The organism is Phocaeicola massiliensis B84634 = Timone 84634 = DSM 17679 = JCM 13223 (assembly GCF_000382445.1).
GTDB classification, from domain to species: Bacteria; Bacteroidota; Bacteroidia; order Bacteroidales; family Bacteroidaceae; genus Phocaeicola; species Phocaeicola massiliensis.
This window is the reverse complement of record NZ_KB905474.1, coordinates 172,670-230,340: the sequence shown is the minus strand read 5'-3', so window position 1 is coordinate 230,340 and position 57,671 is coordinate 172,670. Positions and strand designations below refer to the sequence as shown.

General features: G+C 42.8%; 36 protein-coding genes and 1 tRNA gene (2 of these 37 running past the window's edge). 21 read left to right on the top strand and 16 right to left on the bottom strand.

The window, feature by feature from the left end; translation table 11 throughout:
* Positions 1-2,262, bottom strand: partial view of a SusC/RagA family TonB-linked outer membrane protein gene (locus tag HMPREF1534_RS02670; RefSeq protein WP_005944085.1) — the 5' portion only. Its footprint begins 906 nt before the window's first position; only the first 2,262 of its 3,168 coding nucleotides appear in the window; it begins with the start codon at positions 2,260-2,262; its stop codon lies beyond the left edge, outside the window.
* 184 nt (positions 2,263-2,446) lie between these two features.
* Here HMPREF1534_RS02670 and HMPREF1534_RS02675 point away from each other — a divergent pair, with 184 nt between their 5' ends.
* Complete coding sequence (locus tag HMPREF1534_RS02675; protein WP_005944083.1) at positions 2,447-6,535, top strand: hybrid sensor histidine kinase/response regulator transcription factor; 4,089 nt, start codon at positions 2,447-2,449, stop codon at positions 6,533-6,535.
* Here HMPREF1534_RS02675 and HMPREF1534_RS02680 read toward each other — a convergent pair.
* The gene (locus tag HMPREF1534_RS02680) at positions 6,532-7,542 is read right to left on the bottom strand and encodes an ATP-dependent 6-phosphofructokinase (protein WP_005944081.1); all 1,011 of its coding nucleotides are present in this window, start codon (positions 7,540-7,542) and stop codon (positions 6,532-6,534) included. The two genes, HMPREF1534_RS02675 and HMPREF1534_RS02680, sit on opposite strands and share 4 nt — an antisense overlap.
* A gap of 146 nt (positions 7,543-7,688) precedes the next feature.
* On the opposite strand from HMPREF1534_RS02680, the gene HMPREF1534_RS02685 reads away from it, so the two are divergent.
* The 3 genes from HMPREF1534_RS02685 to HMPREF1534_RS02695 are packed head-to-tail and all read left to right on the top strand — an operon-like array spanning position 7,689 to position 11,930.
* Positions 7,689-9,194 (top strand): GH3 auxin-responsive promoter family protein, encoded by a 1,506-nt coding sequence (locus tag HMPREF1534_RS02685; protein ID WP_005944078.1) that lies wholly within the window; start codon positions 7,689-7,691, stop codon positions 9,192-9,194.
* Positions 9,195-9,198: 4 nt separating this feature from the next.
* On the top strand, positions 9,199-11,121 hold the full coding sequence (locus tag HMPREF1534_RS02690; protein WP_025066773.1) for an Ig-like domain-containing protein: 1,923 nt from the start codon (positions 9,199-9,201) through the stop codon (positions 11,119-11,121).
* Complete coding sequence (locus HMPREF1534_RS02695) at positions 11,118-11,930, top strand: DUF3108 domain-containing protein (protein ID WP_005944074.1); 813 nt, start codon at positions 11,118-11,120, stop codon at positions 11,928-11,930. The genes HMPREF1534_RS02690 and HMPREF1534_RS02695 overlap by 4 nt, the downstream gene beginning before the upstream one ends.
* A gap of 85 nt (positions 11,931-12,015) precedes the next feature.
* Here the strand turns inward: HMPREF1534_RS02695 and HMPREF1534_RS02700 are convergent, their stop codons facing one another.
* Positions 12,016-12,840 carry a hypothetical protein gene (locus tag HMPREF1534_RS02700; protein ID WP_005944072.1) on the bottom strand — a complete coding sequence of 275 codons (825 nt, stop codon included), beginning with the start codon at positions 12,838-12,840 and terminating at the stop codon, positions 12,016-12,018.
* A 314-nt stretch (positions 12,841-13,154) separates the two neighbouring features.
* Between HMPREF1534_RS02700 and HMPREF1534_RS02705 the strand changes: the two genes are divergently transcribed.
* Positions 13,155-15,320: a family 20 glycosylhydrolase gene (locus tag HMPREF1534_RS02705; protein WP_005944068.1), complete on the top strand. Its 2,166-nt coding sequence runs from the start codon at positions 13,155-13,157 to the stop codon at positions 15,318-15,320.
* Positions 15,321-15,504: 184 nt separating this feature from the next.
* On the opposite strand, the gene cysS is transcribed toward HMPREF1534_RS02705, so the two are convergent.
* From cysS to HMPREF1534_RS02730, 5 genes are all read right to left on the bottom strand, one after another.
* The gene (cysS, locus tag HMPREF1534_RS02710) at positions 15,505-16,986 is read right to left on the bottom strand and encodes a cysteine--tRNA ligase (RefSeq protein WP_005944066.1); all 1,482 of its coding nucleotides are present in this window, start codon (positions 16,984-16,986) and stop codon (positions 15,505-15,507) included.
* Between the two features lie 328 nt (positions 16,987-17,314).
* Positions 17,315-18,301, bottom strand: coding sequence for a PD-(D/E)XK nuclease family transposase (locus tag HMPREF1534_RS02715; RefSeq protein ID WP_005944064.1), 987 nt, complete (start codon positions 18,299-18,301; stop codon positions 17,315-17,317).
* A 209-nt stretch (positions 18,302-18,510) separates the two neighbouring features.
* Positions 18,511-19,557 carry a tRNA 2-thiouridine(34) synthase MnmA gene (mnmA, locus tag HMPREF1534_RS02720; RefSeq protein WP_026231459.1) on the bottom strand — a complete coding sequence of 349 codons (1,047 nt, stop codon included), beginning with the start codon at positions 19,555-19,557 and terminating at the stop codon, positions 18,511-18,513.
* An 808-nt stretch (positions 19,558-20,365) separates the two neighbouring features.
* On the bottom strand, positions 20,366-23,605 hold the full coding sequence (locus HMPREF1534_RS02725; protein ID WP_005944060.1) for a glycoside hydrolase family 2 TIM barrel-domain containing protein: 3,240 nt from the start codon (positions 23,603-23,605) through the stop codon (positions 20,366-20,368).
* 83 nt (positions 23,606-23,688) lie between these two features.
* Positions 23,689-23,961 carry an HU family DNA-binding protein gene (locus tag HMPREF1534_RS02730; RefSeq protein ID WP_005944059.1) on the bottom strand — a complete coding sequence of 91 codons (273 nt, stop codon included), beginning with the start codon at positions 23,959-23,961 and terminating at the stop codon, positions 23,689-23,691.
* 206 nt (positions 23,962-24,167) lie between these two features.
* Between HMPREF1534_RS02730 and HMPREF1534_RS02735 the strand changes: the two genes are divergently transcribed.
* From HMPREF1534_RS02735 to secDF, 5 genes are all read left to right on the top strand, one after another.
* Positions 24,168-24,845 (top strand): rhomboid family intramembrane serine protease, encoded by a 678-nt coding sequence (locus HMPREF1534_RS02735; protein ID WP_005944057.1) that lies wholly within the window; start codon positions 24,168-24,170, stop codon positions 24,843-24,845.
* The gene (locus HMPREF1534_RS02740; RefSeq protein WP_005944055.1) at positions 24,826-25,719 is read left to right on the top strand and encodes a rhomboid family protein; all 894 of its coding nucleotides are present in this window, start codon (positions 24,826-24,828) and stop codon (positions 25,717-25,719) included. The genes HMPREF1534_RS02735 and HMPREF1534_RS02740 overlap by 20 nt, the downstream gene beginning before the upstream one ends.
* Before the next feature lie 3 nt (positions 25,720-25,722).
* A complete protein-coding gene (locus HMPREF1534_RS02745) occupies positions 25,723-26,802 on the top strand; it encodes an endonuclease/exonuclease/phosphatase family protein (RefSeq protein ID WP_005944053.1) in 1,080 nt (359 codons plus the stop codon).
* A 27-nt stretch (positions 26,803-26,829) separates the two neighbouring features.
* Positions 26,830-28,917: a M3 family metallopeptidase gene (locus HMPREF1534_RS02750; protein ID WP_005944051.1), complete on the top strand. Its 2,088-nt coding sequence runs from the start codon at positions 26,830-26,832 to the stop codon at positions 28,915-28,917.
* A gap of 178 nt (positions 28,918-29,095) precedes the next feature.
* A complete protein-coding gene (gene secDF, locus HMPREF1534_RS02755) occupies positions 29,096-32,068 on the top strand; it encodes a protein translocase subunit SecDF (RefSeq protein WP_005944048.1) in 2,973 nt (990 codons plus the stop codon).
* A 78-nt stretch (positions 32,069-32,146) separates the two neighbouring features.
* Here the strand turns inward: secDF and HMPREF1534_RS02760 are convergent, their stop codons facing one another.
* Both HMPREF1534_RS02760 and HMPREF1534_RS02765 read right to left on the bottom strand, forming a co-directional pair.
* On the bottom strand, positions 32,147-33,211 hold the full coding sequence (locus tag HMPREF1534_RS02760; RefSeq protein WP_018452200.1) for a sugar kinase: 1,065 nt from the start codon (positions 33,209-33,211) through the stop codon (positions 32,147-32,149).
* Between the two features lie 82 nt (positions 33,212-33,293).
* On the bottom strand, positions 33,294-34,247 hold the full coding sequence (locus HMPREF1534_RS02765) for an NAD-dependent epimerase/dehydratase family protein (protein ID WP_005944044.1): 954 nt from the start codon (positions 34,245-34,247) through the stop codon (positions 33,294-33,296).
* A 173-nt stretch (positions 34,248-34,420) separates the two neighbouring features.
* Here HMPREF1534_RS02765 and kbl point away from each other — a divergent pair, with 173 nt between their 5' ends.
* Positions 34,421-35,611: a glycine C-acetyltransferase gene (gene kbl, locus HMPREF1534_RS02770; protein WP_005944041.1), complete on the top strand. Its 1,191-nt coding sequence runs from the start codon at positions 34,421-34,423 to the stop codon at positions 35,609-35,611.
* Between the two features lie 489 nt (positions 35,612-36,100).
* On the opposite strand, the gene HMPREF1534_RS02775 is transcribed toward kbl, so the two are convergent.
* Both HMPREF1534_RS02775 and HMPREF1534_RS02780 read right to left on the bottom strand, forming a co-directional pair.
* Positions 36,101-37,489, bottom strand: a complete 1,389-nt coding sequence (locus tag HMPREF1534_RS02775; protein WP_005944039.1) for an alpha-L-fucosidase — start codon at positions 37,487-37,489, stop codon at positions 36,101-36,103.
* A 152-nt stretch (positions 37,490-37,641) separates the two neighbouring features.
* Positions 37,642-37,716: transfer RNA gene (locus HMPREF1534_RS02780), tRNA-Arg, on the bottom strand.
* Positions 37,717-38,129: 413 nt separating this feature from the next.
* On the opposite strand from HMPREF1534_RS02780, the gene HMPREF1534_RS02785 reads away from it, so the two are divergent.
* On the top strand, positions 38,130-39,977 hold the full coding sequence (locus HMPREF1534_RS02785; protein WP_018452202.1) for a 2-oxoacid:acceptor oxidoreductase subunit alpha: 1,848 nt from the start codon (positions 38,130-38,132) through the stop codon (positions 39,975-39,977).
* A gap of 23 nt (positions 39,978-40,000) precedes the next feature.
* Positions 40,001-41,005, top strand: coding sequence for a 2-oxoacid:ferredoxin oxidoreductase subunit beta (locus HMPREF1534_RS02790; protein WP_005944036.1), 1,005 nt, complete (start codon positions 40,001-40,003; stop codon positions 41,003-41,005).
* A 109-nt stretch (positions 41,006-41,114) separates the two neighbouring features.
* On the opposite strand, the gene upp is transcribed toward HMPREF1534_RS02790, so the two are convergent.
* The gene (gene upp, locus HMPREF1534_RS02795) at positions 41,115-41,774 is read right to left on the bottom strand and encodes a uracil phosphoribosyltransferase (RefSeq protein WP_005944034.1); all 660 of its coding nucleotides are present in this window, start codon (positions 41,772-41,774) and stop codon (positions 41,115-41,117) included.
* 260 nt (positions 41,775-42,034) lie between these two features.
* On the opposite strand from upp, the gene pckA reads away from it, so the two are divergent.
* The 7 genes from pckA to HMPREF1534_RS02830 all read left to right on the top strand — a co-directional run bounded on the left by pckA (position 42,035) and on the right by HMPREF1534_RS02830 (position 52,926).
* A complete protein-coding gene (gene pckA / locus HMPREF1534_RS02800; RefSeq protein ID WP_005944032.1) occupies positions 42,035-43,642 on the top strand; it encodes a phosphoenolpyruvate carboxykinase (ATP) in 1,608 nt (535 codons plus the stop codon).
* A 109-nt stretch (positions 43,643-43,751) separates the two neighbouring features.
* A complete protein-coding gene (locus tag HMPREF1534_RS02805; RefSeq protein ID WP_005944029.1) occupies positions 43,752-44,408 on the top strand; it encodes a nitroreductase family protein in 657 nt (218 codons plus the stop codon).
* A 182-nt stretch (positions 44,409-44,590) separates the two neighbouring features.
* Positions 44,591-45,151 (top strand): RNA polymerase sigma-70 factor, encoded by a 561-nt coding sequence (locus tag HMPREF1534_RS02810; RefSeq protein WP_005944026.1) that lies wholly within the window; start codon positions 44,591-44,593, stop codon positions 45,149-45,151.
* A gap of 45 nt (positions 45,152-45,196) precedes the next feature.
* Positions 45,197-46,231 carry a FecR family protein gene (locus HMPREF1534_RS02815; RefSeq protein WP_005944021.1) on the top strand — a complete coding sequence of 345 codons (1,035 nt, stop codon included), beginning with the start codon at positions 45,197-45,199 and terminating at the stop codon, positions 46,229-46,231.
* A gap of 101 nt (positions 46,232-46,332) precedes the next feature.
* Positions 46,333-49,629, top strand: coding sequence for a TonB-dependent receptor (locus HMPREF1534_RS02820; protein WP_005944018.1), 3,297 nt, complete (start codon positions 46,333-46,335; stop codon positions 49,627-49,629).
* Positions 49,630-49,635: 6 nt separating this feature from the next.
* Entirely contained in the window at positions 49,636-51,276 is a 1,641-nt protein-coding gene (locus tag HMPREF1534_RS02825; protein ID WP_005944015.1) for a RagB/SusD family nutrient uptake outer membrane protein, read from the top strand.
* A gap of 81 nt (positions 51,277-51,357) precedes the next feature.
* Positions 51,358-52,926: a sulfatase family protein gene (locus HMPREF1534_RS02830; RefSeq protein WP_005944012.1), complete on the top strand. Its 1,569-nt coding sequence runs from the start codon at positions 51,358-51,360 to the stop codon at positions 52,924-52,926.
* Positions 52,927-52,986: 60 nt separating this feature from the next.
* On the opposite strand, the gene typA is transcribed toward HMPREF1534_RS02830, so the two are convergent.
* Positions 52,987-54,789, bottom strand: coding sequence for a translational GTPase TypA (gene typA / locus HMPREF1534_RS02835; protein WP_005944009.1), 1,803 nt, complete (start codon positions 54,787-54,789; stop codon positions 52,987-52,989).
* A gap of 65 nt (positions 54,790-54,854) precedes the next feature.
* A complete protein-coding gene (locus tag HMPREF1534_RS02840; protein WP_258461994.1) occupies positions 54,855-56,462 on the bottom strand; it encodes a response regulator in 1,608 nt (535 codons plus the stop codon).
* A 461-nt stretch (positions 56,463-56,923) separates the two neighbouring features.
* Here HMPREF1534_RS02840 and HMPREF1534_RS02845 point away from each other — a divergent pair, with 461 nt between their 5' ends.
* Complete coding sequence (locus tag HMPREF1534_RS02845; protein ID WP_005944003.1) at positions 56,924-57,136, top strand: hypothetical protein; 213 nt, start codon at positions 56,924-56,926, stop codon at positions 57,134-57,136.
* A 411-nt stretch (positions 57,137-57,547) separates the two neighbouring features.
* On the opposite strand, the gene HMPREF1534_RS02850 is transcribed toward HMPREF1534_RS02845, so the two are convergent.
* On the bottom strand, positions 57,548-57,671 hold the end of the coding sequence (locus HMPREF1534_RS02850) for a helix-turn-helix domain-containing protein (RefSeq protein WP_005944000.1). The gene runs 299 nt beyond the window's last position; only the last 124 of its 423 coding nucleotides appear in the window; the start codon falls outside the window, past its right edge; its stop codon occupies positions 57,548-57,550.

Sequence of the window (57,671 nt, the reverse complement as noted above, 5' to 3'; positions counted from 1 at the left end):
CGGCATACCGATGCCATAGATAGAAGCAACTTCAGAAGCCGGACCGACCATATCCAATGTCTTACGGATAAAATAATCGAAATTTACGTTAAGTCGATTTCTGAACATTCCTAAATCAAAACCAATATTTAAGGATTGTACTGTTTCCCAAGTCAATGAACTGCTAATTGTTCCGGGCATACCGGCAACTGTTGGTTTAGAGTCTCCCATTAGCCAGCTTCCTCCATTGGTCTTGACTGTTTGCAATAAATACATGGGATAATAAGAATTCGTATTTTGATTACCTAGTGTACCCCAGGATACACGAGGCTTTAATTGGTTGATAATATTTTCATCTACCGGGAAAAAATCTTCGGCCGCCATATTCCAGCCTAAAGAAAACGAACCGAACAGTCCCCAACGGTCTTTTCGGAGGAAACGAGAAGAACCGTCATAGCGCAAGTTACCGGCAATAAAATATTTATTAGAGTAATCATAGTTAATACGTCCAAAGAACCCCGTTGTAGCCCAAGTGTAAGCACTGGCTTCATTTATTTTATCTTCGCCTGTTGCAGTGCCGATTTCGGGTACTGATTCGGTAATGAGATCCATACGTTTCACAGAAAGATAACGGTTGTTGTATTTTTCTGTATTGACTCCTGCCATTACTTTGAATTGATGTTCATCGAATGAAAAAGAATAATCACTATATAAGCTGGTTGTTAAATGATTGGCTTTAGTCCAATATTGCATGGCTCCGGTTTGTCCTACTGCATATTCTCCACCATATGCCAGCTCTAATGCTTCTCCGGCTACATTGTGTTCGTATACTTTATTCAGATTCTGTCTTTGTACTTGGTCAATCAAGCGTAACCCTACGTTTGCATATATATTCCAGTTTTTCAAAGGATGAAAAACAAGTTGTCCTTGCAGATAAACGTTATTATTACTGGTAATGGAACGGCTTCCATTCGTAAGTTGTCCCAATTTTCCGTTGCGCATATAGTGACCGTTAGGATCTTTAAACGGCATTGTAGGCCATAGGCGTGCCACATCATGATAGAATAAGCCATTCATGTCGCTGTAAAGAGGGTTGTCTAATTTGGTATAAACATATTTAGTATTGACTTCTATATCCAACCATTTAAAAGGCTGTGCATTAAATTTTGCATTGGTTGAAATACGTTCATAGGAATCATTTCCGTAACGCAGGTTGCCGTCTTGATCCAGATAGTTGGCTGATACATAATATTGGCTTTTATCACTGCCTCCGTTGATATTCAGGTTATGCTCTTGAGACCATGCCCATTTGTAGTGGGTTTTGTACCAGTTTACATTGTCATTGGCTTTTTCATGGAATTGCCAGTTACCATTTGCATTGGCAATAGTGCTGGTTGTAATTTCACCATTCATGTATTGCTGGATACGTTCCATGGTATCTTCATCAAAAATAGCTTTTCCTCCTCCGTTAATACTACCTTCGTTAAAATAATTAGCGAATTGATAGGAATTCATTAAATCCGGCAAATGGTTAGGACCGGCATAACGGGCATTTCCGGAATAAGAGATACTGGCTTTTCCTGCTTTACCTTTTTTAGTAGTAATCAAAATCACGCCGAATGCTGCGCGTGAACCATAAATAGAACTGGCGGCTGCATCTTTTAATACGGAGATAGACTCTACATCATCCGGATTCAGATTGTTCATATTGCCTTCTATACCGTCAATTAAAACTAACGTAGCAGCTTTAGAACCTGTAGAGATCGTACCTGTTCCACGAATGTTTACGTTCATTGTTTGTCCTAATTGTCCTCCTAATCCTCCAACAGATAAATTTAAACCGGGAACAGTACCTTGTAATGATTGGCCTAAGTTACTGACGGGGCGGGAATCTAGTACTTTAGTATCTACTGTAGCTACAGCGTCTGTCAGATTAGCTTTTCTTTGTGTACCAAAACCGACTACGACAACCTCATCCAACGTTTGTGTGTCTTCAGACATTTGGATGTTATACGAAGATTGGTTTTCATTGACTTTAATTTCTTGTGTGATGTATCCGATGAAAGAGATAACCAACACATTTTCTTTTGAAACTTGTAATGTGAAATTTCCATCAAGGTCTGTCACCGTTCCATTGGTTGTCCCTTTGACAATGACACTGGCACCGATAATAGGCTCTTTGAGCTTTTTATCCGTGACTACACCGGTGATGCTGAATTGCTGTGCGTACAGGAATGTACAGCTACAAAGCAATATCAAAAATAGAATTGAGATTTTTTTCATGCTTCTCTATTTTTTAATTAGACATTAGGTTAATACATTGCAAATGTATGTTAATCAGTGAAGTGGCTTAATACACGTTCATTTCATTCAGCATGCATGTTTAATGCATCTCTATATTTTTTCGTGAATCTTTGTTGCTATCTCTTTTTTATTTTATTCCTTTGCTATAGGTAATGAATTAAATATGAACCTTAAAATCTTATCACTGGTTATAATTGGAGTATGTATATTACTGCCGGATGTGTGTTATGCTTTTTTAGAAAAAGACGTGCATCTGCTCAATATGCAAAACGGATTGGCCGACAATACCGTATCTGCTGTTTATAAGGATAAAGAAGGTTTCGTTTGGTTTGGAACCCGAAACGGATTGAGTCGTTATGACGGCAGGCAGATTACGAATTTTGAACAAAGTAATAGTTATCCTAGTATCTCAAACTTAAAGGAGGTTTTTGACGGGGTGCTGGCATTTGTGGATAATGGTGTCTTTTCTGCATTTGATTTGAAAAAAGAGCGGTTTTTGTCTGTGGTTTCTTCCTCGGAAAAGAGGATTCCATCTTGGGGGATGTTGCAGAAGAACGATTCGTTGGTTTGGGTGATTTCCGGGAGTGAGCTGCATTTAATGAAGCGGTGCGCATCAAAAGAGGGTGAGCTTCGACTTCGGATTCAAGAAAAATATACAGGCTGGGATAATCAGGATAATCTTTTGGTTGCCATCACTTATTCTTCGGATAAAAAAAGTATCTGCCTGATTGATGAAAAAGGTAGAATTATCTTGTTGGATGCGACAAACCTGAATTCCTTTCGGGTGATTGACTTGGGGCGTACCGGTAGTCTGTCTGTAAATTCTGTTTTGTATGATGATGGTCGGATATGGATTTCTACAATTGCTCATGGGGTTATTTATTATAATGAACGAACCGGGAAAATTAAGCAGTTGACTTATCATGTGGCTCCGGTATCCGACAGACTTTCTCATACAGATGTTTTCAGCGTTATCAAATTAAATGAGAATAAATATCTGGCCGTAACGTGGAATGGATATACGGTGATGACAATAGATAAAAATAATCAGGACGAGATATTGACGGAAGTTTATAGTAACACTTCTTCTTTGATGTACCGCAATCTTGAAACGAGGATGATTGCGGCTTATTACGATTCACATGGTATTCTGTGGATAGGTACGGATGGTGGAGGAGTTATCTGGTCGGATTTGCGTATGCAGTTTTATAATTGTTTTTATCAGGACAGGCATAATGAGATTTGTTCTATTGTAGCGGATGACGATCATTATCTTTGGTTGGCAACATACCATAAAGGAATTATGCGGAGCCGGACAGCGTTTGATACTTCGGAAAAAATAGACTTCTTTCAAGTGGGAGATCAAGATGTGAAAAAACGACAGACAGTGTTGTGCAGTCTGAAAGATGAGAAAGGAAATTTATGGTTTGGAAATTTAGATGGTTCATTGACCTGTTATTGTAAAAAAGAACGCTCATTCAAGATATTGCGATTGATCACGGAAGATGGTGGCCTTAACAAATCATCTGTCTGGGCCCTATTTCTTGATAGCAAAGGTCGTTTTTGGATTGGTACACATAAAGGACTTTGGTTATTCGACCGTGAAACGAACAGGGGTAAGAAGATACATTTTAAAGTATCCGGATTACAGAACTTGTCTCCTCTTTATATTCGTGCTATGGCTGAAACCGATGATCATACGCTTTGGCTGGGCACTGCGAATTATGGTATATGTAAAGTGATAAATGAAAATGAATTGCAGACCGGCTATGAAAAGAAGTACGGTATGGCTGAGAATTCCGTTCGTTCATTATTAGCTTCGTCCAATGGCAATCTGTATGTCGGATACATGACCGGTCTGGCAGTTTTCTCTCCCGGACAGGATGCGATAACTCATGTATATACTACCCGGGATGGATTGTGCAGTAACTTTATTGGTTGCATGACTGAGGATGCGGACGGGCAAATCTGGTTGGGCTCTAATTCGGGTATTTCCCGTTATAGCCGTCATCAGCATTTGTTTTATAATTATTACATTGCGGGCAGTAACCGTTCTGTCCTGCATTGGGAGGATGTCCTGTTTTGGGGAAATAATAAAAATCTTACTTATTTTAACCCCGATGACATTAAAGCGTTTACTACTTCCGAATCTGTCGTGATTACCGGATTGGAGGTAAATAATAAACCTGTAGAGATAGGAAGAGAGGTCAATGGGCAGACCATTCTTTCACAAAGTATTTTCTATACGCCTTTTGTCCGGTTGAATCATGCGAATCGTGACTTTGCGCTGACGTTCAATAACCTTTCTTATTCTGAAAGCCAGCAGAAGTATAGTTACAGGCTTCGTCCTTATCAGTCTGATTGGCTTGTGACTAACGGAGGGGAAAAAGTTTCGTATGCTAATCTCCCTGTCGGGGAGTATGTTTTTGAGGTGAAAAATATTTATCCGGATGAAAGAGACAGTAAAATAACCTCGTTGAGAGTAGAGATTTTGCCTCATTGGAGTGAAACTTTCTTTTTCCGCTTCTGTATGATGGTGCTGGGAGGGATAATAATTTATATGGTTATGCAGCGTATTAAATTACGGCAAAAGAGGTTGGAGCACGAGTTGCGCTTGGAACATGAGATATTTGCTGCTACTGTAGAGCGTGACAAGGAGAAGCAGATTCGGATGGAACGCGAGAATTTCTTTACGAATGCAGCTCACGAGTTGCGTACACCTTTAACTTTAATCTTATCTCCCCTGCAGGAGTTGTTAGGAACCGTCCGCCCTTCAGACACCGTCTATACTAAACTGGCTGCCATGTATCGCAATGGAACCTCTTTGCAGACATTGGTCGATCATTTGCTTTATGTGCAGAAGATTGAAGCAGGTATGATTAAACTCCGGATTTCGAAAGTCGATATAGTGGTATTGGCAAGGCAGATAACCGATTCTTTTCATGAACTGGCAGAAACAGAAGGGATTAACTTTACGGTTGAATCGCTGAATGAGCCACTTTTGCTATGGATAGACGTGGAAAAAATAAGTTCGGCTATCCGTAATTTATTATCTAATGCGTTTAAGTATACATCTCCGAATGGAAAGGTGATTTTTAAGATGAACCGTATCGAGATAGATGGATATTCATTTTGCAGTATAATCATATCGGATACAGGTAAAGGAATACCGGAAGAGTTACGGGGGAGGATCTTTGAATCATTTATTACCGGAGAAAATATACCTTTGTTTTCTAATAAGGTAGGCATAGGCTTGCGTATTGTTAAAAATACGATGGATCTTCATCATGGCACGGTGACTTTGGACAGTACTCTCGGAAAGGGTAGCACTTTCACATTATTGATTCCTGAGGGAAATGCACATTTTGCAGAGGACCGGTATGAGATTGTTGGTGCTCCGGAGATGGAAGAATATGCTCTTCCGTTACCGGTAATGCAGGCGGAAGGGCAGGAAGACAAGCCTTCGAATAAAAAAACATCTCTTCTTGTTATTGAGGACAATGAAGAAATCCGGCACTATGTCTGTTCTTTATTCTGTAAAGATTATGCTGTATATGAGGCGGCAAACGGTGAAGAGGGGGTTGATGTGGCAATGAGTAAAATTCCGGATTTGATTATTTCTGATATAATGATGCCTGTAAAAGATGGGTTTACCTGTTGCCGGGAATTGCGTGAGCAGCCTCGGACAGCACATATCCCTATTTTGATGCTGACGGCAAAGGCTGAGGATGCGGATGTGTTGCAGGCTTCAAAAATAGGTGTGGATGATTATATGATGAAACCCTTCAATCCGGAGGTATTGAAGGCAAAAGTCCGGAACCTGATACTCCAGCGGGAACGCCTGAAGAGGATATATACAAAGACGTTGATGTTGAGGCAGCAGGAAAGTGAACCGGAAACGGATGGGAATAATGCTCCGGATGATTTTATACAGCAAATTATTCACGTCATAGAAGCTAATCTGGCGAATGAGAACTTTAATGTAAAAATGTTGGCGGAGCAATTGAATATGAGTCAGCCTACCCTTTATAGAAAAATAAAGCAACGTAGCGAGCTGGCTGCTATTGATATGATTCGGAGTGTACGGATGAGCAAGGCTGCCTCTCTAATTATGGAGAACAGATATTCCATTCAAGAAATAGCCGAAATGGTAGGTTATAGCGACACCCGCACACTCCGAAAACATTTCACTGAGCAATTCGGAGTGTCGCCATCCAAGTATATTGATAAGCCTGAAATACAAGGGAGTTAGCCGAAACAGATTCCCATTCGTTTTCCTTGGACAATCAGGTCATGGTTTTCGTCTACCAGTTTTAATTTGCCGGCTACCTCATTCAAAGAAACAGAGCCTATCTGAGCTCCTTGCAAGGAAACCATTCGTCCGAATTGTCCGGAAGCAATCAGTTCTGTGGCATGTCCTCCCATTCGGGTGGCAAGGTTACGGTCGTATGGAGTGGGGGAGCCGCCACGTTGGATATATCCCAGTACAGTTTCACGGGTCTCAAATCCGGTTTCATATTCTATTTCTTCGGCTATGTATTCGGCAGCTTTTTTGCCGTTGATGGTTTGGATACCTTCTGCCACAACGACGATGGAGTAGGGTTTTCCTTTTTTCAGTCTTTCGATAATGGTGTTGCCGATGTTGTGGATATTATAGGGTAGTTCCGGGATGAGAATAACATCACCGCCGCCTGCCATGCCTGAGTAAAGGGCAATCCATCCGGCTTTATGTCCCATCACTTCAATAACCATGACACGCTGGTGCGAACTGGCAGTCGAATGCAAACGGTCGATGGCATCGGTTGCAATCGTTACGGCAGAATCGAACCCGAAAGAAACATCGGTTCCCCATACATCGTTGTCGATGGTTTTAGGAACAGATACCACATTGACACCCGCTTGTGCTAATTTGGCAGCGGTTTTTTGCGTACCATTTCCACCGATACAGACAATGCAGTCCAGTCCCAGTTCATGGATATTCTTCAACATTAATGCCGGTTTGTCTTCGGAAGCGGCAGACAGACGCTTTTTAAATGGTTTTTCACGTGAAGTTCCAAGAATGGTTCCTCCTAAATTAAGCAAACCCGATAACGATTTTTCTGTCAAAGGTTCTATATCGTTGTCCAGTAAGCCTCGAAATCCGCTTCGGATTCCAAATACTTCCATGCCGTAGTGATTTATGGCTGTTTTACAAACTCCTCTGATAGTGGCGTTTATTCCGGGACAGTCTCCTCCTGATGTCAAAATTCCTATCTTCATAGCCTCTGATGTTAAGTTGTAAGCGTGCGTAAAGATAAGAAAAAATAAAAGTAATGCAGAAATCTATAAAAAAAATAATGTTATAAGGCTTATTAATACAGAAAAGGTTAATTTTGCAGGATATAACGAATTGTATATTAACGGAAATGAATTCGACCAAACTAATTAGTACACTATTCAAACCCAGACAGGCAGCTACAGCATTGTATGCCACTCAAGCGGAAGCTATTCAGGCAAAGGTCTTTAAACGTCTTATCAAAGACGCTGCCAATACGGAATGGGGATTGGAGTATAGCTATAAAGACATAAAGAGTTATCAGGATTATCAACGTGTTCCTTTGCAGACTTATGAGGAAATAAAACCATACGTGGAGCGCATGCGCCGGGGAGAAAAAAATGTGTTGTGGCCGGGTGAAGTTATTTGGTTTGCAAAGTCTTCGGGTACGACAAATGATAAGAGCAAGTTTATTCCTGTCAGCAAGGAAGGATTGCACGATATCCATTATGCCGGCGGTATGGATGCCGTCGCGCTTTATTTGCAGCAAAATCCCGATAGCCGTTTTTTTTCGGGAAAAGGGCTGATTTTGGGAGGTAGTCATGCTTCCAATTATAATCTGAAGCGGAGTTTGGTGGGTGACTTGTCTGCCATTCTGATTGAGAATGTCAATCCATTGGTCAACCTTATTCGTGTGCCCGAAAAGAAAATCGCATTGTTGAGTGACTTTGAGGAAAAGGTGGAAAAGATTGCGCGTAGCACAATGAACAAGAATGTGACCAATCTGTCGGGAGTGCCTTCGTGGATGTTGGCTGTTGTCAGACATATCATGGAAATCAAGGGCACAGATAATCTGGCGGAGGTATGGCCTAATCTGGAAGTGTTCTTTCATGGAGGAGTGGCATTTACCCCTTATCGCGAACAATACAAGCAGATTATCCGCAGTGATAAAATGCACTACATGGAGACTTACAATGCCAGTGAAGGTTTCTTTGGATTGCAAAATGATTTCGACGACCCTGCCATGATGCTGATGATTGACTACGGGGTATTCTATGAATTCATTCCGATGGAAGAGATAGAAAACGAAAATCCTCATATCATTCCTTTGGCAGACGTGGAGCTGAACAAGAACTATGCAATGGTTATCAGTACGTCTTGCGGTTTGTGGCGTTATATGATTGGCGATACGGTGAAGTTCACGAGCAAGTATCCTTATAAGTTTGTCATCACGGGCCGCACCAAGCATTTCATTAATGCTTTTGGTGAAGAACTGATGGTGGACAATGCCGAACAGGGACTGGCAAAGGCGTGTGCCGCTACCGGAGCACAAATCACAGACTACTCCGCTGCTCCTGTTTTTATGGATGCCAATGCCAAATGCCGTCATCAGTGGTTGATAGAATTTGCAGTCAAGCCGGACTCTTTAGAGAAATTTAGCAAGGTACTCGATACCTCTTTACAAGAAATTAACTCTGATTACGAAGCAAAACGACATAAAAACCTTACCTTGCAGCCGTTGGAAATTATTGTGGCCCGTCCTAACCTGTTTCATGATTGGTTGAAAGAGAAAGGTAAGCTGGGAGGACAACACAAAGTACCTAGGCTGAGCAATACACGTGAATATATAGAAGAAATGCTAAGCTTGAACAAGTAAAGAAATGAATTGGAATAGACATAAATTACCTGCTTTGCTGATGTTGATGATTGTGGTGTACTCATGCGCCAGCATGGGAAACCCCGATGGTGGTCCATATGATGAAGAACCGCCAAAGTTTGTCCGGAGTACTCCTAAACCATTTGCCATCAATAGTAAAGAGAAAAAAGTAACTATTGAATTTGATGAATTTATCAAGCTGGAAAAGGCTGCGGAGAAAGTGGTTGTATCTCCTCCCCAGTTGGAACAGCCTGAAATCAAAGCCAGTGGGAGGAAAGTAGTGGTAGGACTGGTGGATTCGTTAAGACCGAATACTACTTATACTATTGACTTCGCGGATGCTATTGTTGACAACAACGAGGGTAATCCACTAGGTAATTATGCCTTTACCTTTTCCACCGGTACGACTATTGATACAATGGAAGTATCGGGGACAGTGCTCAGTGCTTCAGACTTGGAGCCGGTGAAGAATATTCAGGTAGGTCTGCACTCTGACTTGAGTGACAGTGCTTTTATGAAGAAACCATTCGACCGGGTATCCCGTACCGACAGTCGCGGACACTTTTCCATTCGCGGTATTGCACCCGGCAAATATCGTATCTATGCCTTAATGGATGGTAATCAGAACTACTTATTCGATTCCAAGACCGAGATGATTGCTTTCAGCGATTCCATTATTATACCTGCCATGGAGGATGCCATGCGTCAGGATACGATTTGGAAGGACTCACTGACCATCGATACCATCAAAAGTGTGGGTTATACCCGTTTCCTGCCGGATGATATTATCCTGAGAGCGTTTAAGGAAGAGAATGACCGTCAATACCTTACTCGCAGTGAACGTGACAAAGAGAATCATTTTGTTCTTACTTTCAGTGCGCGGGCGGATACGCTTCCCACACTGAAAGGATTGAATTTTGACGAACGGGATGCTTTTATCATCGAGAAGACCGACCGCAACGACTCTATCTGCTATTGGATTAAAGACTCGTTGATATATCAGATGGACACGCTCGAAATTCAGATGGATTACTTGGCAACGGATACGTTGGACCGTCTTGTTCCGCAGACCGATACGCTTTTTCTGGCAAATAAGTTGACTCGTGCGGAGCGGGAGAAGCTGGAGGCGAAAGCAGCCGAAGAGAAGGAAAAGGAACGCAAAAAGAAAGAAAAGAAAGGAGAAAAGATTGAACCGGAGCCTACCAAGTTCCTTACGTTGAATGTGGATGCTCCTTCTGCTTTCGACCTTGATAGAAATGTATATCTGTCGTTCGATGAGCCTGTGGCGAGCATTGATACGGCAGCCATTCACATGGAAATAAAGAAAGACAGCCTGTGGGAAGAAATTCCGTTTCTGTTTGTCTCGGATTCAGTGTTGCCTCGCAAGTATGAGATATTGGCGGAGTGGGAGCCCGAAAAGGAATATCAGTTGTCGATAGACTCGATGGCCTTTAAGGGAGTGTATGGCCTGCATACCAACAAGGTGAAACAGACCATGAAGGTGAAGAAACTGAATGAATACGGAACCATCTTGCTGAATATTACCGGAGCCGATTCGACAGCAGTGGTAGAGTTACTGGACGGAAGTGGAAAGGTGTTGCGCCAACAACGGATAACTCCTCAGAATACGGCGGATTTCTATTATCTCAATCCCGGTACGAAATTCTATATCCGTCTGTTCAACGACCGGAATGGCAACGGTGTCTGGGACACCGGAAAGTATTCGGAGCACTTACAGCCTGAAGAAGTCTATTATTTCCCGAAAGTATGGGAGATGAAGGCAAACTTTGACTTTGAGGAGAATTGGAATATCAATGCGGTTCCGGTTGAAAAGCAGAAATTGGATGAAATAAAGAAGCAGAAGCCGGAAGAGACGAAGAAGATACAGGACAGAAACAAAGAAAGAGCTAGAAAACTAGGCCGATGAAAAAGATTATATTCATACTATTGTGTTCTTGGTTCACTATATGTGCCGCGGGAGCGCAGTGTGCTGCAAAGAATGAAGCCATACAAGCGGGCGAACTGTTGACTTATGACCTTAAGTTCAACTGGAAATTCATCTGGAAAGATGCCGGTGTTGCCCGAATGGATATGCAGGCAGTGACTTATCAGGGTAAGCCTTGTTTCCGCACTAATTTGGTGGCTGCCACAAATGGTATGGTCGATTTCTTTTTCAAGATGCGTGATACGCTGACTTGCATCACGACCAATCGGTTGGAGCCTCTTTATTTCCGTAAAGGGGCGGAGGAAGGTGACCGTTATACGGTGGACGAAGTATGGTTCAGCTATAAAGATGATAAATGTATTGCCAATCAGCGCAGGATGCGTCGGGGGCGTGATACGGTGAGGGCGCGTGACGAAAGCGAAGGATGTATGTTTGATATGTTGAGCATTCTGATGCAGGCACGCTCTTTCGATGTCGATGATTACACGGTGGGGCAGAAGATTATTTTCCCGATGGCCACCGGCACTAAGATAGAAGACCAGACGTTGATTTATCGTGGAAAGAAAGTATTTAAGGCAGAAGGCGGAGTGAAATATCGTTGCCTTGTCTTTTCGTTGGTGGAATATAAAAAGGGAAAAGAGAAAGAGGTGATTACCTTTTATATCACAGATGATAAAAACCATTTACCCGTGCGTCTGGACCTTTATCTGAACTTTGGCTCTGCCAAGGCATTCTTGAAAGAGATAAAAGGAAACAGGCATCCGTTGACATCGATTGTCGAGAAGAAGTAGGGGCGAGGTTTGCTCGCCCGAAAAGAGTTTGCTTTGTGTATTCGGGCAATCCCTGTCACTACGGGTATTGGAAATGCCTGTAGTCTTAGTCATCAAAGAGTTTGGCTTTTCTGGAAACCAGTCTCAATGTAATTTTCCCTTCATTGATTATCCTTAAGATATCCTCTCCTCCTTTATTAACCTTACATAGAGAAATTTTCGGTCCCATGATTTTATCAATGCGCACTTCTCCTACTTTATCTTCCATATAATTACCGTCAATCATACCATCTTCCATTACATCAAACCGTTGACCTTCCTTTATGGGATCATCATATCCCAGGTTGATATAAACCGTTTTGGCTTTTTTCCCATTATCACCGGCAAGTTTCAAGATACTGCCATAAACCTTAAAATAATTCTCTATAAAATTTCTCATTTCATATGACATGCCCAACAGTGAATGTTCCAGTGCTGCAAACTGACTTGCATCTTTGCCCGAAGACGAACCGGTTTCTTCGTAAATCCTTGTACCGATAGTGGTTCCGTCACTGGTACGAATCAAGTCCAACTGTAGTTTAAACTTCTCTTTAAAACTGTTCTCGCGGCTGTGGTAACGAGGATGTGAACTTCCGTCGTCAGTAGCTTCGCGTGACACTATATTCCCGCGTAGCAGATAGTCTGCCCGAAAACGGCGTGCATCTTCCAATGGGCTCAAATTAAGGTTGGCACCTACGGAAACAGCATCAATGATATTCACACGATTTGTTTGTTGTATACCGTCCAATACAACATTCCGAATGGTGCTGAGAACTTTATTGGGAATTTTGATCTCGCTATTGAAATCATCGATATAAATCGTGTATTTCTGTGCGGATACCCCTAAGGATATCAGTAATGACAGGCAAATTAACAGGACTTTGTTTTTCATTACGTCATGGATTTGTAGGGTTTGTAATGCAGTTGTATGACGAAATTAAAAATATTGTTGCTTATTTGCAAACGAATAGGGTTAAAATTACCCATCAAGGGAGTTATTTTTGAGATAAGATGATTGAGTGACTGATATAATGTTTATCTTGTATCTGTAAAAGCATAGTGGAGCAGATGGGAGTAAAGGCGTAGATTCTAAAAAGGGAGAGAGGGCTTGTTTCTGGATTGTTATCCCCAAGGGTCAAGAGAAATAATGGCATTGTGATTACCTGACTGAAAATATGAGTATAAATAAATTCTTAAAAATGATTTATGATTAGACGAATAGTATTATCTATCTTTTGTTGTTTATTGGCCTATCCTTTTTTAGTTGCCCGGCAGAGGGATTGGTCGCTTCCTACCCCCGAAGCAGACTTGCCGGTGGCCTTAATTCCTTATCCGAAAGAGATTGTGAGACTGAAAGGTGATTTGGCCTTTTCTTCTTTGAGAATTGACGAACTTTCTATGGCAAGTCTTCGGGATAAAGAACGTATTGTGGCTGAGTTTGGAGATGTTCGTCGTTTTTGGCAAATGGATGCAGGCTCGCGCGGTAAACAACCTTTAGTGACATTTCGTCAGATAAACTCCCCTTTGTCGAGTGCGGAAAGTAAAGAAGGTTATACTTTAATTGTATCTGAGAAAGGAGTGGAAATCTCTGCAGGGGAGTTTTCCGGTTTTTTCAATGCGCTACAGACTGTCCGTCAGCTGATACGTAAAGATAATAAAAAGTATAGTATGCCTTATTGCCGGATAAAAGACGCGCCGGCATTTCCGGTCAGAGGATTAATGTTGGATGTGGGGCGGAATTATATGTCTGTCCCGTTTCTCAAGTCTGTGGTACGGAGGTTGTCGCATTATAAAATAAATGTTCTGCATCTGCATCTGAGTGATGATCCGGGGTGGCGGGTGGAGGTTAAAAAATATCCGGAACTGACGGTGGAAACCTCTTTCTGGCCTACCAGACAACCCGGGAAGTTCTATACACAAGAGGATATAAAATCAATATGCGATTTTTGTGATTCGTTGAATATTCGTGTGATTCCCGAAATTGATATGCCGGGACATAGTGCGGCTTTCCGGAAAGCTATCGGTAAAGATATGCAGACGCCCGAAGGCATGCAAGTGTTGAAAGAAGCTTTGGATGAAATAATTCCATTATTCAAAGATTCTCTTTTTCACATTGGGTCGGATGAAGTTCATTTTAAAATGAAAGAGTTTATGCCTGAAATGATTCGATATGTACGCAGCAAAGGAAAGCAGGTTGTTGTCTGGTATCCGGGCTATGCACCTGACAGTAATGCTGCTCGTATGTGTTGGGGAGAGTATGAAGCGGGCTATTCGCTCGATAAGTCGGCGCCGTATATCGATTGCAATGGCTTTTATATGGATTGGATGGATTCGCAAGGAGGAGTTTTGCAGACATTTTTTCAGTACCCGTGTGAAGTTCCGCAAGCTGGGGGTAAGGCTTTAGGAAGTGAGATGTGTGTATGGACAGATGGGGTAATCAGCTCTGATGAACGTATTCTTCTGCAATATCCTTTTTATCCTACCATGTTGACTTTCTCCGAACGTATTTGGAGGGGAAGCCGTGAAAAAAGGCGTGATTTAGTGGCTAATCTTCCGGCAAAAGGTACAAAAGCATGGGAAGCCTTTAATGAATTCGAAGATAGGCTTATTTATCATCGTGACCGGTATTTTAAATCAATACCGTTTGCCTATGTTAAACAGTCGGAAATGAAATGGAGGCTTATCGGACCTTTCAATCATCATGGGATAAATGATACTTCTTTTGAACCCGAAAAGGTGATTAAGGAGAAGTATATCGTTCGGAAAGATACGCTCACCTGGAATGATACGGTAGCTTATGGGGGCGAGATTCAAATCAGAACCCTTTACGCAATGTTTAACATGCATAGGAACCAATATCGATTGGATTTTCTGCCGACTGTAATGTCTTCATCGGTAGGTAAGAAAGACGGAACTTGTTATGCGCTTACGCGTATCAAAAGTCCGAAAAACCAGGAGGTTTATTTAATGTTCGGGTTGAACGGAATGTGGGGGCACTCGGGAGGTTATCGTTCGGCGCGTGCACCGGAACATGGCAGTTGGGATTTTAGCGGAGGAGATGTATGGCTGAATGGAATACGTGTGTTGCCACCCTCTCGCTGGCCTTTTGAGAGTCTCCCATGGACAGGATGGGGGAAAGGGCGTATTGAAGTTCCTTTGACGGAAGAAGGATATTTTTTCCGTCCTCCTGTGAAAATCAAGTTGCGCAAAGGAGTTAACGAAATATTGGTTCGTACGGTCTTCGGGCATTGGAAAGGCGATAACGGACAGCGTAAATGGCAGTTTTGTTGTATGCCTGTGTTGTGGGATGGTTGCCATTATACGGAAGTGAAAGGGCTGGAATATCTTGACTGTGAGATTCCGGCTCGATGAGTCGATACTTATGGGAATAGCGGAAATATAAGTAATTCAAATTGCGTAAGCATATTGCATGGGGATGTATCAAAACGTTGATAATGCTGTTGTTTTGCTAGTAGGGGCAGGGTTTGCCTGCCCCTACAGTTGAGGGTTTGACAGGCTATTTTAGTTTTGATACACCCCCATATAGATATAAACTTTACTTGTTCAGTTTCCAGGTAAATCCGTCTTTTGTATCTTTTACTTCAAAGCCCAAAGCGGCCAGCTCGTCGCGAATCTTGTCGCTGGTAGCCCAGTCTTTGTTGGCTTTTGCCTGCATGCGTTGTTCCAGCAACATGTCTACCACTTTGCCGTAAGCCTCTTCGCGTGCTTCGTTGTTGGCAGTTTCTTCTTTCAGACCGAGAATTTCGTACATGAAAAGAGGGAATAAGCTTTTCAGTTCTTCCAAGTCTTCTTCCGAAATAGTCGCTTTCTTGTCGAGAACCGTATTAATCATTCGTGCACCGTCAAACAGATGAGCGATGACAATCGGTGAGTTGAGGTCATCATTCATCGCTTCATAGCATTTGGCACGAAGTTCTTTTATACCGTCTATACCGGTAGTCTGTTTACCCGGAGTGATGCGTTCCAACCCTTTTACGGCTTCTTGCAGACGTTGCAATCCCTTTTCGGCAGCTTGCAGGGCTTCGTTGCTGAAGTCCACCGTGCTGCGATAGTGTGCCTGAAGGATGAAGAAACGGATGGTCATCGGACTATATGCCTGTGTCAGCAACTTGTGTGAGCCTTCAAAGAACTCGCTCAGGTTAATAAAGTTGCCATAACTCTTGCCCATCTTCTGTCCATTGATGGTAATCATGTTATTGTGCATCCAGTAGTGAACCATATCGTCTCCCTGCGAAGCCACACTCTGTGCAATTTCACATTCGTGGTGTGGGAAAATCAAGTCCATGCCTCCACCGTGAATGTCGAAATGTTCACCCAGGTATTTCTTGCCCATAGCAGTGCATTCGCAGTGCCATCCGGGGAAACCGTTGCTCCATGGGCTTGGCCAGCGCATGATATGTTCCGGTTGAGCTGCTTTCCACAGAGCGAAGTCGGCAGGATTATGCTTTTCGCTTTGTCCGTCCAGTTCGCGGGTGGTATTCAGCACATCGTCCAGGTTACGTCCCGATAGTTTGCCGTAATGATGATCCTTGTTGTATTTTGCTACATCAAAATACACGGAACCTTCACTTTCGTAAGCATATCCGTTTTTCATGATTTCTTCCACCAGGCGGATTTGCTCGATGATATGTCCCGAAGCATGCGGCTCGATGCTGGGCGGAAGTACATTGAGGGCTTCCATTGCTTTGTGGTAACGGTTCAGGTAATATTGTACCACTTCCATCGGTTCCAATTGTTCAAGACGTGCTTTTTTTGCAATCTTGTCTTCACCTTCATCGGCATCATGTTCCAAATGACCTACATCGGTGATATTTCTCACATAGCGCACTTTGTATCCCAGATGGGTGAGATAACGGAACAAGATATCGAAGGTGATGGCCGGACGGGCATGTCCCAGATGGGCATCGCCGTATACCGTAGGGCCACACACATACATGCCTACATGAGGCGCGTGAAGCGGAACAAAAAGTTCCTTTCTGCGACTTAATGTATTGTAAATGGTTAGTTTATTTTCCATAATTCATCCAATTAGAAATGCAAAGGTATAAATTTAATGTGTGGAATAGGCAAACAATTAACAAAAAAAACGGATTTGGCATTACAATATGAGAGGATACTGCATGAACAGTTTGCTATGCAGGTTTCTTTTCGGCATGATTGGTCAACTTTTTTAATTAGAGTTGGGGTTGTGTCAAAACGTGGATAATGCTGTCGTTTCGTTCGTAGGAGTGAGGTTTGCTCGCCCGAAAACGGTTTGCTTTGTGTCTTCGGGCAGGCAACCCCTGCCTCTACAGCTGAAACTGGATAGGCCGGTTTAGTTTTGGCGCACTCCCTTTTGTTGAGATTTACAACTTCCCTTCGTCTCTTCTGTCGTCAATTCCCAATTTTTCGATTTCCTGAATGGATAAGCCTGTAATGTCGGAAATGGTTTCATAGTCCAGTCCTTTTGCTTTCATTTTCAGTGCATTTGAAAGTCGTTCTTCTTCTCGTCCTTTTTTCATTCCTTCTTCTCGTCCTTTTTCTCGTCCTTCTTTCAGTCCTTCTTCTGTAGCTTCCCTACGAATGTCTTCTTCCACTATCCGGCTTACCCGATAGCGATCCACTGCTTTGTCATAAGCTATTCTGTTTTCTTCCGATAAATTGGCAACAGCAGCCAATTGGTCCAAGTATTTAAACACTTGTTCCTTCAGTGCATCCGGCATTCTGTTCCAGTCATTCATATTCTTCAATGCATACATTAATTTCTCATACAATGTCTCACATTCAGCAAGTTCCTTATTGAAATAAGGGAATTGCAGATAAATTTGGCGTAGATGGGGGTTGACCACTCGTCCCGTATCCCTGTCGGCGAGCACTATATCCGTACGGAATTTCTTATCCAGTCCGTCCTCCTTGAAATTCATCAGGAAGATGCCGTATACGGTACTCAGTCTATAACGGGAGCCATACGGGACACTACTTTCACATACCATGCCGTCCGTATCCTTCTCGACGGGTATCTTTATTGTATCGGGAGGCGGAAGCTCGGTCAGCCTGCCTACGGCACGGCATACATAATACAATGTACGGTCCAGAAAATGGCTGTGCCAACGATTTTGCATCTCTACAATGATATACTCGCCACTGTCCGTGCGACAATAGAGGTCATAAATGATGCCTTTGTCATGCACATTGTCCGCATGGTCTTCCTTGTCAAGGAAACAAAGATCCTCTATATGATGTTCGCCCGCAAGCAACTCATTCAGCAGGGTGATGAGCAGCCCTTTACTGGCAGGTTGCCCGAAGATGACCTTAAACCCCAGGTCGGTAAAGGGATTGACGAATCGTGACATATTCATTTTTTATTTGAAATCAAAAGTACGCATACTTTCGGGAACACCCAAAAGATATGTGCTTTATTTTTCCGATATTGCAATTCCGGCTGATATTCAGAATCTAACGACCTTTCTGTCTTACTCTCCTTTCACACATAACAAGTGCTGAAACGTCCTGCTCATAGGGCTTTTGTGTGAAGGTTGCTTTTATCAACTTTCTTTTTCTCCTATTGGATAATTCCCCCTCCCAACACCACGTCTTCCCGATAAAAAGCGGCTGCCTGTCCGGTAGCAATGGCGGTGAGCGGCTCGTGCAATTGCACATGGAGTGTATTGTCCGCTTGCAGCGTCACTGTGCAGCGATTGGCTTGTTTGCGATAGCGTATTTTCACAATCACATCGTCCTTGCAGAGCAATGCGTCAGGATTTGTGATATTCCAGTCTTTCAATGTCATTTCTGTTTTTTCCAACGCTTTTAAATTACTCAATATCACTTTATTTTCTTCGGGAAATATCTCTTTTACAAAGACAGCACGATTTAAATCGATTCCCAGCCCCCGTCGTTGGCCGATGGTATAGAAAGGATATCCTTCGTGATATGCAATGAAGTTTCCCGTTTCATCGAAGAATTTTCCGGGGCGGATGCTGTTCTCCGGTAGTTCGCGGCGTAAAAACGTGCGATAGTCCATCGGGCAAAAACAAACGCCCAGACTGTCACGTTTATGGGCAGCTTTTAAAAAACCTCGTTCTTCCGCAATTTCCCGAACCCGGATTTTGGTGAGTTCACCCATAGGGAGCAACATCCGTTGCAGAATATCTTGTGGAAGCCCCCATAAAAAGAACGACTGGTCTTTGTCAGGGTCTGCTCCGGCAGTGATGTGGTAAAATCCGTCGATGAAACGTTTGCGGACATAGTGACCGGTAGCAAAATGATAGATGCCCAATTCATCGGCCAGCTGTTGCAGAAGTGGCCATTTGAGGTTATTGTTACAGAGCGTGCAGGGCACAGGGGTATGTCCGGCCATGTATTCGCGGATAAAATAATCAATGATTGTCTCTCGGAACATATTGCGAACGTCGTAGGAGATATGCTTGATTTTCAGTCGTTCACATAAAGTCCGTGCGTCATCCAAATATTCCGTATCTCCTTCTTTTTCATAAAAACGAAAAGTGACACCGGTCACTTCGTATCCGGCATCCTGTAACAGTAAGGCGGCAACGGAACTGTCCGTTCCCCCACTCATCCCCAGTAGAACTTTATTGTTTGGCTTCATTGGGGCAAATATACGAAATCAAAATGAGTTCTTTTATATCCTGCATTCAGTCATTTTAGTTCAATATTACTTCTCCACGTCTGTGGTTAAACTTAACCACAGACGTGGCTAATGTTAACCACGGTCGTGGTTAGAGTTCTTCACGGCCGTGAAGAAGCAATATCGAATGGCTTGTCTGACAAAGAGAATAGGATGAAAAAACGTTAATCGGATGATATATATATGCGTAGGCTTATGCGTACGTACGTGTAGCCCGATGCGTATATACGTGTAGGCTTACGTGTATATATGTGCAGGCTTATGCCACCGTATGTAGTTTGGCGTGTGCAAAAAGACCTTGAGGTTTTCAAAAAAGCTCGGTATGTTTCTTAAAAACTTCAGCACCTTTTTAAAAAAGCTCGGCATCTTTTTCATGTAGGGCAGACAGGATCATCCCCCCCCTCACTAAGTCGGTTATTCCTTCTTTTCCGTTCATCCTTACATTTTAATTAAAATACATTGATTATCAAGTGATTAATAATGAAAGGACATCCCCTCATCCCTGTTTCAGCCGCGCTTCCCAAGTCCCTTCACAATCTGCCTTCAGTACTTGTTCCGCCGGGAGAAATTTTATAAATGAAGGGAGGTTGAAAGGGTGATGAAACGATGCCCATTCACTACCGAAACTCCCATCAACAGGGCGTCTCAACGGCTGATGAAAGGAGGAAGGGAGAAATGATCCGGATGATATGGGAACTTTAAGGAAAGGAGAATATATAAAACCCTGCCATGGGGGGCTTTCCAATATCCCATGGCAGAGTTTGAAAAATTATTTTAGCGGAGTGATAGTGAAGCCCCAGCTATAAGACTGGTTCGGGTTAATCAAAGCCCATTTTTCGGGCCATGCTCCCCAGCTGTCATAACCGCCTACGCCTTGTTGCTGCATATCTATGCATACCTCTACGAAATCACGCGGAGTAATGTCATTGATATGAGTTTGGCGGCGGAGAACATTTTTTGCCTTAGCTTCGCTGCGATTGGCAATTTCTTCGGCCGAGAAATTGTTCCATTGGCGCGGACGATTAGTGGCTTCTTCCGAATCAAAATCTTCTACTGAGTTACGCAAGGCATTGAACCCGAAAGTCTTGTCGGCTGTGATGCGCAACCCTTTGCCGCCTTTTTTGCTTAATGCTACCCAACGGGTATCGACGTGATGGCCGTTTTCTTGCGGACGAACATAGGGGAAGTACATATCATCGGCTGTTGTTTTATAGAGGTCGACGATGGTTCCTGCCTTGCGGTCGATGTAGTTTTCTTCAGGGCCACGGCCGAAGTAGGCAACTTGGTTCATTTCTGCCGGCAGACGGAAACGTACACCGATACGAGGTACTTCTGCTTTGATGTCTGCTGCCTTGAAGTCACAACCTACATGTAGGCTGCCGTTCTTGCCAAAGGTGTAATTTACAATGTATTGGTTGCCGGCAGGCAATGCGTAAGTCACGCTCAGGGTGTTGTCGGCAAAGGAAGTATGGGCTACCTTGAAGTCCTTGCTCGATTGTTTCCACACGTGGGTGCGCTTGGGCTCGCCGTTACCGTAATCATTGTCATTCGGTGCACGCCAGAAGTTGGGTTGAATGCCGAAGCCGTCTTTGAAGTATTCGGTGCCGTTTACTTTATAAGAGGTAACGATGCCACTCTTTTCGTTCAGGACAAATTGCATTCCGCTGCCCGAAACTACCATCTCGTCTCCGTTCTTCACTGCTTTCATTCCCTTGCCTGCCATGAACTCGTCTTTCAAAGGCTCGATAGGCAATTGGAATTGGTCACGTGCAATTTCGTGACCTGCCGGAATCAGGATTTCAGGTTCGACGGCAATGACATGGAAATTGACGAAATATTCGGTATCTTTCTTGGCTTTCAAACCGTTTACGTTGACCGTGAATTCTTTGGAGGCCTGCGGAGCAATGTCTAACGAGACTTTTCCGCTTCTTATAATCTTGTCGTTGGCTTTCAGCTCATACACAATCATATACTTCTTCAGGTTGGTGAAGTAGAAACGGTTGGTGATAAGGAACTTGCCTTGTGCCGCATCGGTCATCTCGAAGCCTACATTCTGATAAGCATATTTCACTTCTGCCATGGCAGGATGCGGAGTGCGGTCGGGACTGACGATACCGTTGCAGAGGAAGTTGCCGTCGCTGGGTGCGTCTTTTCCGAAATCGCCGCCGTATGCCCAGAACGGACGTCCGTTTTCATCTTTCTGCAGAATGCCTTGGTCCACCCAGTCCCAAATATATCCGCCCTGCAGATTGGGATATTTGTAAATGGCTTGCCACTGTGCCCACAGACCGCCGGTGGAGTTGCCCATGGCGTGTGCGTATTCGGATGGCATGATAGGACGGTCACTGCCTTCTTTGCCAATGGATTCAAACCAGCTTGCACCGGGATACTGAGGAACGAACATATCGGTATTCCATTCCCATTGTGCGCGTTCGTAGTTCACAGGGCGGTTCATGCCTTTGGTTTCACGGTCTTTCACCCAAAGGTAAGTTTGATAGAAATTATATCCGTTTCCGGCTTCATTACCCAATGACCAGAAGGTTAAAGACGGGTAGTTCTTATTGCGTTCATACATATTGATGGTGCGGTCCATGTGAGGTTTCAACCATTCGGGGTTGTTGCCTAATGTACCGCCTTTGCGGAGGTCGTATTTCATGCCGTGGCTTTCAATATTGGCTTCATCGTATACATAGAGACCATATTCGTCACAAAGCTCATAGAACTTGCGGTCTTGCGGATAGTGGCACAGACGAACGGTATTGATATTGTGTTGCTTCATCAGTTCAAAGTCTTTGCGCATCAGTTCTTCGGGAACATAGTGACCGGTTGCTTCGTTGTGCTCGTGAATGTTCACACCCTTCATCTTTAACGGCTGGCCATTGACAAAGAAGCAGATATAAGGCTTGCCGTTTCCTGCAATTTGGTCAATCGGTTTGATTTCAAAGCGACGGAAGCCGACATTGAACGGAATAACTTCTGTTATTTTTCCATCTTCTTTTAAAGAAATCAATAATTTATAAAGGTTGGGCTGTTCGGAAGTCCAAGTCTTTACATTGTTTAATGAAGCATTGAAAGTAACGGTATTTTTTCCGTCTGCACTTACATTGCAAGGTGTCTCGGCAGAGGTAACAACTTTCTTGTCGGCATCCAGCAACTCGTAAGTTACGGTTACGTTCTTGTTGGCGGCGGTATGGTTGGTCACATTCACGTCCAGTTTGAAGATACCGTTCTTATAGGTATCGTCGAGGGTAGAGACTACTTCAAAGTCCTGAACGGCAGTCTTGGGCTGTGAGAACAAGAATACATCTCTTTCGATTCCGCTCAGGCGCCAAAAGTCCTGACACTCCAGATAAGAACCGGTGCTGTAGCGGAAGCATTTTACTACCAATGAGTTCTTGCCCGGTTGCAGATATTTGTTAATCAGAAACTCTGCCGGATTCTTAGAGTCTTCGCTATATCCGACTTCTTTTCCGTTGAGGTATACATAAACGCCTGATTTAGCTCCTTCCAGGCGGAGGTATATATCACGTCCGTCCCAATTGGAGGGAATCTCGATGTCTCGCTGATAAACACCTACCGGATTGGCCTCGGGCAAATGCGGAGGTTGCGGGTTGCTGGGCTGGAAGTCGTATGGCTGATTGGTATAGATGGCTGTTCCATATCCTTGTACCTCCCAGTTGCCGGGTACATTGATTTCTTTCCATGTAATGTCGGCGCCGGGCTGTTCGATGTTGGCAGGTAAATCTTTGTAGGCATCTACGTAGTAGAAGTTCCACTTTCCGTTCAGTAATTTGTAATAAGGGCTGTTTTCGTATTTGCCGGTCAGTGCCTGTCCCGAGTTATCGTATGACATGAAAGCCGTGCGGGGAGCTTCTTTGTTTACTGCTACGGTTTGGATATCTTTCCAATAAGGAAGCTTGGTCCCTTCTGCACTGATGGTTTGTGCTGAGAATGCACAGACAACTGTGCCAATGAGGTATCTCAATAAGGTTGTTTTCGTAATATTCATAGATTATCAGTTGTTTAAAGAAAAAGGGCGCTATTGCCGGCGCCCCTCTCTTAAGTCCTTTACATTTTATTAAAATAAGCAATTTATTGGATTTCTTCCGATAATTCAGCACCAGCCTTGAATTTGATTGCTTTTTTTGCTTTAATGGTGATAGATTCTTTGGTCGCCGGGTTGATACCCATTCTTTCTGCTTTTTCTACAACCGAGAAAGTACCAAAACCAACTAATGATACTTTGTCACCACTCTTCAGAGCATTTGAAACTGCTGAAACTACTCCTTCAACAGCTTTCTTTGCATCGGCTTTGCTCAAGCCTGATTCAGCGGCTACTGCGCTGATTAGATCTGCCTTATTCATAATGAAAACGATTAATTATTAATGTAATACAAAAGAAATTTCAAAATCAAGGACAAATATAAAGTTTCAAAATTAGAAATCAAACAGATAGCCTAAAAAAGATAAGCCAAAAATCAAAAAAACGTAAGAGAATGGGGTTTTTCTGCTAAATAACAGAATAAAATTGTAAATTTGCAAGCAATCAATGAATTATAGAAGAAAATAATATGAATAGTATACCTGTTGTAACAAAGAATATATTGATAATAAACGTGCTATGCTTTTTCGGAAGTGTGGTGGCTGCAAAGTATGGAATTGATTTAAATGATTTGCTGGGACTGCATTTTTTTCTGGCTTCCGATTTTAATCCGGCACAGTTGATTACATATATGTTTATGCACGCTGGTTTTCAGCACATATTTTTTAACATGTTTGCAGTGTGGATGTTCGGGCGTACGCTTGAACAGGTTTGGGGACCGAAACGTTTTCTGTTTTATTATATATTGTGCGGTATCGGTGCAGGTTTGGTACAGGAGGGAGTGCAATATATTCAGTATGTCACCGAATTGGCCAATTATGAGGGGGTTAATACGGGAGTTGCCGTGATTCCGATGGCGGAATATCTCAATCTGATGACTACAGTAGGGGCATCGGGGGCCGTATATGCTATCTTGCTGGCTTTCGGTATGTTGTTCCCCAATAGTCAGATGTTTGTATTCCCGATTCCGTTTCCTATTAAGGCGAAGTATTTTGTAATGGGGTATGCAGCATTGGAGATTTATTTGGGCTTCGGCAGCTCGGCTGACGGTATTGCTCATTTCGCTCACTTGGGAGGAATGATATTTGGCTTTATATTAATAATGTATTGGAGAAAAAAGAATAACAATGGGCAGTTTTATTACTGATTTAAAGAATAGTTTTAACAGGGGTAATATATATATCCAGTTTATATATATTAATGTCGGAGTGTTTGTCCTGACATCCCTGTTGGGAATTCTGTGGATGTTGTTTAACCGTAACGGTGCATTTATTCTGCAATATTTGGAGTTACCTGCATGGACGGTACAGTTTATCAAGCAGCCGTGGTCTCTGTTTACTTATATGTTTATGCATGCCGGAGTGCTTCACTTGTTGTTTAATATGCTGTGGCTCTATTGGTTCGGGCAGTTGTTTCTTTCTTTTTTCTCGGCCAAGCATTTCCGTGGGGTGTATATCTTAGGTGGGTTTTGTGGCGGTTTGCTTTATATGCTGGCTTACAATGTATTTCCATATTTCAGTGATTCGCTTTATTATTCTTATTTATTGGGGGCTTCGGCCTCTGTGTTGGCCATTGTGGTGGCAACGGCTGTCCGCGAGCCTGACTATCCGGTACATTTCATGTTTATCGGAACGGTGCGGTTGAAATATGTAGCCCTGTTTATGGTGGTGACCGATTTGCTTTTTATGACTTCGGGCAATGCCGGGGGACATATCGCACACTTGGGAGGGGCATTGGCCGGATGGTGGTTTGCTTCCGGATTGACCCGCGGGCATGATGCAACGGCGTGGATTAACCGTTTTATCGATTGGGTAGCAAGCGGATTTACGGTACACCGTTCTCCGAAGAAGCCCAAAATGAAAGTGCATTATGGCGATAAGGCGAAAGACTATGAATATAATGCCCGTAAGAAGCAGAATAGTGACGAGATAGACCGCATATTGGACAAGCTGAGGAAGTCCGGTTATGACAGTCTCACGTCGGATGAGAAGAAAAGCTTGTTTGATGCAAGTAAAAAATAGAATATGAAATATATCGGTCGGGTTTTAGGTTGGATATTATTGGGGATAAATATATGCATGGCGGTGTTATTGCTGATCTGTGCATATAGTTCTTATATCAATCCGGTGGCGCATCCTGTGTGGTCGTGTGCCGGTCTTGCGTTTCCGGCTTTTCTGATAACGAATGTTTTATTTTTTTTCTTTTGGTTGGTGGTATATCGCAGGTATGCTTTGGTGTCTCTCCTGACTTTTTTCTGCTGCTTTGGTGCCATCCGTACTTATATACCTATCAATCTGTTCGAGAAAGAACCTCCCGGGGATGCCGTCAAAGTATTGTCATACAATACGATGGCTTTTGAACAAGGACATCCTAATTTGAAGGACAACCCTAATTCGGTATTGGAATACCTGCGGAACAGCAATGCGGATATTATTTGTTTGCAAGAATATATATTGAGCAATCGGCTGGCTAAAAAGGATGTGGATTATGCCCTGAGAAACTATCCCTATAAGCATTATTATAAATTGACCGGTGCGAATGGACTGGGGTGCTACTCCCGCTATCCTATCCTGTCGGCGCATCCTGTTGAGTATGACAGCCGAAACAATGGCTCTGTTGCTTATACAATAAATGTGAAGGGGGATACTTTGTTGGTGGTCAATAACCATTTGGAGTCCAATAAACTGACAGAGAAAGATAAGGCTGTCTATCGGGAGATGATAAAAGACCCGGATAAGGTTAAAGTGTCGGAAGGGGCCCGCATATTGATAGGCAAACTGGCGGAGGCTTCGGCTATCCGTGCTTCGCAAGCCGATTCCATAGCAAAGTTGGTTGCCGGTTTTAGGGGTGGAGGAGTGATTGTCTGCGGCGATTTTAACGATTCTCCTTTGTCTTATGCTCACCGGGTAATCGGGAAGGAACTGGATGATGCTTTTGTACAGTCGGGCAACGGATTCGGGATATCTTATAATCAGAATCATTTTTATTTCCGTATCGATCATATCCTATTGAGTAAAAATCTGGAATCTTATCAATGTACGGTAGACAAAACCATAAAGAGTTCGGATCATTATCCCATCTGGTGTTTTGTGGCGAAGAAATAATTAGCAGACCTTTAATTTAATATAAGTATGAAGAAACTAGTATTTACGTTAGCGACTTGTTGTATCATGTGTGCATGTGAACAGAAAACCGAAACGAACCCGTTCTTTACGGAGTTCCGGACAGAGTATGGTGCTCCTGATTTTGATAAAATCAAGATAGAACACTATGAACCTGCGTTTTTGAAAGGCATAGAAGAACAGAATGCCGAAATAAAAGCAATTGTGGAGAGCCGGGAAACTCCCGGATTTGAAAATACGATTGTGGCACTGGATAATAGCGGAAGGACACTGGCACGTGTCAAGGGTGTCTTTTATGCATTGACGGAGGCTGATACGAATGATGAGATGAGCGCATTGAGCGAAAAGATTGCTCCTGTGCTTTCCGAACATAACGATAATATTTATCTGAATCAGGATTTATATAAGCGTGTGGCTGCTGTGTGGCAACAGGAGCAAGAAGGCAAAATAACGCTGACCACAGAACAGCATCGTCTTTTGGATAGATATTATAAGGCGTTTATCCGTTCGGGGGCAGGACTGGATGCCGGGAAGCAAAACCGCCTTAGGGAGATAAATAAAGAATTGTCTACATTGGCTATTACTTTCAGCAACCATGTTTTGAATGAAAATAATGCTTACCGGCTGGTTATAGACAATGAAGCAGAACTGGCAGGATTGCCGGAATGGGTGAAAACAGGTGCGGCGGAAGAGGCGAAGGCTGTCGGAAAAGAAGGCAAGTGGCTGTTTACCTTGCAGAACTCAAGCCGTTTGCCACTGCTGCAATATGCCGACAACCGTGAGTTGAGAAAGGATATCTATGAAGCTTATATCAATCGTGGTAATAACGGAGACGCCAATGATAATAAAGAGATTTTGAAGAAAATCATTTCTTTGCGTCTGGAAAAAGCCAATTTGCTGGGCTTTGACTGTTATTCCAATTTTGTGTTGGATGAAAATATGGCAAAGAATTCCGAGACGGTTATGGATTTTCTGCATAATCTGTGGGGGTATTCTTTGAAAAACGCAAAGACGGAAGCTGCCGAATTACAAAAAATGATGGATAAAGAAGGAAAAGGAGAGAAGCTTGCCGCATGGGATTGGTGGTATTATACCGAAAAACTTCGTCAGCAAAAATATAATCTGAATGAGGATGAGATTAAGCCTTACTTTAGCTTGGAATCAGTGCGAAACGGTTTGTATTATGTTGCCAATAAATTGTACGGCATTACCTTGACCGAACTGAATAATGTATCTGTTTACGAACCGGATGTGAAGGTGTATGAGGTGAAAGATGCCGATGGCGCTTATCTGGGCTTGTTTTATGCCGATTATTTTCCCCGTACCGGTAAACGCGGAGGGGCATGGATGAGCAACTTCCGTGAACAGGCAGGCGATGTGAGACCGCTTATCTATAATGTAGCCAGTTTTACGAAGCCCGCAGGTGATATGCCTTCGTTACTGACACTGGATGAAGTGGAAACAATGTTTCATGAATTCGGACATGCTCTTCACGGCATGCTGACCAAATGTAACTATTTGGGAGTATCGGGTACGAATGTGGCACAGGATTTTGTGGAACTTCCTTCTCAGATAATGGAACATTGGGCGGTGGAACCGGAAGTACTGAAGGTATATGCCAAGCACTATAAGACCGGTGAGGTGATTCCCGATGAATTGATTCGGAAGATACAAGACCAAAATACCTTCAATCAGGGATTTATGACAACTGAACTGTTGGCTGCTGCATTGCTCGATATGGAATTGCACAATCTGACCGACACCGCAAGTCTGGATGTGGTGGCCTTTGAAAAGGCGGTGATGGACAAATTGGGTTTGATTCCTGAAATCGCTCCTCGTTACCGTGCCACTTATTTTAATCATATCCTTAGCGGTTATGCTGCCGGATATTACAGTTATCTGTGGGCGGAAGTATTGGATGCTGATGCTTTTGAAGCTTTCAAAGAACATGGACTGTTCGATAAAAATACTGCCGACTCTTTCCGCCGGAATGTTTTGGAAAAGGGTGGGACAGAGGATCCTATGGTGCTTTACAAAGCGTTTCGCGGTGCCGAACCGAGCTTGGAACCATTGCTTAAAAACAGAGGGCTGAAATAAAATACCCCATGAAATAGAACAAATTAGGCTGCGAAATATACTTTTGCAGCCTTTTTTCTTATTTGAAATTCAAATATTTGTGTTTCATGCCGTGCGAATGTGAAAAAAAAACTATATTTGCAACCTTGTATAAACCAAGAATTAATCAAAAAGTAAAAATAATAAATTTCAAAGTAACATGCAAAACAAAGGATTTGTAAAGGTTTTTGCGGTATTACTTACCCTTGTATGTGTGTTTTATCTTTCTTTCTCTTTTGTGACCCGCTATCACATGAATAAAGCGGCGCAAGATCCGAAGGGTGAAGCACATTACCTTGATTCTATGCAGAATGAAAAAGTTTATCTGGGTAGTTATACGCTGAAACAGTGTCGTGAGATGGAGATTGGTCTGGGTCTGGACCTTAAAGGTGGTATGAACGTTATTCTTGAAGTTTCTGTACCGGATGTGGTGAAGGCATTGGCTGACAACAAAACCGACGAAGCTTTTAACAAGGCTATATCAGAAGCTGCCAAACAGTCTGTTACCAGCCAGGATGACTTTATTACTCTGTTTATCAGAGAGTATAAGAAAGAAGCTCCACAAGGAAAGCTGGCAGAATTGTTCGCTACTCAGCAGTTGAAAGACAAAGTAAATACCCGCAGCTCTGATGCTGATGTAGAAAAGGTGTTGCGTGAAGAAGTCAAAGCTGCTATCGATAACTCTTATAATGTATTGCGTACCCGTATCGACCGCTTTGGTGTGGTTCAGCCCAATATTCAGGCTTTGGAAGGTAAGATGGGACGTATCATGGTGGAACTTCCGGGTATCAAAGAACCGGAACGTGTGAGAAAGCTCTTGCAGGGTTCTGCTAATCTTGAGTTTTGGGAAACTTTCGACTCCAAGGAAATCTATCCTTATCTGACTGCTATTGACAACAGATTGCGTGCTATCCTTGCTACCGATAATGCTGCTACAGATTCTACTGCCGTTGAAACTGCCGATGCAAAGGCGGTATCTGCTGCCGATAGTCTGGCTGCTGCTTTGAAGGGAGAGCCTGCAGACAATGCTGTTGCCATGGAACAAATGAAGAAAGAACATCCGTTGGCTTCTATTCTTCAGCTGAACCCGAACGGCAGCTGTGTGGTAGGTTATGCTGATTATAAAGATACAGCTCAGGTCAATACTTACCTTGCCATGAAAGAGGTAAAAGAAATGTTGCCGAAAGACCTTCGCCTGAAGTGGGGTGTGAAAGGTGCCGATTTCGACAAGACAGGACGTATCTTCGAATTATATGCCATCAAGTCAAGCGAACGTAACGGACGCGCTCCGTTGGAAGGTGACGTGATTACTGATGCCAAGGATGAGTTCGACAGCTTCGGCAAACCTTGCGTGAGTATGTCGATGAACACTGACGGTTCTCGTCGCTGGGCTGTTTTGACAAAAAATAATGTAGGAAAATCCATTGCCATTGTATTGGATGATTATGTATATAGTGCTCCTAACGTAAACGGTGAAATCACCGACGGACATTCTCTGATTAGCGGTCACTTTACTCCCGAAGTAACAAAGGACTTGGCTAACGTATTGAGATCCGGTAAGATGCCGGCTCCTGCACGCATTGTTCAGGAAGATATCGTTGGTCCGTCATTGGGTCAGGAATCTATCAACCAGGGTATCGTTTCATTCGTTGTGGCATTGATTCTGTTGATGGTTTACATGTGTGCTATGTACGGACTGATTCCGGGTATGGTTGCCAACTGTGCCTTGGTTGTGAACTTCTTCTTTACGCTGGGTATTCTTACCTCGTTCCAGGCTGCATTGACAATGTCGGGTATTGCCGGTATGGTGCTGTCATTGGGTATGGCGGTGGATGCCAACGTATTGATTTACGAACGTACAAAAGAAGAGCTGAGAGCAGGAAAGGGTGTCAAGGCTGCTTTGGCTGACGGTTACTCGAATGCATTCTCTGCAATCTTTGACTCTAACCTGACTTCAATCCTTACCGGTATCATCCTGTTCTATTTCGGTACAGGTCCTATCCGCGGTTTTGCTACCACACTGATTATCGGTATCCTCTGCTCGTTCTTTACTGCTGTGTTCTTGACACGTGTGGTTTACGAACACTTCATGAACAAAGACAAATGGCTGGGATTGACATTTACGACAGGTATTTCCAAGAATCTGATGCAGAATGTTCATTATAACTTTATGGGTATGATGAAACGTTCGTTCACTGTATTCGGTATCATTATTGCAGCATGTGTGGTTTCGTTCTTTATCCGCGGTTTGGCTCAGAGCATCGATTTCACCGGCGGACGTAACTTTGTGGTTCAGTTTGAACAGCAAGTAGAACCGGAAACTGTTCGCGACCTGCTGAAACAGAAGATTACCGAAGATAACGTGCAGGCTATCGCTTTGGGTACAGACAAGAAAACAATCCGTATCACTACCAACTACCGTATCACTGAAGACTCTCCCAATATCGATTCTGAAATCGAAGAGTTCCTGTATCAGTCATTGAAAGACGGTAATTTGCTGGGCGAAGGCACTACACTGGAAATATTTATCGACCGTGATAACCGTGCAGGCGGCTCAATCATCAGCTCTCAGAAGGTGGGTCCCAGTATCGCTGACGATATCAAGACTTCTGCTATCTGGTCTGTATTGTTCGCATTGGTTGCTATCGGTTTGTATATCCTGTTGCGTTTCCGCAATGTGGCATATAGTGTCGGTGCAACGGTGGCATTGGCTGTCGATACCGTTTTGATTATCGGTGCTTACTCATTGTGCTATGGCTGGGTTCCTTTCTCATTGGAAATCGACCAGACATTCATTGGTGCTATCCTGACTGCTATCGGTTATTCTATCAATGATAAGGTGGTTATCTTCGACCGTATCCGTGAGTTCTTCGGCTTGTACCCGAAACGTAACCGTTTGCAGTTGTTCAATGATTCATTGAATACTACTTTGGCACGTACTATCAATACTTCATTGAGTACATTGATTGTATTGTTGTGTATCTTTGTATTGGGTGGAGACAGTATCCGCAGTTTCGCATTTGCAATGATTCTGGGTGTCGTTATCGGTACGTTGACTTCATTGTTCATTGCTGCTCCGGTTGCTTACCTGACACTGGGTAATAAGATGCCTGAAGAAGAAGCGAAGGCATAAGAAGGATTATAATTGCCAAGAGATAAAAAGAAAGGAGGTTCCGCCATGGAAACCTCCTTTCTTTTTATCTTCTCTTCTTTATCGGGCTACCCTTCCCGAGGTATTTCCTTTCATCAGACTTTCCACTTCTTCCACAGTCACCTGATTGAAGTCACCGTATACGGTATTTTTCAATGCAGATGCGGCAAGAGCAAATTCCAGTGCTTTCTGGTCATTGTCGGGATATGTAAGCAAACCGTATATCATTCCTCCTACAAAAGCATCTCCGGTACCTACACGGTCGACTTCGTGAGTAATATCGTAAATGCCTGTATATTTTAATGTTTGGTCGGAATAAAGCACGGCTGCAAGCAGATTGTGGTTGGAAGTAATCGTATTGCGCAATTCTAAAAATACTTTCCGGCAACGCGGCACTATATGCGATATCTTCTGTCCGAATGTCTCGAATCCTTTCAAATCCAACGGATAAGCAGTATCCACAGCTTGAAAGCCTACCGGAGCGATATCGAAAACTTCTTTGTATTCCGGTTCTGCACCGAAGATTACATCACTGTATTGCACCAAGGGCAACATGACATCGGCAACCGAACGCCCGTAATTCCATAGTTTTTTGCGCACATTCAAATCACAGGAAATGGTTAAGCCCATGCGGTCGGCCGTTTGTAGAGCTTCCAGACAGGCGTCGGCACCCTCTTGTGACAGTGAAGCCGCTATGCCCGACCAATGAAACCAGTCTGCATCGGCAAATATCTTTTCCCAATCTATCATGCCGGGACGCAGGGTGGCAAAAGAAGACCCTTCACGATCGTATACCACATTGGAATTGCGAAACGAAGCACCACTCTCAAGAAAATACAGTCCCATGCGTTTCCCTCCGAATACGATTCCTTCCGTACCCAGCCCGTTGGCACGGAGCGATGCGATACATGCCTGCGCCATTGCATTGTCGGGCAGCCGGGTGACAAACTCGGTGGGAATCCCGAAGTTGGCGAGCGATACAGCCACATTAGCCTCGCTGCCACCATACGCGGCAATGAATTCGTTGGTCTGGGAGAAACGGCGGAAGTCGGGAGCAGTAAGGCGGAGCATCACTTCTCCAAATGTAACCACCTTGCGGTTTGTTGAAATCATTTTTTTGTCCATAGCTTCTTTTAAATCAAAAACAGCCTTCACAACCGGCTTTCTTACCGGTGTATGAAGGCTGTCGGATTCTTTAAGACAGTATTTATTTCTTGAAACGTTCTTTCAACTTGGCAAGCATGTCTTTGGTCATGGTATCCAAGTCGTATTCAGGTTTCCAGCCCCATTCTTCGCGGGCACAAGTGTCGTCCAGTGAGTTAGGCCATGATTCGGCGATAGCCTGACGCAATGGGTCTACCTGGTATTCCATTTCGAAGTTAGGTTCGTATTCCTTAATCTTGTTGAAGATGATTTCAGGATCGAAGCTCATTGAAGCAATGTTGAATGAGTTGCGGTGAACGAACTTGCTCGGGTCTGCTTCCATGATTTCGATGGCGGCGCGTAAAGCATCCGGCATATACATCATATCCATGTAAGTACCTTTGCCGATAGGACAAACGAACTTTTCACCTTTGGCTGCCGAATAATAAATATCTACAGCATAGTCGGTTGTACCGCCGCCCGGAGGAGTCACGTAAGAAATCAATCCCGGGAAACGTACGGAACGGGTGTCGACACCGAAACGGATGTTGTAGTAGTCACTCAGCAACTCGCCGGAAACCTTGGTTACACCGTACATGGTGCGCGGATTGCGGATAGTGTCCTGCGGAGTCTTGTCCTTCGGAGTGTTGTTGCCGAATACACCGATAGAACTCGGAGTAAATACGGCGCACTTCATGGTGCGGGCTACTTCAAGTACATTGAACAGACCGCCCATACCGATTTTCCATGCAAGCTGCGGTTTGGCTTCTGCTACTGCCGACAGCAAAGCTGCCAGGTTGTAGATGGTATCAATATGATACTTTGAAACAGTTTCGGCAATCTGCTGTTCGTTTGTGATATCAACGATAGCAGACGGACCTGATTCTGCCAGTTCGCCTTTGGGTTCTGCACCGGGGATGTATCCCGCTACGATGTTACCATTATAAATACTTCTTAATTTCATTGTTAGCTCTGAGCCAATCTGACCGGTAGAGCCGATAATCAATACATTTTTCATAGTGAAATTATAATACGTTAGTTTGCTATTTGAGAGCAAAGATAGGCAGAAGCATTCAGATTTTATCAAAGTTTTCTCTATATTTTTGCAGAAATTCAAAAAAAAATAAGAACTTTGTCCGTCGAAGAGAAATATCTGAACTTAATCTTTAATACTTAATAAAAATCAAAGCTATGTATGGTAAAATGAAAGAGTTCCTCACGAAGGAACTGGCTGGCATCAAAGAAGCCGGATTGTATAAAAACGAACGTATCATTACAACTCCCCAAAAGGCTGATATCAAAGTAAATGCAGGAGAAGAAGTATTGAACTTCTGCGCGAACAACTACTTAGGATTGTCAAACAACCAGCGTTTGATCCAAGCAGCAAAAGACGCAATGGACTCTCATGGCTTTGGTATGTCGTCTGTACGTTTCATTTGTGGAACCCAGGACTTGCACAAACAACTGGAAGCTGCTATCTCTGATTATTTCAAGACCGAAGATACAATATTATATGCTGCCTGCTTTGATGCAAACGGTGGTTTGTTCGAACCGCTGCTGACCGACGAGGATGCAATCATTTCCGATGCATTGAACCACGCTTCTATCATTGACGGTGTGCGTCTGTGTAAGGCAAAACGTTATCGTTATGCCAATGCAGACATGGCTGACTTGGAACGCTGCCTGCAGGAAGCTCAAGCTCAACGCCACCGTATCATTGCTACTGACGGTGTGTTCTCTATGGACGGTAATGTGGCTCCGATGGATAAGATTTGCGAATTGGCAGAAAAATACGATGCGTTAGTAATGGTAGACGAATCGCATTCTGCCGGTGTAGTGGGTCCGACCGGTCATGGTGTGGCTGAACAATATGATGTTTACGGACGTGTGGATATCTTTACCGGTACATTGGGTAAGGCATTCGGCGGTGCTATGGGTGGTTTCACTACAGGTAGAAAAGAAATCATCGACATGCTGCGTCAGCGTTCTCGTCCGTATCTGTTCTCTAACTCGGTTGCTCCTGCCATCGTGGGCGCCAGCCTTGAAATGTTCAAAATGTTGAAAGAAAGCGATGCACTGCATACTAAGTTGATGGACAATGTAACTTATTTCCGCGACAAGATGCTGGCTGCCGGTTTCGATATCAAGCCGACTCAGAGCGCTATCTGTGCAGTGATGCTGTATGATGCAAAACTGTCTCAGGACTTCGCTGCCAAGATGCAGGAAGAAGGCATTTATGTAACCGGTTTCTATTATCCGGTTGTGCCGAAAGGTCAGGCTCGTATCCGTGTTCAGCTGTCTGCCGGTCACGAACGTGAACATCTGGATAAAGCGATTGCTGCATTTATCAAGGTGGGTAAGGAATTGGGCGTGATTAAATAATAATCCGTTCTGTCTTTCGTCCGGAAGGATGATTGATAAGGGAGTGTGCCAAACTTCTGACTGCTGTTGCTCTGTATAACAGGACAGTGTCTCGGTGTTTTAGCATTCTTCCTTATTTTTTTTGTGTTTTTTGCCCGTTTCCACCGCTTGCGGGAGTACTCTTCTTTCTCCTCTCCTTTATGTCCTTTCTTTCTGTATATTACCTCTTTTCCTCCTGCCGGTTATGGCTTTTTCTCCTGTCGGTTATTACGGTCTTCCATAGTAGACTGTACAGTCTTCCATAATGGACCGTACAGTCTGTTGCAGTGGACTGTACGGTCTGTTACGGCGGACTGTAATATATGTAAGGAAGGAAAGACCTGTGTTTAGGGTGTGAAAGGCTTATTCATAGGGTGGGGAATGCTTAAAGCCGGTTCTTGCTTTTTATCACTGAACGTGTAGGATAAGCAGTAAGGACCGGCAAAAGAGATTTTATGTAAAAGAGAGTATTTATTCTGCTTGCATTTCTACCTGCAACACATAGACAGGGAAAGCATCGGAAGAGCGCCGGATATGGCAGATTCGTAATCCTTCTTCGGTCGGCTTCCATTCGACGGTTTTCTTGTTGTCGAGCAATGTGATGCGCTTGATGCGGTCGGTGTAGCCTTTGAAGGCACGGAGTGTAAATTCACCGGCAGGCACGTGGCGTACGATAACGTAGACATGGTTGCCTTTGGCAGTATATCTGAAATCGGGAATGGCATTGACGGGTGTACCATCGAACACGGCATCGTGGAACCCTTCTTTTACCTCTTCTCTTTTTCCGTGGGCAAGGGGCGAGGTCTCACCGTAAGTATGCCAGGGCGAAGTGCCGTAGATGGCTTCCCCGTTTGTCTTTATCCATTGGCGGAAAGCGTTGAGTCCGGGTTCGGTTTGCTGCGGGAAACTGCCTTGGGGGTTGGGACCGATGTTCAGCAACAGATTTCCTCCTTTGCTGACCACGTCTGTCAGATTGCGAATCATCATGTCGGGTTTCTTGTAGACAGTATCATATTTGTTGTATCCCCAGTTGGCACCCATGGTGAGGCATGCTTCCCAAGGTTTCGGGTCTATCTCGTTCATTAATTTCTGCTCTATGATGCGGTAGTCACCCAGACCGTTTCCGATGCGGCTGTTGATGAGGCAATGCGGTTGCAGGCGCTCAATGAGCCGGCGGATGGAACGGCTTTGCTCTTTGGTTACCATTTCGGGAGTGTCGAACCACATCATGGCGATTTCTCCGTAATTGGTCAGCAGTTCGGTTAATTGCGGCAGCACCTTGCGGTCGATGTATGCCTGAAGGTTCTTATTGTCCTCATCGGGAAAATCCCACGTATTGCTTCTGCCGGCTTTGGTCGGCCAGTTGGTGGGGACATCAGGGTCTTCCCAGTCTCTTCCCAGGGAATAATAGAAACCGAATTTCAGTCCTTGCTTACGGCATTCGTCGGCCAGTTCTTTCATCGGGTCGCGTGCAAACGGGGTACGGGTAACGATGTTGTAATCGCTGCATGCCGAGTGATACATGGCAAATCCGTCATGGTGCTTGGAGGTGATGACGATATATTTCATGCCGGCTTCTTTGGCAGTCTTTACCCATTTTCGGGCGTTGAACTCGGTCGGGTTGAAGTCATTGGCAATTAAAGCATATTCTTTGACCGGTATCCGTTCATACAGCATAAAGTGTTCGCCGCCTTTTGTGGGGTGTCCCTTCCAGTCACCGGCAGTTTGTGAATAAAGCCCCCAGTGGATAAACATCCCGAATTTGGCATCGGTAAACCATTTCATGTCTTCTTTGCCTGCTCCTTTGAGGGTGAAGGGCAACAGGCAGCAGCAGAGTGTCATTAGAAAACGTGTGTTCATAAAATGTAATTTAAGATTAGAATGAGTTGTATTTCGAGGTCAAAGATACAGGGTGTATTCCGAAAACAGGGGTACATATTTTCCGATAATAGGATAATAATTGTCCATAAAGGGGGATAAAAGGGGGCAAGTGAAGTATGTTTCGGCCTGTGTGGTACCCCGGAGGGGAATCGAACCCCTATCTAATGTTTAGGAAACATCTATTCTATCCGTTGAACTACCAGGGCAACTTATCTGGCTGCAAAGGTAGTCCTTTTTGTTAAAACGGCAATATGAAAGAATGAAAAATATAAGAAAAGGGTATAGATGACAAGAGGAATAATTATTTTGTCATTCTGATGTTTTAAAATCGGCCATTGATTTACTTATCTGTCAGAAGAAGTTTTCTGATGTTCGTAAAATATACATAAAAATAACAATATGTTATTCCGGAGAATATCGCGTCGATATCATATTGATAGTGAAGTATGCTATTAAACAGTTATTTATCTACTCTTTTTCTTCGTTTGAAATTAAATATTGCTGTAATTTTGTGCACTTTGATAATCGCATGGAGATAAATGGCGGAATATTTTGTTTTTTGACAGGACTTTCCGAACTTTGCGAGCAATGAATTTATTGTAACCCTAAATTATAAGTTATGGCAGATGAAATGATAGTCAAGGAGTTGGACCAGGTTGTGGTCCGTTTCTCAGGCGACTCAGGCGATGGTATGCAGCTAGCCGGAAATATATTTTCTAATATTTCGGCTACAGTGGGAAATGATATCAGTACTTTTCCCGATTATCCGGCGGATATCCGTGCCCCGCAAGGCTCATTGACAGGTGTATCAGGTTTCCAAGTACATATTGGTGCCGGTAAGGTGTTTACTCCCGGCGACAAATGCGATGTGTTGGTTGCCATGAATGCCGCTGCATTGAAAACACAATATAAGTTTGCCAAGTCCACAGCCTGTATCATCATTGATACAGATTGTTTCCAGAAATCGGATTTGGACAAGGCGGCTTTTAAGACAGAGAATCCCATTGAGGAAATGGGCATCAAGCAGGATGTGATTGCTGCTCCTATCTCGCAGATGGTCAAGAATTGTCTGGCAGATAGCGGAATGGATAACAAATCAATGCTGAAGTGCCGCAATATGTTTGCACTGGGATTGGTTTGCTGGTTGTTTAATCGCGATTTGACAATCGCAGAGAATTTCTTGCGTGAAAAGTTTGCAAAGAAGCCGGCCATTGCCGAGGCTAATATTAAAGTAATTCACGCCGGTTATGACTACGGGCATAATACACATGCTTCTGTAGACCATACCTATAAGGTAGAAACAAAAACAAAGGTTCCCGGAAAATATATGGATATCAGCGGAAACAAGGCAACGGCATACGGCTTGATTGCTGCTGCTGAAAAGGCAGGACTGCCGTTGTTCCTCGGTTCTTATCCCATCACTCCGGCAACAGATATTCTTCATGAATTGTCCAAGCACAAGTCATTGGGTGTGACTACTGTTCAGTGTGAAGACGAAATTTCAGGTTGTGCCACTGCTATCGGTGCTTCATTTGCCGGTGCGCTGGCAGCGACCTCTACTTCAGGTCCCGGAGTCTGCCTGAAATCTGAAGCGATGAACCTGGCTGTAATCACCGAATTGCCTTTGGTGGTTGTTGATGTTCAGCGTGGCGGTCCTTCTACCGGTTTGCCTACCAAATCGGAGCAGACAGACTTGTTGCAGGCATTGTTCGGACGTAACGGTGAATCTCCCATGCCGGTGATTGCCGCAGCTTCTCCCACTCATTGTTTTGATGCTGCTTATGCTGCTTGTAAAATGGCATTGGAACACATGACTCCGGTTGTTCTTCTGACAGACGGGTTTGTTGCCAATGGTTCGGGTGCATGGAGATTGCCCGACTTGGAAAGCTATCCTGCCATCAATCCTCCTTACGTGACTCCGGAAATGAAAGATAACTATACACCTTATAAACGTAATCCGGAAACCGGCGTTCGTTATTGGGCTCTTCCCGGACAGGAAGGTTATATGCACATTCTGGGTGGTCTGGAGAAAGACAGTAATACGGGAGCTATCTCTACAGACCCTGAAAACCATAATCTGATGTGTCGCTTACGTGCCGAAAAGGTGGCGAAGATTCCTGTGCCCGATGTGAAGGTGCAAGGCTGTTCAGATGATGCCGACCTTTTGATTGTGGGCTTTGGCGGAACTTACGGTCATTTGTATTCGGCCATGGAAGAAATGAATAAGGCGGGAAAGAAAGTTGCTTTGGCTCATTTCGTTCATTTGAACCCATTGCCTGAGAATACGGCGGAAGTGCTGAAGAAATATAAGAAGGTAGTGGTGGCCGAACAGAACTTAGGCCAGTTTGCCGGATATCTCCGTATGAAAGTAGACGGATTTGTTCCTTATCAGTTTAATGAAGTAAAAGGTCAACCGTTTGTTGTCAGCGAATTAGTTGATGCTTTCACAGAGATTTTAAATAAATAATAACCGTAAAGAAAGTAAGAACTATGAGCGAATATACAGCAAAAGATTTTAAGAAAGGACAGCCCCGTTGGTGTCCGGGCTGCGGTGACCATTTCTTTTTGGCATCATTGCACAAAGTGATGGCTGAACTGGGAATAGCTCCTCATAATACAGCAGTTATTTCGGGTATCGGTTGTTCCAGCCGTTTGCCTTATTATATGAATACATACGCCATGCAAACTGTTCATGGTCGTGCGGCAGCAATTTCTACCGGTTGCAAGGTAGCTAATCCGAAACTCACCGTGTGGCAGATTTCCGGTGACGGTGATGGGCTGGCTATCGGTGGTAATCATTTTATCCACGCTGTGCGTCGTAATATCGACTTGAACATGATTTTGCTGAACAATCGTATTTATGGCTTGACGAAAGGGCAGTATTCTCCTACTTCTCCCCGTGGGTTTGTCAGCAAGTCGTCTCCTTACGGAACAGTGGAAGACCCGTTCCATCCGGCCGAATTATGCTTTGGTGCACGCGGACGTTTCTTTGCCCGTGCTGTGGCAACGGACGGTCCCGGCACTGTGGAAGTGTTGAAGGCAGCCGCTAACCATAAGGGTGCTTCGGTTTGCGAGATTCTTCAGAATTGTGTGATATTCAATGACGGTACACACGAATCTGTATACAATAAGGAAGGCCGCGCCAAGAATGCGATTTATCTGGAACATGGCAAACCGATGTTGTTTGGCGAGAACAAGGAATTCGGATTGATGCAGGAAGGCTTCGGACTGAAAGTGGTGAAACTGGGTGAGAATGGAATTACAGAAAAAGACATTCTGATTCACGATGCACATTGCATGGATAACACGTTGCAGCTGAAACTGGCTTTGATGGAAGGTCCTGATTTCCCGATTGCATTGGGCGTTATTCGTGATGTGAAGGCTCCTACTTATGATGATGCGGTTCACGAACAAATTGATGAAGTCTCAGCTAAAAAGAAATATCATAATTTCCGGGAATTGCTGATGACCAATGATATCTGGGAAGTGAAATAACGATATGGAAATTACTTTTTGACATATCGTCGAAAATAATAAATGGTTAGTAATGAGCAGCGAGAGGGCTGCCGGTTACTAACCATTTGTGATTTATGACAGTCGGATGTTAGAGTTTCTCGCCAAACGACAAGTCGCCTGCATCTCCCAGCCCCGGAACAATGTATTTGTGTTCGTCCAAAACCGGGTCGATGGCGGCACACCATAATGTGATATCATCACCAGGAAAAAGTTTTGCCATATGCTCTACTCCTTGTCGGCTGGCAATGACACAGGCCATTTGCAGTTTGGCAGGAGTACCTTTAGTGAGTAAAGCTTTCCAGGCAAGCTCCATGCTTTCGCCGGTGGCAAGCATCGGGTCGACCAAAAGCAATGTCTTGTCATTCAGAGAGGGAGCGGCAATGTATTCGATGTGTACATCTACAATACGGTGTTCATCATCCTTGTAGAAACGGAATGCGGAAACGAAAGCGTTATCGGCATGGTCGAACATATTCAGAAAACCGGTGTGCAGGGGCAGTCCGGCGCGGAATACAGTGGCAATCACTATTTTGTCATCATGCGTACTGGCCGTGGCAGTTCCCAGTGGTGTCTGTACCTGCTTGACGGAATAGGTTAGTGCTTTACTCATTTCGTATGCCATGATTTCCCCTATTCTTTCGATATTTCTGCGGAAGCGCATACGGTCGTTCTGAACATGTACATCACGCAATTCTGCTACGTATTGGTTCAGAAGCGAATTGCCTTCACTGAGATTGATGATTTTCATATCTGTGTTATTGTTATATGATTGACTTTGACCTGCAAAGAAACAAAATAAATTTCATATTTGTAAAGTGCAAATTGCATTTTTGTTACACAAATATAAATCTTTCACTATTACGGAAATTTTTCTCTAATAACTTCTTTTTTTTAAAATAAAGCACTAATTTTGTAGCGCCTTAGACAAGGGGGTGTTGAAAAACATCTTCTTCCGAAATAGAGAGTAAAAACAACATTATACAATTAACCAATTTAAATCATTTAAAAATGGCAAATTTAGATTTAAGCAAGTACGGTATTACCGACGTGAAGGAAGTTCTCCACAATCCTTCTTATGATGTACTTTTCGCTGAAGAAACCAAACCCGGATTGGAAGGTTTCGAAAAAGGACAGGTAACTGAACTGGGCGCTGTAAACGTAATGACCGGTGTTTATACAGGTCGTTCTCCTAAAGATAAATTCTTCGTTAAGAATGAAGCTTCTGAAAACTCAGTATGGTGGACTTCTGACGAATATAAAAACGATAACAAACCTTGTACTGAAGAAGCTTGGGCTGACCTGAAGTCTAAAGCAGTAAAACAATTGAGCGGCAAGCGTTTGTTCGTTGTTGATACATTCTGCGGTGCTAATGCTGCAACTCGTATGAAAGTACGTTTCATCATGGAAGTAGCTTGGCAGGCTCACTTCGTAACTAACATGTTCATCCGCCCGACTGCTGAAGAACTGGAAGCTTACGGAGAACCTGATTTTGTATGTTTCAACGCATCTAAAGCAAAAGTTGACAACTACAAAGAACTGGGCTTGAACTCTGAAACTGCTACAGTTTTCAACTTGAAGACCAAAGAACAAGTTATCCTGAACACTTGGTACGGTGGTGAAATGAAGAAAGGTATGTTCTCTATCATGAACTACATGAACCCGCTTCGTGGTATCGCTTCTATGCACTGCTCTGCCAACACTAACATGGAAGGAACCAGCTCTGCTATCTTCTTCGGTTTGTCTGGTACAGGTAAGACTACATTGTCTACTGACCCGAAACGTAAGTTGATCGGTGATGACGAACACGGATGGGATGACGAAGGTGTATTCAACTATGAAGGTGGTTGCTACGCTAAGGTTATCAACTTGGATAAAGAAAGCGAACCCGATATCTACGCTGCTATCAAACGTGACGCTCTGCTTGAAAACGTTACTGTTGATGCTGACGGTAAGATTGATTTCGCTGATAAGAGCACAACTGAAAACACTCGTGTTTCTTATCCTATCTACCACATCGAAAACATCGTTAAACCTATTTCTAAAGGTCCTCACGCTCAACAAGTTATTTTCTTGTCAGCTGATGCATTCGGTGTATTGCCTCCGGTGTCTATCTTGAATCCTGAACAGGCTCAGTACTACTTCTTGTCTGGATTTACAGCTAAATTGGCTGGTACAGAACGTGGTATCACTGAACCGACTCCGACATTCTCAGCTTGCTTCGGTGCTGCTTTCTTGTCATTGCACCCGACTAAATATGCTGAAGAATTGGTTAAGAAGATGGAAAAGACCGGTGCTAAAGCATACTTGGTTAACACTGGTTGGAACGGTACAGGCAAGCGTATCTCTATCCGTGATACTCGTGGTATCATCGATGCTATCCTGGACGGTTCTATCGACAAGGCTCCTACTAAGGTTATTCCTTTCTTCGACTTTGTTGTTCCTACAGAATTGCCTAACGTTGATCCGAAGATCCTTGATCCTCGTGACACTTACGCTGACGCTGCTCAGTGGGACGAAAAAGCAAAAGACTTGGCTGGTCGTTTCATCAAGAACTTCGCTAAGTTCACTGGTAACGAAGCAGGTAAGAAGTTGGTTGCTGCCGGTCCGAAATTGTAATCTGAATTTTACAGATTTAACATATAAAAAGTGGTTCCTGAATAAGGAACCACTTTTTTTTATGCTTGAAAATGACTAGATTTGTTGCAAATCAAAAATATAAAAGCAAATGAAATCACTAAGTATTTTCTTATTAGGTGCCGGCTTGTTTACCCTGGCATTGTGTGGATGTACATCGCAGCCTTCACAGAAAGAGACCGGAATGTCCGATAGCATTGTTAAAGTGCAAGATAATCCTGTCATTGAAACTATTATGGCACGCCGCAGTATTCGGAAGTACAAACCGGAGGCTGTGGAACGGGATAAAATGGAAACTATTCTGAACTGTGGTATTCATGCTCCCAATGGGATGAATAAACAATCATGGGAAGTGCGTGTGGTAGATAATCAGGATTTTATTAATGAGCTGACTGAGATTTTCAAGAAAGAAAATCCAAAGGCTGCTGAACGTGCCGGATTTAAGAATATGTTCAATAATGCTCCTACCGTTGCTTTTATTGCCTATGATCCCCGGTATGATATGTCTCAAATAGATTGTGGGCTTTTAGGGGCGAATATGATTCTTACAGCTCAGTCCATGGGTATAGGAAGTTGTTGTTTAGGTGGTCCTGTCCGCTTTATGAAATCTCCTGCGGCTGCCGGTTATTTGAAGAAGTTGGATTTTTCGGATGGGTATGAATTATTGTACGCTATTGCTTTTGGTTATCCCGATGAGGCTCCGGCAGCTAAGCCCCGTGATACTTCGAAAGTGAAATTTATTGATTGATTTCCCCTCCTCCTTTCCGCTTTCTATATTCGAGTGATATGTTTCTGCTCGAATATAGGAGGCAGCTCGTTTTGTATTCCTTTATCTCTATAAGCTAAAATTGTACTTTTAGAATCTATTTTTGGTGTTCTCTAATAAATTCCCTACATTTACACCCGTTTCATTTGAATTAATCTCAATAAATGATTGTAGAACCGGAAGTTGTAGGAGAATTTGCCTCTGGCAGCCATGAAGCCTTTCATAAGATATTCAAGCTGTTTTATCCTAAGGTATATGCTTTTATACGGGGATTTATAAAAGATTTGGATGATTCTGAGGATTTGACTCAAATTGTCTTTATAAAACTATGGAATAAGAGAGCGATTTTTCACAAGGTACATCATTTTGATTCTTATTTGTTCATGCTTACCAAATATACCGTTTTTAATTATATCACAACTAAAAAAGTCTCCCGGTTTACAAGCGAAGATAATGTTCCCGAGATTTCTGATGAATATACTCCTTATGATAAATTGATAGCGAAAGATTTGCAATTATTAATTGATATGGTAGTGAATGAGATGCCTCCTAAAAGGAAAATGATATATAAGTTGAGTCGGATAGAAGGACTTTCTAACGAACAAATAGCAGAGAAACTGGGGATACAGAAAAAAACGGTGGAGAATCATTTGAATATCGCTTTAAATGAACTGAGAGACGCTTTGGCTCTTTCTATTTTAGTTTATTTAATATTGCCGGTTTAGGTGTATCATAAGATAGAACTGTCTTTATTTATATAAAATGTGAAAATGAATAATTATATACATAAGATAATAGACTTTTTCTTTCATCATGAAGTTTCTGATGAGATAACGGAACGTGTTTATAATCGTATGGTTTTTCCTGTGGAAGATAAAGCAAGAGAAGAAGCTGTTTCACAAATTTGGGATAAACTGGACGATGCTTCTTGCTCTGACGAAAAAATAGAGAAGGCTTTTTATAATTTGGAGACCTCTTTAGGATTAAAAAAAGAAGAACAGACTGTCGAATTAGTACATCGGGAACATATAAGAAATACGAAAAGAATAAATTGGGGAAGAGTAGCTGCTATTTGGACTATTCCTTTCATTATGGTGTGTTTTTCGGCTTACTATTATTATTCTGCAAAGGATTATGTGAAGGAGACGTTGTCCGAAGTGACTTATATGCAGCGTTATGCAGCTATGGGTACACGTGAAGAAGTGGTTCTTCCTGATGGGAGTAAGGTTTGGCTTAATGCCGGTACTTTGTTGGTATATCCCTCCAGTTTCATATCTGAATCTCGCAATGTTTATATTGCGGGAGAAGGTTTCTTTGAAGTTTCAAAAGATAAAGAGCATCCTTTTATTGTCACTACCAACCATTTAGAGTTGGAAGTGCTTGGTACGACATTCAATATTTCGGCGTATCCGGACAATAATCAGATAATGGCTACATTGGAAACCGGCAGGTTACAGGTAAAGGTAAATAAACAACCGGAGAAATATTTTCTGGAACCCAATGACCAGTTGATATATACTCCTTCCACAGGGATAGTACAGCAGCATAAAGTGAATGCTGTTTCCCACTCCGATTGGCGTATGGGAGGGTTGTTCTTTGGCAATGTGCCGTTTAATGATGTTCTTCATACTTTGGAACGTGTGTATGGTGTGAAATTCCATGTGCGTACATCTATTTACCAGAATCAAAGTTTGAGAGTTCATTTTAATAGAAATGAATCGTTGGAGCAAGTACTTCAAATCATTAAAATATTGGTTCCCGGTATAGAATATGAAATTGTTGGCAAGAATATCTATTTAAGATAGTGGTTTAGTATTTATTAACACAAAGCCATTGGGTGTAGTATTTATTTGAATTGTCTTTCTCATGTACGTACACCTTATGTCGTTAATAAATCTAATATGAAATGAACAAGAAATTTATTCGAGTGTTGGGGCTTGGTGTTGGCTTATTTCTGGCCGGCAGCCTCTCTGTTAATGCACAGAAAGTTTCCTTCAATGGGGAACGTCTTTCTTTAAAGCAAGCGTTTGAGAAAATTGAATCTGTTTCGAAGTATAAGATTGCTTATAACACTTCACAACTGGATGTCAATAAGCAAGTTGTCTTGAATCAAAAGAATCAGGATGTATTGCAAATTCTGTCGGATTTGCTAAAAGGAACTAATTGTGTCTATCAAGTGAATGACAATTATATTGTTATCACTCTGAAAGATGATGAGAAGGTTAAGAAAATTAAGGGTACTATAAAAGATTCGGCCGGGGAACCTATTATTGGTGCCAATGTAATTTTAAAAGGAGATGCCACTGTAGGAAGTATTACAGATATAGATGGTAACTTTGATTTGTCCGTTCCAAGCAATGCTACTTTGCAAGTTTCTTATATTGGTTATAATACTCAGGATGTTCCGGTCGGAAATAAATCTTTCCTTAATATTACTCTGAAAGAAGATACGGAAACACTGGATGAAGTGGTGGTTGTAGGTTATGGCTCGCAGAAGAAAGTCAATGTGATTGGCTCTATTGCATCAGTGGACAGTAAAGCATTGGAATCTCGTGCAGTGCCTGACGTTTCTAATATGTTGACCGGTCAGATGTCGGGTGTTACCATTACACAGGAAAGCGGTAATCCGGGACAGGATGCCGGTACTATTCGTATCCGTGGTGTCGGTTCGTTTGGAGCAACTCCTAGTCCTTTGGTTCTAGTAGATGGACTTCCCGGTTCTTTGAGTGATTTGACTCCGGCCGATATTGATAATATTTCAGTTCTGAAGGATGCCTCTTCAGCAGCTATTTATGGTTCTCGTGCTGCCAATGGTGTTATTTTGGTAACAACCAAGAAAGGAAAGGAAGGTAAAGCCCGCATTATTTATAATGGTTCCGTGGGTATGAGTCAGGCTACAGAATTGCCGGAATTGGCTCATTCTTATGAATATGCAGAATTTTATAATAAGGCGATTGGAGCAGAAACCTATACGCCTGAGATGATTCAGAAGTATCGTGATGGTTCTGACCCTGACAACTATGCTGACGAAATGTATCTTGATGATCTTTTGGGCGGTCATGCACTGCAAACCAAGCATGAGTTGAGTGTAAGCGGTGGTACGGAAAAGGTACAATATATGGTATCATTGGGATATTTGCGTCAAAATGGTTTGTTGGACAATAACTATTATAACCGTTACAATGCTCGTGTAAACCTTGGTGCGGAATTGGCTAAGAACTTGAAACTACAAGTGCGTCTGAGCGGTATGACTTCCGATCGTCACGAACCTTCTACTCCGGGTTCTTTGGATATTGGCGGATTTAAAGGGATTATTTCTAATGCCGTTCGTTTTCCCGGTTTAACTCCGACTTACTTGCAGAATGGTGAGGTCGGTTTAGGACCTAAATTGCAAGGTACACCGGTGGCATGGGTAGACTGTGCGTCTTCATATCGTGAAGACTATGACAAATTTAAAAATAATATTGAATTGTCATATCAGCCGATAGATGGATTGACTTTGAAAATTTTAGGCGGTTATAATTATACATTAAGTCACGTTCGCCATTATCGTTGTGATATGATTCTTACGGGTGACAAGAGTACCGGTCCTTCTACATTGAGCGATGAAATGAAGCGAACTGTTTATAAGACCTTCCAAGCTGTAGCTGATTATAATAAGTCTTTTGGTAAACATAATCTTGCTGCATTGGTAGGATATACTTGGGAAGACGAAGGTCAGCGTACTTTATCGGGTAGTCGTAATAACTTTCCGTCTGATGACGTACCTTTCTTAGGGGCCGGAGGGGCAGACGGTCAGACAAATGGAGGCGGAGGATATGATTGGGCTATACAGTCTGTTTTCGGTCGTTTGACATATAACTATGATCAGCGCTATTTATTTGAAACAACAATGCGTTATGACGGCTCTTCTCGTTTTCCGACAGATAGCAAATATGGTTTCTTCCCTTCTTTGGCTGCAGGTTGGCGTATCTCTGAAGAACAGTTTTGGAAGGAAAATGAAAATTTGTCTTTCATTAATAATTTAAAACTGAAAGCTTCTTACGGTATATTGGGTAATAATAATATCGGTAACTATCCTTATCAGTCGGTATACTCTTTAGGGCAAGCACAGAACTATGTATTTGGCGGAGTGTACACACAAGGAGCAGCTGTTACTACTTATGTGGATCCGGGTTTGAAGTGGGAGCGTACTCGTACTACCGATGTTGGTATTGAGACTGCATTCTTTAATAATAAGTTGACATTTAATGCTTCTTATTTCTATCGTAAGACTACAGATGTATTGTATAAGCCGGCTGCAAGTTATTCTTCGATTTTCGGATTAAGTGTATCGCAAGTAAATACCGGTGAGTTGGAAAATAAAGGTTGGGAGTTTGAAATAGGTCATCAAAATACAATTGGTAAGTTCCATTATCATATTAATGGTAATTTCTCTATTATTGATAATAAGGTATTGACATTGGGTATGGGAAATGTGACCCAGAACAATGGTATGGTAGGTAACGGTAGCGATTTGTTTATCGGTTATCCGATGCAGATGTTTTATGGGTATAAGACGGACGGAGTATTTCTGACCGATGATGAAGTAGGTGACTGGTATGATCAGACTGCGATAGCCAAAGGTTCTAAAGCCGGAGATATTCGTTATGTTGATATTACAGGTGATGGCAAAGTAACACCGGATGACAAAACGTTCTTAGGCTCTCGTATACCTAAATATACTTTTGGATTGAATTTCGGTGGAGAATATAAAGGATTTGATTTCAGTGTATTGCTTCAGGGAGTTGCTAAGGTGAAAGGTATGTTGTCTGTTTATGCAGGTCATGCATTCTATCAGGAGGGTAATATTCAGAAATGGCAAATGGAGAATTGCTGGAATGTGCAGCAGGATAACCGTTATCCTGAATATCCTCGCTTGGAGATTATGTCAAATGCAGGTAGCAATAATACACTGACTTCTGATTTCTGGGTATTGGATGCTTCTTTTCTGAAAGTACGTAATGTTCAGTTAGGTTATACATTACCCGAACATATAGTTAAAAAGTTTGGTTCCACCGGTATGCGTTTCTATGTTTCTTTAGACAATCCTTTAACCTTCAAGGGGTATCGTAAAGGATGGGATCCTGAAAACACAAGTAATAACGGTCAATACTATCCAACTATGTCAACTTATACTTTGGGCTTAACTTTAAAATTCTAATGACTTATGAAAAGATTAAAATATATAGCTTTTACTGTTTTATTAGCTTCATTTTCATTGCAATCATGTGATTTGGAGCGTTATCCATTGACAGATTTGTCGGAAGATAATTTTTGGACTGATGATAAGAATGCCGAATTGGCTTTAACTTCTTTATATAGAGGTAGTATTACAAATGGTTTGGAATATAGTGTTTCGGACTTTTGGTCTTATCATGGTATGTTGTTTATGGAACATCTGACAGACAATGCTTATGACCGTCGTGGAGAAAATAATCCATTCTTTAATATTTCTAGTGGTAAACTGTTGAATAATAACTCTTTTATTAAAAACTATTGGTCATCGGCTTATAAGCGTATCGGTTTGTGTAACCGTTTCTTGGAGGGTATTGCCAATGCTCCCGAATCAGAACAGAAAACCAGAATGGTTGCCGAAGCCCGCTTTTTGCGTGCCACTCAGTATCACTATCTGGCCAGTTATTTTAAGGATGTACCTTTAGTGACCAAAACTCTGACAGGTGAAGAGGCCAATACAGTTGAAAAGGAAACTCAGGCTAATATTTTGTCATGGTGTGTGACAGAGTTTAAAGAGTCGGCAGCTGATCTGCCCCGTTTTAAAGATATTCCGAATAGTGAGACAGGACGCGCTTGCAAACAGGCTGCTTTAGCATTTTTGGGCAGAACTTGTATGCTGATGCAGGATTGGGCAGGTGGAGCAGCCGCTTATAAGGAAATCATCGATTATGGTGATAACTCAATTCATCCTGTGTATCGGGAACTGTTCCATCCTTCAACCGGTGTAGGCAACAAGGAGAATATTTATTATATATCCTATCTTGAAAACTATTTTGGTTGCGGTCTTCCACAGCATATTTTGTCTGCAAAAGACGGTGGATGGAGTCTGTCCAATCCTTCGGCCGGATTATTTGAATCTTATGAGTTTAAAGACGGAACTCCGTTCAGCTATGACGATTCACGTTACAACCCGGATAATTTAGGTGAGAACCGTGATCCGCGTCTTGATTATACCATCTATTATAATGGAGCGACTTTTATGGGTACTGAATATCGCATGAGTCCGGATTATGAAGCATCAAAGAAAGAACGTTTGGATTATTCTTCAGAAGTATCTAAGACTGGTTTTATGTGGCGGAAATATTTTGATGAGAATCCGATCAATGATTTGAATAGCTATAGTGCTGTGACTCCGGTAATCAGATATGCAGAAGTTTTATTGAGCTATTTGGAATGTTTGATTGAAAGCGGGCAGGCCATTGATCAAACAGTATTGAATTTGACCATTAATCAGGTGCGTGGACGTGCTGATGTTAAGATGCCACCTGTTACAGAAACTAATTCAGACAAATTGCGCGAATTACTCCGTAATGAGCGTCGTGTTGAATTGGCTTTTGAAGGTATCAGATATTGGGACTTGTTGCGCTGGAAACTTGCTGAGACAGTGCTTGTTGGTGAGGTATGGGGTGCTCCTTATCCTAAATCTATCACTTATGCCGGTTCTACCAAGTTTGTAGATCCGACAGGACATTGCCGCTGGTATGTAGGAAGACGAGATTTTCGTAATCCTCAGGATTATAAATGGCCGATTCCTTTGTCAGAACAAAATATTAATCCTAACTTGCGTGAGTAATTCTAACAATAGGAAAAAGTGTGTCAAAAATGCTACATTAGGTTTTTGACACACCTTATCTGACTAAAATATTAAAATATCATGAAAAAACAGTATTTGGCTTTATCTCTCTTGACACCGGTGTTGTGTCCTGCTCTGACTGCGGAAGCCAGGACTCCCAAAGAGAATAAAGTGACCAATCGTGAGCAGCCCAATGTGATTGTTATTTTGGCTGATGACTTGGGTTATGGTGATTTGGAATGTTATGGTGCAAAGAATGTGCAGACTCCCAATGTCAATCGTTTGGCGGGTGAAGGTATTCGCTTTACCAATGCTCACACCGTAGCTGCTACCAGTACCCCTTCCCGTTACTCTTTGTTGACCGGTGAATATGCATGGCGTCGTCCTGATACCGATGTGGCAGCAGGAAATGCCGGTATGATTATCCGCCCGGAACAATATACTATGGCAGATATGTTTAAAAATGCGGGATATACTACTTGTGCAATCGGTAAATGGCATTTGGGGCTGGGAGATAAAACGGGCCAACAAGACTGGAATGCTCCGCTTCCTGCTGCTTTAGGGGATTTAGGGTTTGATTATCATTATATCATGGCAGCAACAGCCGACCGTGTTCCGTGTGTATTCATAGAAAACGGTAAAGTGGCAAATTATGATCCTTCTGCTCCTATAGAGGTTAGTTATAAACAAAATTTTCCGGGTGAGCCTACCGGTGCTGATCATCCCGAGTTGCTCTATAATCAGAAACCGAGTCACGGACACGATATGTCTATTGTGAATGGTATCAGTCGTATCGGTTTCATGAAAGGCGGTGGTAAAGCTCTTTGGAAAGATGAAAATATTGCCGATTCTATTACTACTCATGCCATTGACTTCATCAAACAGCATAAAGATGAGCCTTTCTTTATGTATTTTGCAACCAATGACGTTCATGTTCCTCGTTTCCCGCACGACCGCTTCCGTGGAAAGAACCCGATGGGTGTACGCGGAGATGCTATTGTACAGTTTGATTGGTCGGTAGGCCAGATTATGGAAACGCTCGACAAACTGGGGTTGGCGGAAAATACATTGATTATCCTGTCCAGTGACAATGGTCCTGTGGTAGATGATGGTTATGATGATAAAGCAGAAGAATTGTTGAACGGGCATAGTCCTGCCGGTCCGTGGAGAGGGAATAAATACAGTGCATTCGAAGGAGGTACCGCCGTTCCTGCTATCGTGCGTTGGCCCAAGAAGATTAAGGAAAATCGTGAGTCGGATGTCTTGATGTCACAAATTGACTGGATGGCGTCTTTGGGGGCATTGGTCAATGCCAGACTTCCAAAAGGTAGTGCTCCTGATAGTTACAATCGCATCGGTAATTTGCTGGGAACAGATGATGAAGACCGTCCTTGGGTAATTGAGCTTGCTTCTAATCACGTGTTGTCTGTTCGTACCAAAGACTGGAAATATATTGAGCCGAATGATGGTCCTGCAATGATACAGTGGGGACCTAAAATTGAAACCGGTAATTTAAGCACTCCCCAGCTTTATGATATGAGGAAAGACATAAATGAACGCGCTAATGTGGCATTACAGCATCCTGAGGTAGTATATGATATGCAGAATATACTTCGCAGAGTACGTAATAAAACCATAAAGATGGAATAATAAAAAAAGAGAGGCGGTTCAACAGTAAGCCGCCTCTCTTTGATATATAGCAATTTCCTTTTATCCTCTATTTGCTCTTTTACGTTCCAGTTCATCCAAAATTACTTTACGCATACGCATACTTTTTGGAGTTACTTCTACATATTCGTCTTCTTTGATATATTCCAGTGCTTCTTCCAATGAGAAGATTACGGGTGGAATGATACGAGCCTTATCGTCCGAACCTGATGCACGCATATTGGTCAGTTTCTTTGATTTGGTCACATTGATGACCAGGTCATTTTCATGAACATGTTCGCCCACTACCTGACCTGCATATACTTCATCCTGCGGATAGATAAAGAACTTACCGCGGTCTTGCAACTTGTCGATAGCGTAAGCAAAAGCCGTACCGCTTTCCATTGCAATCATAGAACCGTTGCTACGGCGTTCGATATCACCTTTGTAGGGTTGATATTCTTTAAAACGGTGTGCCATGATCGCTTCTCCCTGAGAAGCTGTCAATACATTGGTGCGCAAGCCGATAATACCACGTGAAGGCATATCAAATTCAATATTGACACGATCTCCCTGAGATTCCATGGAGGTCATTTCACCTTTACGGCGAGTTACCATATCAATCATTTTGCTGGCAAACTCTTCGGGAACACTGATCGTGAGTTCTTCTATCGGCTCACATTTCACTCCGTCTATTTCTTTGAAAATAACCTGCGGCTGTCCTACCTGAAGCTCGTAACCCTCACGACGCATTGTCTCAATCAAGACAGAGAGGTGTAATACACCACGTCCTGATACTATCCATTTACCGTCTTCCAATTCGCTTTTGCGAACGCGCAATGCCAAGTTTTTATCCAGTTCCTTCATCAAACGGTCGTGGATGTGGCGCGAGGTCACAAATTTACCTTCTTTACCGAAGAAAGGAGAGTCATTGATAGTGAATAACATACTCATGGTAGGTTCGTCGATGGCAATGGGTGGCAAGGGTTCCGGTTTTTCGTAATCGCAGATTGTATCTCCGATTTCAAAACCGTCCACACCGATAATGGCGCAGATATCGCCCGATGATACAGCATCGGTTTTTTTACGTCCCAATCCTTCGAATGTATGTACTTCTTTAATTTTAGACTTCACCATCGAACCATCACGTTTTGCCAAAGTGATGTTCATACCTTCTTTCAATGTTCCGCGATGAACGCGGCCCACAGCGATACGTCCGGTATATGATGAATAGTCCAGAGAGGTAATCAACATTTGTGGAGTACCTTCCAGTTGTTTTGGAGCAGGAATATGTTCGATGATAGCATCCAGCAATGCTGTCAGGTTATCGGTCGGAGTTTTCCAGTCGGTGCCCATCCAGTTATTTTTGGCAGAACCGTAGATAACCGGGAAGTCCAGCTGCTCTTCTGTGGCGTTGAGGCTGAACATCAAGTCGAACACCATTTCATATACTTCTTCCGGGCGGCAATTGGGTTTATCGACCTTGTTGACTACCACTAGCGGTTTCAAGCCGAGTTGTAAAGCCTTTTGGAGCACAAAGCGAGTTTGAGGCATCGGGCCTTCAAACGCATCTACCAACAGGATACATCCATCGGCCATATTGAGTACACGTTCCACTTCACCACCGAAGTCGGCGTGTCCCGGAGTATCAATAATATTGATTTTTGTTCCATTGTAGTTAATTGAAACGTTTTTCGAAAGGATGGTTATACCTCTCTCGCGTTCCAAGTCATTGTTATCCAATACCAGTTCCCCATTGGTCTGGTCATTGCGGAACAAATGTCCCGCCAACATCATCTTGTCCACGAGCGTTGTTTTTCCGTGGTCTACGTGGGCGATGATGGCAATGTTTCTAATGTCTTGCATACTATACCTAATATTTGACTGCAAAGGTACGATTTTTAGTTGAAAAAATATTTGGCTGTTAACGTTTATTTTTTATCTTCGGTCTCTTCTTTGCTGTTAAATGTAGACGGAGTCGTTCCATAGAAATCGACAAAGTGCTTTCTGAAAGTTGGAATGTCGTTATAGCCTACCATTTCGGCTACCTCCTGCACGCTATATTTTTTAGTTCGTAGCAGCTCTGCCGAGCGTTTCAGGCGCACGCCTCTTACCAGCTCTATAATGGTAAAGTTGGTGAGCTGCTTCACTCTCCGATAGAGGGTAGGCTGACTCATATTTAGCATTTCGGCGAGTTTCTTCACATTGAACTCCTGGTTTTGCAGGTTGTCATTTATAATTTTCAGGATTTGTGTGACGAATGGGTCTTCAATTTTTATGGCTATGTCGTTTTCTTCTTGAATATCTCCGATAGCGTTGATAGACGGCATCAGCAGTTTGGTATAGATTTGTTTCAACTCCACTCTGCTCTTGATGAGCCGTTTTACTTTTGTGCGCAGAATCTCCGGATTGAACGGTTTCAAGATATAATCATCGGCGCCCAGTTCGATACCTTTCACCACGTCTTCGTCACCTACCAATGCTGTCAGCAGGATGATAGGGATATGGCAGGTTTTCAAATCTTCTTTTAAGATGCGGCAACATTCAAATCCGTCCATAACAGGCATCATGACATCGGTAATAATCAGGTCGGGTATCTCTTTGCGGGCAACTTTTACTCCTTCTTCACCGTTTTCTGCCATGATAATGTTATAGGTCCCACCGAATAACACTTTCAGATAAAGCCGGATATCCGCATGGTCCTCGATAACGAGTATTTTATATTTTGTTTCAGGGCTTTCAATCGGTCGGGGGATGATACTGTCTTGCAACTCTTGTTTCTTTTTATCCTCCACAGTGATAATCTTTGCCCGGCTGTCATCTATCTGTATATGTTCCGGTTTGACAAATACGACATATTCTTCTCCTTTAAAATGCTCTTTGCCTAGCGGAATATATAAGGTGACGGAAGTACCTATTTCTTTGTCTTGTTTGATTTGAATATCTCCATGGTGATCGAGTGCCGTTCTTCTCATAATTTCAATACCCAGTTCAGGATGCAGATAGTTACTCGGCAAGATATACCTGTCTTCTCCCAGATAGGTGACAGATGATTCTTCTATCACTTCTTTTCCATCGTCTTCTATGGTGAAAAGGCAGTACTCTTTTCCTTTCAGACTTGTGATGCTGACGACAAAGCGGATGGCACCGGCATAAGAAATATGGCGGTATGCATTCGACATTATATTCCTGAGGACAAACATAATTTTTTGCCGGTCAATCCATATTTCCGTATTTATCTTGTTGTCCTTGTCGTAATATAGATTGATGGGGCTGACATTCAGCAATTCATACGAAGCCCGCACCACTTCATCGGCTATTCTGCTCGCCGTATATGGAGCTACATTCAGGGTAGGACCGTAGTTTTCTTCCTGATGAATATTGAGCAATTGGTTACAGATATCCTGCATACAGATTGAGTTACGATAGGCCACTTTTACTTTCTGCAGGAACGATTCCGGTAAAGCCGAGTTGCTTATCATTTCTTTCAGCGGTGCAGTGACCAGTGACAGAGGGGTTCTCAATTCGCGTGCCAGCATATAGCTGATTTGGTCACGCATTTGCCGGTTCTTTTTCTCTTCAGCTCTTATTTCCGTAGCTTTTTTAAGGGGGGAAAAACGAAGCGTGTCAATATGTGATCGGCCTGAAAATACTTAATTGCTTTGGTTGTCAAAGTGTTATGGTAGAGTAGGGGAGAGTGGACAGGAAAAACGAAGCGTTTACATCGCTTTACATTAGGCTTACATTTGAGTCTCGTTTGAACGCCGTTCAAATGAAATGCTTTACATTGAACGTAGGTTAGGGGAGAAATTGGACATTGTGCTGTCGATTTACTCTCCTGATTTGTTTCCGATCGGCCCTTATGTATAAAGGTAGGTAAAAAGATCGGTTTATACAAGTGGAGTAGGGGAGTGCATACTACTCTCTCCTATTTTTTTATTAAAATTATTCCATATAAATGATATTTGGTATATTTGCAGAAAAGTAAATGCAATATAATATGACTAAAGTTATCCATGTACACCTGATTTATGAGAAAAAGAACCTCTATTTCGGTAGCATTTCCGCCATATTTGATACTTTGACAGAGAATCAGGTCGGCATCACCAAGAGCAGCCTGTTACATGCCGGTTTGACCGATGGAGCCGTAAAATACACGAAACGTGCGATGATTATCCAGTCGCACTTGATAAAGACTACCAGAAAGATTTAAAACAGTCTTAGAACGTCTATAAAGCCGCTTTTGCGGCTTTTTTTGTGTCCTTTGGGTGATATCCTTTTCAAATAGTACATTTGAAAGAAGCTACTACTTATTTGAACGGTTTGAACGATTGGAAAAACATAAAGGACGGACATTTGGATGGACACTTGGATGGACATTTTGGGCGTTGGAAAAACGAAACGTTTCGATTGGACGGACATTTGGACGGACATTTTTTTCTTGTTTTGAGAGCATTTTTCTATGAATATTTCTTTTTAGTACCTTGTTTTCCTTTGTTTATAAACTATTGCAGGGGGTAAACAATATTTCGTATATAATTATTTACTCCCCTATATTTTAGCTTATTTCTCTAAAAAACAATATTTTACTATTTTTTGCCCCCTTTACCCCATATAACGCATTTTACCCGGCGTCTGCAAGTGTTGAACTCTCCGCACCTGAAACACGCTCCAAATTGTCCTGTTTAAGTTGCACGATTGTTTGCTTAAGTACACCTATTTCCTCTGCCATCTCTCGGATAGTGGCA

Coding starts and splice junctions, on each gene's coding strand:
- HMPREF1534_RS02675 (WP_005944083.1), top strand. CDS start 2,447: ATGAACCTTAAAATCTTATCACTGGTTATAATTGGAGTATGTATATTA.
- HMPREF1534_RS02680 (WP_005944081.1), bottom strand. CDS start 7,542: ATGAAGATAGGAATTTTGACATCAGGAGGAGACTGTCCCGGAATAAAC.
- HMPREF1534_RS02685 (WP_005944078.1), top strand. CDS start 7,689: ATGAATTCGACCAAACTAATTAGTACACTATTCAAACCCAGACAGGCA.
- HMPREF1534_RS02690 (WP_025066773.1), top strand. CDS start 9,199: ATGAATTGGAATAGACATAAATTACCTGCTTTGCTGATGTTGATGATT.
- HMPREF1534_RS02695 (WP_005944074.1), top strand. CDS start 11,118: ATGAAAAAGATTATATTCATACTATTGTGTTCTTGGTTCACTATATGT.
- HMPREF1534_RS02700 (WP_005944072.1), bottom strand. CDS start 12,840: ATGAAAAACAAAGTCCTGTTAATTTGCCTGTCATTACTGATATCCTTA.
- HMPREF1534_RS02705 (WP_005944068.1), top strand. CDS start 13,155: ATGATTAGACGAATAGTATTATCTATCTTTTGTTGTTTATTGGCCTAT.
- cysS (WP_005944066.1), bottom strand. CDS start 16,986: ATGGAAAATAAACTAACCATTTACAATACATTAAGTCGCAGAAAGGAA.
- HMPREF1534_RS02715 (WP_005944064.1), bottom strand. CDS start 18,301: ATGTCACGATTCGTCAATCCCTTTACCGACCTGGGGTTTAAGGTCATC.
- mnmA (WP_026231459.1), bottom strand. CDS start 19,557: ATGAAGCCAAACAATAAAGTTCTACTGGGGATGAGTGGGGGAACGGAC.
- HMPREF1534_RS02725 (WP_005944060.1), bottom strand. CDS start 23,605: ATGAATATTACGAAAACAACCTTATTGAGATACCTCATTGGCACAGTT.
- HMPREF1534_RS02730 (WP_005944059.1), bottom strand. CDS start 23,961: ATGAATAAGGCAGATCTAATCAGCGCAGTAGCCGCTGAATCAGGCTTG.
- HMPREF1534_RS02735 (WP_005944057.1), top strand. CDS start 24,168: ATGAATAGTATACCTGTTGTAACAAAGAATATATTGATAATAAACGTG.
- HMPREF1534_RS02740 (WP_005944055.1), top strand. CDS start 24,826: ATGGGCAGTTTTATTACTGATTTAAAGAATAGTTTTAACAGGGGTAAT.
- HMPREF1534_RS02745 (WP_005944053.1), top strand. CDS start 25,723: ATGAAATATATCGGTCGGGTTTTAGGTTGGATATTATTGGGGATAAAT.
- HMPREF1534_RS02750 (WP_005944051.1), top strand. CDS start 26,830: ATGAAGAAACTAGTATTTACGTTAGCGACTTGTTGTATCATGTGTGCA.
- secDF (WP_005944048.1), top strand. CDS start 29,096: ATGCAAAACAAAGGATTTGTAAAGGTTTTTGCGGTATTACTTACCCTT.
- HMPREF1534_RS02760 (WP_018452200.1), bottom strand. CDS start 33,211: ATGGACAAAAAAATGATTTCAACAAACCGCAAGGTGGTTACATTTGGA.
- HMPREF1534_RS02765 (WP_005944044.1), bottom strand. CDS start 34,247: ATGAAAAATGTATTGATTATCGGCTCTACCGGTCAGATTGGCTCAGAG.
- kbl (WP_005944041.1), top strand. CDS start 34,421: ATGTATGGTAAAATGAAAGAGTTCCTCACGAAGGAACTGGCTGGCATC.
- HMPREF1534_RS02775 (WP_005944039.1), bottom strand. CDS start 37,489: ATGAACACACGTTTTCTAATGACACTCTGCTGCTGCCTGTTGCCCTTC.
- HMPREF1534_RS02785 (WP_018452202.1), top strand. CDS start 38,130: ATGGCAGATGAAATGATAGTCAAGGAGTTGGACCAGGTTGTGGTCCGT.
- HMPREF1534_RS02790 (WP_005944036.1), top strand. CDS start 40,001: ATGAGCGAATATACAGCAAAAGATTTTAAGAAAGGACAGCCCCGTTGG.
- upp (WP_005944034.1), bottom strand. CDS start 41,774: ATGAAAATCATCAATCTCAGTGAAGGCAATTCGCTTCTGAACCAATAC.
- pckA (WP_005944032.1), top strand. CDS start 42,035: ATGGCAAATTTAGATTTAAGCAAGTACGGTATTACCGACGTGAAGGAA.
- HMPREF1534_RS02805 (WP_005944029.1), top strand. CDS start 43,752: ATGAAATCACTAAGTATTTTCTTATTAGGTGCCGGCTTGTTTACCCTG.
- HMPREF1534_RS02810 (WP_005944026.1), top strand. CDS start 44,591: ATGATTGTAGAACCGGAAGTTGTAGGAGAATTTGCCTCTGGCAGCCAT.
- HMPREF1534_RS02815 (WP_005944021.1), top strand. CDS start 45,197: ATGAATAATTATATACATAAGATAATAGACTTTTTCTTTCATCATGAA.
- HMPREF1534_RS02820 (WP_005944018.1), top strand. CDS start 46,333: ATGAACAAGAAATTTATTCGAGTGTTGGGGCTTGGTGTTGGCTTATTT.
- HMPREF1534_RS02825 (WP_005944015.1), top strand. CDS start 49,636: ATGAAAAGATTAAAATATATAGCTTTTACTGTTTTATTAGCTTCATTT.
- HMPREF1534_RS02830 (WP_005944012.1), top strand. CDS start 51,358: ATGAAAAAACAGTATTTGGCTTTATCTCTCTTGACACCGGTGTTGTGT.
- typA (WP_005944009.1), bottom strand. CDS start 54,789: ATGCAAGACATTAGAAACATTGCCATCATCGCCCACGTAGACCACGGA.
- HMPREF1534_RS02840 (WP_258461994.1), bottom strand. CDS start 56,462: ATGCTGGCACGCGAATTGAGAACCCCTCTGTCACTGGTCACTGCACCG.
- HMPREF1534_RS02845 (WP_005944003.1), top strand. CDS start 56,924: ATGACTAAAGTTATCCATGTACACCTGATTTATGAGAAAAAGAACCTC.